The sequence below is a fragment of the Burkholderia sp. LS-044 genome, from assembly GCF_004803625.1.
GTDB classification, from domain to species: Bacteria; Pseudomonadota; Gammaproteobacteria; order Burkholderiales; family Burkholderiaceae; genus Burkholderia; species Burkholderia cepacia.
Genome location: NZ_SSWO01000008.1, coordinates 1 through 56,858 on the forward strand (window position 1 = coordinate 1; position 56,858 = coordinate 56,858).

51 protein-coding genes and 1 pseudogene (1 of these 52 running past the window's edge) are annotated in these 56,858 nt (G+C 64.7%); 20 read left to right on the top strand and 32 right to left on the bottom strand.

What is annotated here, in order from left to right; genetic code table 11:
- Positions 1-126: 126 nt before the first annotated feature.
- Together E9536_RS21040 and E9536_RS21045 are read right to left on the bottom strand one after the other, a co-directional pair.
- Positions 127-528: pseudogene (locus E9536_RS21040) on the bottom strand (SDR family NAD(P)-dependent oxidoreductase); the annotation flags it as partial.
- 75 nt (positions 529-603) lie between these two features.
- Positions 604-1,368, bottom strand: coding sequence for an SDR family oxidoreductase (locus E9536_RS21045; RefSeq protein ID WP_136470703.1), 765 nt, complete (start codon positions 1,366-1,368; stop codon positions 604-606).
- Between the two features lie 139 nt (positions 1,369-1,507).
- Here E9536_RS21045 and E9536_RS21050 point away from each other — a divergent pair, with 139 nt between their 5' ends.
- Positions 1,508-2,452, top strand: a complete 945-nt coding sequence (locus E9536_RS21050) for a LysR family transcriptional regulator (protein WP_136470560.1) — start codon at positions 1,508-1,510, stop codon at positions 2,450-2,452.
- A 446-nt stretch (positions 2,453-2,898) separates the two neighbouring features.
- Here E9536_RS21050 and E9536_RS21055 read toward each other — a convergent pair whose 3' ends face one another.
- Complete coding sequence (locus tag E9536_RS21055; RefSeq protein WP_136470561.1) at positions 2,899-3,900, bottom strand: hypothetical protein; 1,002 nt, start codon at positions 3,898-3,900, stop codon at positions 2,899-2,901.
- A gap of 154 nt (positions 3,901-4,054) precedes the next feature.
- Positions 4,055-4,792: a transporter substrate-binding domain-containing protein gene (locus E9536_RS21060; protein ID WP_136470562.1), complete on the bottom strand. Its 738-nt coding sequence runs from the start codon at positions 4,790-4,792 to the stop codon at positions 4,055-4,057.
- Between the two features lie 837 nt (positions 4,793-5,629).
- Between E9536_RS21060 and E9536_RS21065 the strand changes: the two genes are divergently transcribed.
- On the top strand, positions 5,630-6,256 hold the full coding sequence (locus tag E9536_RS21065) for a hypothetical protein (protein ID WP_136470563.1): 627 nt from the start codon (positions 5,630-5,632) through the stop codon (positions 6,254-6,256).
- Positions 6,257-6,312: 56 nt separating this feature from the next.
- Here E9536_RS21065 and E9536_RS21070 read toward each other — a convergent pair whose 3' ends face one another.
- Positions 6,313-7,191 carry a LysR family transcriptional regulator gene (locus E9536_RS21070; protein ID WP_136470564.1) on the bottom strand — a complete coding sequence of 293 codons (879 nt, stop codon included), beginning with the start codon at positions 7,189-7,191 and terminating at the stop codon, positions 6,313-6,315.
- A 108-nt stretch (positions 7,192-7,299) separates the two neighbouring features.
- On the opposite strand from E9536_RS21070, the gene E9536_RS21075 reads away from it, so the two are divergent.
- Complete coding sequence (locus E9536_RS21075) at positions 7,300-8,049, top strand: SDR family oxidoreductase (RefSeq protein WP_136470565.1); 750 nt, start codon at positions 7,300-7,302, stop codon at positions 8,047-8,049.
- A gap of 18 nt (positions 8,050-8,067) precedes the next feature.
- On the opposite strand, the gene E9536_RS21080 is transcribed toward E9536_RS21075, so the two are convergent.
- The 3 genes from E9536_RS21080 to E9536_RS21090 all read right to left on the bottom strand — a co-directional run bounded on the left by E9536_RS21080 (position 8,068) and on the right by E9536_RS21090 (position 10,781).
- On the bottom strand, positions 8,068-8,640 hold the full coding sequence (locus E9536_RS21080) for a YbhB/YbcL family Raf kinase inhibitor-like protein (protein ID WP_136470705.1): 573 nt from the start codon (positions 8,638-8,640) through the stop codon (positions 8,068-8,070).
- Between the two features lie 189 nt (positions 8,641-8,829).
- Positions 8,830-9,762, bottom strand: a complete 933-nt coding sequence (locus E9536_RS21085; protein WP_136470566.1) for an MBL fold metallo-hydrolase — start codon at positions 9,760-9,762, stop codon at positions 8,830-8,832.
- A 761-nt stretch (positions 9,763-10,523) separates the two neighbouring features.
- Positions 10,524-10,781, bottom strand: a complete 258-nt coding sequence (locus tag E9536_RS21090; protein ID WP_226182113.1) for a hypothetical protein — start codon at positions 10,779-10,781, stop codon at positions 10,524-10,526.
- Between the two features lie 856 nt (positions 10,782-11,637).
- On the opposite strand from E9536_RS21090, the gene E9536_RS21095 reads away from it, so the two are divergent.
- Complete coding sequence (locus E9536_RS21095) at positions 11,638-12,030, top strand: hypothetical protein (RefSeq protein ID WP_124544519.1); 393 nt, start codon at positions 11,638-11,640, stop codon at positions 12,028-12,030.
- A gap of 199 nt (positions 12,031-12,229) precedes the next feature.
- On the opposite strand, the gene E9536_RS21100 is transcribed toward E9536_RS21095, so the two are convergent.
- A complete protein-coding gene (locus E9536_RS21100; protein ID WP_136470567.1) occupies positions 12,230-12,697 on the bottom strand; it encodes a hypothetical protein in 468 nt (155 codons plus the stop codon).
- A gap of 126 nt (positions 12,698-12,823) precedes the next feature.
- Here E9536_RS21100 and E9536_RS21105 point away from each other — a divergent pair, with 126 nt between their 5' ends.
- Positions 12,824-13,675: a GNAT family N-acetyltransferase gene (locus tag E9536_RS21105; RefSeq protein WP_136470568.1), complete on the top strand. Its 852-nt coding sequence runs from the start codon at positions 12,824-12,826 to the stop codon at positions 13,673-13,675.
- 31 nt (positions 13,676-13,706) lie between these two features.
- On the top strand, positions 13,707-13,865 hold the full coding sequence (locus E9536_RS41510) for a hypothetical protein (RefSeq protein ID WP_168799554.1): 159 nt from the start codon (positions 13,707-13,709) through the stop codon (positions 13,863-13,865).
- A gap of 140 nt (positions 13,866-14,005) precedes the next feature.
- Here E9536_RS41510 and E9536_RS21110 read toward each other — a convergent pair whose 3' ends face one another.
- The 3 genes from E9536_RS21110 to E9536_RS21120 all read right to left on the bottom strand — a co-directional run bounded on the left by E9536_RS21110 (position 14,006) and on the right by E9536_RS21120 (position 15,766).
- On the bottom strand, positions 14,006-14,461 hold the full coding sequence (locus E9536_RS21110) for a GNAT family N-acetyltransferase (protein WP_059562530.1): 456 nt from the start codon (positions 14,459-14,461) through the stop codon (positions 14,006-14,008).
- Between the two features lie 323 nt (positions 14,462-14,784).
- Entirely contained in the window at positions 14,785-15,300 is a 516-nt protein-coding gene (locus E9536_RS21115) for an SRPBCC domain-containing protein (protein WP_136470569.1), read from the bottom strand.
- 232 nt (positions 15,301-15,532) lie between these two features.
- A complete protein-coding gene (locus tag E9536_RS21120) occupies positions 15,533-15,766 on the bottom strand; it encodes a hypothetical protein (RefSeq protein WP_027792372.1) in 234 nt (77 codons plus the stop codon).
- 629 nt (positions 15,767-16,395) lie between these two features.
- Here E9536_RS21120 and E9536_RS21125 point away from each other — a divergent pair.
- From E9536_RS21125 to E9536_RS21145, 5 genes are all read left to right on the top strand, one after another.
- Positions 16,396-17,049: an HAD family hydrolase gene (locus tag E9536_RS21125; RefSeq protein WP_136470709.1), complete on the top strand. Its 654-nt coding sequence runs from the start codon at positions 16,396-16,398 to the stop codon at positions 17,047-17,049.
- Positions 17,050-17,465: 416 nt separating this feature from the next.
- Positions 17,466-19,256, top strand: coding sequence for an acyl-CoA dehydrogenase (locus E9536_RS21130; RefSeq protein WP_136470570.1), 1,791 nt, complete (start codon positions 17,466-17,468; stop codon positions 19,254-19,256).
- 36 nt (positions 19,257-19,292) lie between these two features.
- Positions 19,293-20,966 (top strand): electron transfer flavoprotein-ubiquinone oxidoreductase, encoded by a 1,674-nt coding sequence (locus tag E9536_RS21135; RefSeq protein ID WP_136470571.1) that lies wholly within the window; start codon positions 19,293-19,295, stop codon positions 20,964-20,966.
- Between the two features lie 48 nt (positions 20,967-21,014).
- Complete coding sequence (gene bktB, locus E9536_RS21140) at positions 21,015-22,208, top strand: beta-ketothiolase BktB (RefSeq protein ID WP_042973147.1); 1,194 nt, start codon at positions 21,015-21,017, stop codon at positions 22,206-22,208.
- A 38-nt stretch (positions 22,209-22,246) separates the two neighbouring features.
- A complete protein-coding gene (locus E9536_RS21145) occupies positions 22,247-23,101 on the top strand; it encodes a 3-hydroxybutyryl-CoA dehydrogenase (protein WP_124840775.1) in 855 nt (284 codons plus the stop codon).
- Between the two features lie 180 nt (positions 23,102-23,281).
- Here E9536_RS21145 and E9536_RS21150 read toward each other — a convergent pair whose 3' ends face one another.
- From E9536_RS21150 to E9536_RS21185, 8 genes are all read right to left on the bottom strand, one after another.
- Positions 23,282-25,414: a hypothetical protein gene (locus E9536_RS21150; RefSeq protein ID WP_136470572.1), complete on the bottom strand. Its 2,133-nt coding sequence runs from the start codon at positions 25,412-25,414 to the stop codon at positions 23,282-23,284.
- An 11-nt stretch (positions 25,415-25,425) separates the two neighbouring features.
- Positions 25,426-29,262 carry an AMP-binding protein gene (locus tag E9536_RS21155; protein WP_136470573.1) on the bottom strand — a complete coding sequence of 1,279 codons (3,837 nt, stop codon included), beginning with the start codon at positions 29,260-29,262 and terminating at the stop codon, positions 25,426-25,428.
- Between the two features lie 89 nt (positions 29,263-29,351).
- On the bottom strand, positions 29,352-30,248 hold the full coding sequence (locus E9536_RS21160) for an MBL fold metallo-hydrolase (protein ID WP_059524875.1): 897 nt from the start codon (positions 30,246-30,248) through the stop codon (positions 29,352-29,354).
- Positions 30,249-30,253: 5 nt separating this feature from the next.
- The gene (locus E9536_RS21165; RefSeq protein WP_060358667.1) at positions 30,254-31,252 is read right to left on the bottom strand and encodes a ketoacyl-ACP synthase III; all 999 of its coding nucleotides are present in this window, start codon (positions 31,250-31,252) and stop codon (positions 30,254-30,256) included.
- Positions 31,249-32,379 carry a 3-oxoacyl-ACP synthase III family protein gene (locus E9536_RS21170; protein WP_168799560.1) on the bottom strand — a complete coding sequence of 377 codons (1,131 nt, stop codon included), beginning with the start codon at positions 32,377-32,379 and terminating at the stop codon, positions 31,249-31,251. Before E9536_RS21170 ends, E9536_RS21165 begins: the two co-directional genes overlap by 4 nt.
- Positions 32,358-33,245, bottom strand: coding sequence for a hypothetical protein (locus E9536_RS21175; RefSeq protein ID WP_136470575.1), 888 nt, complete (start codon positions 33,243-33,245; stop codon positions 32,358-32,360). Before E9536_RS21175 ends, E9536_RS21170 begins: the two co-directional genes overlap by 22 nt.
- Positions 33,242-34,903, bottom strand: coding sequence for an AMP-binding protein (locus E9536_RS21180; protein WP_136470576.1), 1,662 nt, complete (start codon positions 34,901-34,903; stop codon positions 33,242-33,244). Before E9536_RS21180 ends, E9536_RS21175 begins: the two co-directional genes overlap by 4 nt.
- Before the next feature lie 726 nt (positions 34,904-35,629).
- Positions 35,630-36,301: a TetR/AcrR family transcriptional regulator gene (locus tag E9536_RS21185; RefSeq protein WP_124546697.1), complete on the bottom strand. Its 672-nt coding sequence runs from the start codon at positions 36,299-36,301 to the stop codon at positions 35,630-35,632.
- Positions 36,302-36,395: 94 nt separating this feature from the next.
- On the opposite strand from E9536_RS21185, the gene E9536_RS21190 reads away from it, so the two are divergent.
- A complete protein-coding gene (locus E9536_RS21190) occupies positions 36,396-37,226 on the top strand; it encodes an NmrA family transcriptional regulator (RefSeq protein WP_136470577.1) in 831 nt (276 codons plus the stop codon).
- A complete protein-coding gene (locus tag E9536_RS21195) occupies positions 37,223-37,708 on the top strand; it encodes an anthrone oxygenase family protein (RefSeq protein WP_060317709.1) in 486 nt (161 codons plus the stop codon). Before E9536_RS21190 ends, E9536_RS21195 begins: the two co-directional genes overlap by 4 nt.
- Before the next feature lie 32 nt (positions 37,709-37,740).
- Here the strand turns inward: E9536_RS21195 and E9536_RS21200 are convergent, their stop codons facing one another.
- On the bottom strand, positions 37,741-38,541 hold the full coding sequence (locus E9536_RS21200) for a helix-turn-helix transcriptional regulator (RefSeq protein ID WP_059555884.1): 801 nt from the start codon (positions 38,539-38,541) through the stop codon (positions 37,741-37,743).
- A gap of 90 nt (positions 38,542-38,631) precedes the next feature.
- Between E9536_RS21200 and E9536_RS21205 the strand changes: the two genes are divergently transcribed.
- Positions 38,632-39,540: a DMT family transporter gene (locus tag E9536_RS21205; protein ID WP_136470578.1), complete on the top strand. Its 909-nt coding sequence runs from the start codon at positions 38,632-38,634 to the stop codon at positions 39,538-39,540.
- A 26-nt stretch (positions 39,541-39,566) separates the two neighbouring features.
- Positions 39,567-40,514: an ATP-binding protein gene (locus E9536_RS21210; protein WP_211097484.1), complete on the top strand. Its 948-nt coding sequence runs from the start codon at positions 39,567-39,569 to the stop codon at positions 40,512-40,514.
- An 8-nt stretch (positions 40,515-40,522) separates the two neighbouring features.
- On the opposite strand, the gene E9536_RS21215 is transcribed toward E9536_RS21210, so the two are convergent.
- The 4 genes from E9536_RS21215 to deoC form a co-directional block, all read right to left on the bottom strand.
- Positions 40,523-41,389 carry a DUF2071 domain-containing protein gene (locus E9536_RS21215; RefSeq protein ID WP_136470580.1) on the bottom strand — a complete coding sequence of 289 codons (867 nt, stop codon included), beginning with the start codon at positions 41,387-41,389 and terminating at the stop codon, positions 40,523-40,525.
- A 109-nt stretch (positions 41,390-41,498) separates the two neighbouring features.
- Positions 41,499-42,140: an ankyrin repeat domain-containing protein gene (locus E9536_RS21220; RefSeq protein ID WP_034196263.1), complete on the bottom strand. Its 642-nt coding sequence runs from the start codon at positions 42,138-42,140 to the stop codon at positions 41,499-41,501.
- A 93-nt stretch (positions 42,141-42,233) separates the two neighbouring features.
- Complete coding sequence (locus E9536_RS21225; RefSeq protein WP_136470581.1) at positions 42,234-43,769, bottom strand: catalase; 1,536 nt, start codon at positions 43,767-43,769, stop codon at positions 42,234-42,236.
- A 347-nt stretch (positions 43,770-44,116) separates the two neighbouring features.
- Positions 44,117-44,797, bottom strand: a complete 681-nt coding sequence (gene deoC, locus E9536_RS21230; protein WP_136470582.1) for a deoxyribose-phosphate aldolase — start codon at positions 44,795-44,797, stop codon at positions 44,117-44,119.
- A gap of 146 nt (positions 44,798-44,943) precedes the next feature.
- Between deoC and deoR the strand changes: the two genes are divergently transcribed.
- On the top strand, positions 44,944-45,714 hold the full coding sequence (gene deoR, locus E9536_RS21235) for a DNA-binding transcriptional repressor DeoR (protein WP_027792395.1): 771 nt from the start codon (positions 44,944-44,946) through the stop codon (positions 45,712-45,714).
- Positions 45,715-45,748: 34 nt separating this feature from the next.
- Here the strand turns inward: deoR and E9536_RS21240 are convergent, their stop codons facing one another.
- The 6 genes from E9536_RS21240 to E9536_RS21265 form a co-directional block, all read right to left on the bottom strand.
- On the bottom strand, positions 45,749-46,801 hold the full coding sequence (locus E9536_RS21240) for an aldose 1-epimerase family protein (RefSeq protein ID WP_136470583.1): 1,053 nt from the start codon (positions 46,799-46,801) through the stop codon (positions 45,749-45,751).
- A gap of 2 nt (positions 46,802-46,803) precedes the next feature.
- On the bottom strand, positions 46,804-48,177 hold the full coding sequence (gene fucP / locus E9536_RS21245) for an L-fucose:H+ symporter permease (RefSeq protein WP_136470584.1): 1,374 nt from the start codon (positions 48,175-48,177) through the stop codon (positions 46,804-46,806).
- Positions 48,178-48,218: 41 nt separating this feature from the next.
- A complete protein-coding gene (gene rbsK, locus E9536_RS21250; RefSeq protein ID WP_060350133.1) occupies positions 48,219-49,145 on the bottom strand; it encodes a ribokinase in 927 nt (308 codons plus the stop codon).
- Between the two features lie 341 nt (positions 49,146-49,486).
- Positions 49,487-50,164 carry a hypothetical protein gene (locus E9536_RS21255; RefSeq protein WP_136470585.1) on the bottom strand — a complete coding sequence of 226 codons (678 nt, stop codon included), beginning with the start codon at positions 50,162-50,164 and terminating at the stop codon, positions 49,487-49,489.
- Positions 50,165-50,417: 253 nt separating this feature from the next.
- Entirely contained in the window at positions 50,418-51,275 is an 858-nt protein-coding gene (locus E9536_RS21260) for a PhzF family phenazine biosynthesis protein (RefSeq protein WP_136470586.1), read from the bottom strand.
- Between the two features lie 94 nt (positions 51,276-51,369).
- Complete coding sequence (locus tag E9536_RS21265; RefSeq protein ID WP_027792401.1) at positions 51,370-52,188, bottom strand: TrmB family transcriptional regulator; 819 nt, start codon at positions 52,186-52,188, stop codon at positions 51,370-51,372.
- A gap of 139 nt (positions 52,189-52,327) precedes the next feature.
- Between E9536_RS21265 and E9536_RS21270 the strand changes: the two genes are divergently transcribed.
- From E9536_RS21270 to E9536_RS21285, 4 genes are all read left to right on the top strand, one after another.
- The gene (locus E9536_RS21270; RefSeq protein ID WP_027792402.1) at positions 52,328-52,693 is read left to right on the top strand and encodes a RidA family protein; all 366 of its coding nucleotides are present in this window, start codon (positions 52,328-52,330) and stop codon (positions 52,691-52,693) included.
- A complete protein-coding gene (locus E9536_RS21275) occupies positions 52,690-53,895 on the top strand; it encodes an MFS transporter (RefSeq protein ID WP_136470587.1) in 1,206 nt (401 codons plus the stop codon). Before E9536_RS21270 ends, E9536_RS21275 begins: the two co-directional genes overlap by 4 nt.
- Before the next feature lie 281 nt (positions 53,896-54,176).
- Positions 54,177-54,866: a CoA pyrophosphatase gene (locus E9536_RS21280; protein ID WP_059697216.1), complete on the top strand. Its 690-nt coding sequence runs from the start codon at positions 54,177-54,179 to the stop codon at positions 54,864-54,866.
- A 36-nt stretch (positions 54,867-54,902) separates the two neighbouring features.
- A complete protein-coding gene (locus E9536_RS21285; RefSeq protein ID WP_136470588.1) occupies positions 54,903-56,294 on the top strand; it encodes an MFS transporter in 1,392 nt (463 codons plus the stop codon).
- A 46-nt stretch (positions 56,295-56,340) separates the two neighbouring features.
- On the opposite strand, the gene E9536_RS21290 is transcribed toward E9536_RS21285, so the two are convergent.
- Positions 56,341-56,858: the 3' portion of an AraC family transcriptional regulator gene (locus tag E9536_RS21290; RefSeq protein ID WP_111941905.1), read on the bottom strand. It continues 454 nt past the right edge of the window; 518 of the gene's 972 nt are visible here — the last part of the coding sequence; the start codon falls outside the window, past its right edge; it ends in the stop codon at positions 56,341-56,343.

Sequence of the window (56,858 nt, forward strand, 5' to 3'; positions counted from 1 at the left end):
TCTCAAGGCGATTTGAACAAGATCGCCTTGCAATTGAATCAACGCCCGAGAAAGATATTGGGTTACATGACGCCTGCAGATAAACTAAACGCCAGCATCGGTGTTGCATTCACCGGTTGAACCCGTCCGCCCCCAGTTTGCACGCTTCATCGCGGGCAGAAACAGGCGAGCGAGGCGTACACCGCTCAACACATTGACGTCGAAGAAACGCGACCAGTCGGCGTCGGGGATCTCCTCAAACGGCTTGGGCTCGAAGATGCCCAGGTTGTTGACCAGGATTTCCACGTCCGGAAAACGCGTTGCCAGTTCATCAGCCGCCGCGGCTGTGGCGAGATCGCCCGCAAAACCCGTGACGTCGCTGCCCGTCTCGGCTTTCAGTTGCGCGACCACGTCATCCACTGATGACTGGGAGCGGCCATTCACGATCACGCGCGCGCCTTCCTGCGCCAAAGTCCTGGCGATAGCGAAGCCAATGCCGGCGGTGCTGCCGCTGACCAATGCGAGTTTGCCTTGCAGATTCAGGTCCATGAGTCATTTCCTTTGCATGAGTGAGGTAGAACTGGCGGCATCGGCAGGTAGAAGCCGGATGCCGACAAAGAGGGATCAGGTCCGGGTAATGGACGCGCCACCGTCAACGAGTGATGCCGTACCGGTCACGAATGACGAATCGTCGGAAGCGAGATACAGCACCGACCGGGCAAGCTCTTCCGGCTTTGCAACGCGCTTGAGCGCATGCAGGCCCGTGACGAACGCCTGCGATTCATGGGTGTCGTTCATGCCGCGATACATGTCCGTGTCGACAGCGCCCGGCAACACCGCGTTCACGCGCACGCCTTGCGCGCCATACTCGGCAGCAAGTGCTTGCGTCAAACCGATCAGGCCCGCCTTGCTCGCCGCATAGGCCGCAGTGCCGGGAAACGCGAACGAGTAACCGACGAACGTCGACGTGAAGATGATCGATCCACCGCCTTGCTTCACCATTTCCGGAATCTGGTGTTTCGCGCCAAGGAAGGCGCTCGTCAGATTGGTCGACAGCGCGGCATTCCAGCCTGCTTCGGAAATACCGGTGCTCGGCCCCATCTCGCCGAGCGTACCGGCATTGTTGTAGGCAATGTCCAGGCGGCCGAACCGGCTCACCGCGAGCGCGACCAGCGCCTTCGAAAAGTCTTCCGATTGCACGTCACCCGCCAGGTATGCGGCTTCGCCGCCTTCGTTGACGATCTCCGCGGCGAGTGTTTCGAGTTCCGCCGCGCGCCGCGCCGCGATGACCACCTTGGCGCCTTCCTTCGCGAACAGCTTTGCCGTAGCACGCCCAATCCCTGCGCTGGCGCCCGTGACGATGGCGACTTTTCCTTTTAAGCGTTGCATTTTCAATCTCCTGATGCACTTCGTCGGCCAGTGCCCCATGCATTGGCGCGTTGAAAGCAATATAGGCTTCAGTTATGAATGTAGAAAGATCTAAAATGTGCTCCTATCATTCAGCTTTTGTGAATGAATCGAGGAGCTGATGGATCGTCTGCGCGCTTTCGAGGTTTTCGTGACGGTGGTGAGCCGTGGGGGCTTCGCGCGCGCCGCGGATGCGCTCGGCACGTCGCCCGCCAATGTCACACGCTATGTGAATGAACTGGAGGCGCATCTGGGCACGCGCTTGCTGAATCGCTCGTCGCGTACGCTTTCTCTTACCGAGGGCGGCGAGACGCTTTACGCCCGTTGCAAGTCGATCCTCGACGATGTCGCCGAGACGGAGGGGCTGGTCTCGTCGGCGTCGGTCGAGCCGCGCGGGCGGCTGCGCATCAATGCACCCGTGAGCTTCGGTATTTTGTATCTGGCACCGTTGTGGCCCGAGTTCATGCGGAAATACCCGGGAGTCGAACTCGACGTCGGACTGATTGACCGCGTCGTCGATATCGTGGATGAAGGTTACGATCTCGCCATTCGCATCTCACGCGCCGGTTCGACCAGTCATGCGGCCCGCAAGTTGGCGACGTCGCAAAACATTCTTTGCGCATCGCCGGCCTATCTGGCTCGCTTCGGCGTTCCGGCAGCCCCGGCGGAGCTGGGCGGGCACCGCTGTATCGGCTACACGTATGCGTCCACCGGCGACGACTGGCAACTGATCGACGAGCGCGGCAAGCTTCACTCGGTGAAGGTGGACTGTCACATGCATACCAACAACGGCGATACGGCGCGTGCAGCGGCCCTTGCCGGACACGGCGTGATCCAGCAGCCCACTTTCCTGATCGGCAAGGATCTCGCCGAGGGCCGGCTCGTGCATGTGTTGCCCCGGTACCGCTTGCCGGATATCGACATTCTCGCGCTGTATCCGAGCCGTCGGCACCTGAGCGCCAGAGTGCGCGTCATGATCGATTTCCTGGTCGACGCGTTCAGTGGCGTGCCTCCCTGGGACCGGAACGACGGAAATTGGGCAGGCGCCGCACCGGCGACGGATTGAAAGCGCATCCGCGTCCAGTACATGCGCCAGCCATGTTCGGACGTTCGGGTTCAGGGAGTGCGCGATCGTTCTGCACCTTGGCGCACAGACATTCGGACGGCGGCCCCGGGCAGCCTTTGACTACTGCCGGCGACTATCTGGAAGTGCCGTCGCCCGATGGATACGGAATTCGCGCGAAAGCTGTCTCTTCGCGCCTGGACATTCGAATGTCCAGGCGATGCGGCCAGCCGATGTCTGCGGCTGGCCGGCCTCGGTCGAGTGGTATTGGGGTAGTGTCGGACTGGTTGATGCCGACCCTCAACGGTCAGTCGAATTTCTCCCAATCAGCCATCGCGGCTTCGCCATATCGTCGCGCGCCTGCACCTGGACCGGCAGGTCGAACGCGGTCCCAGACGCTGACGTACCGTTTGCTGTGGCTTGCTTACCAACCGGCGGAAAGGCAGATTTCAACGCTCATCATCAACACCTCCATCCGATTCGACGGTTCGCCAGTGCGCAATCCGCTCTGGTCTGTAAGTAATCTTGGCCAGCGCTCGCTCAGTCTCGGGTAGCGCGTTCCGAACAGCAGACATACATTTTTCGGGCTGCGCGGTCTCCCACTCAAATGAAGCCGAAAGCTGGCTGACGTTCCCCGTCGCCGGCCTCGCAAGTTCAGAGGGCAAATGGATGGCATTAAAATCCGGGATAGCACTACGTCCGATCAGCCCGACCTGGCGCGCGACTGCCGTAGGGAGCTCAAGGCTCACCCGATAGCGGCCGCCGGGAGGTTCGAGCGGGACCAGCGCATCAATGTGCTCGAGTGCCTCTGCCGTAGCCACCGCCCACTCCAAGCCAATCCCATCACGAAGTATCGTCGTGCCGTCCCCATGGGGCGGCACGTTATAGAACGGATTGCCTGGGATTTTTAGTTGGGGGAAAGCACTCAGGACACGAGCCACCTCATCGTCCGCAGCGTCCTCGATTACGCCTCCGACGACCGATGACGCCAAGTCACCTAGTGGTCCACGACCATTGCCACCCCAAGCGCCCACTAACGTGTCGCTAAGCGTCATCCCGTGCAATGCTTGGCTCAAAGGAGTAGCTGGAAAGCAGAAATCGGAACTATCGATCTGGCACATCGGATCGATTCCGGCGCCCACGAGCAGCGTCCATACAGCTTGGTTCTCCGTCCAGACGCTTACTAGGCCATCCTGAACGCGCACCGTAAGGGGCGTCGCGGGGGCATCCTGAACGGATTCTAAGCGGTGGCCGACGAGTTCGAACCACTCCGCAAGCGTGGCTGGCAGTACGAAATTCAGGCGAGCCGAGATATCGGCGAGCTCGTCGGGCGAGCAGCCATCGGCTGAATCTAAGGCGCGCACATACCAGATACGCAGAAGTTCATCGAGCCATTGCCAGCGCGGAGCGCCTAGAAGGTCGAGCTGACGGCGGGAAGCACGATCGGTCATTAGCTATGTATTCAGTCTGATCAAATCGTCGTGCGGTGATGACGTGAGATTGTATGTGGCATTCCCAACGACGGTCATCAACAAGTGTTCGTGACCTGGATTGGTGACGGTTTAGACACCGAAGTCGAAGGTCCGAAAGTGGCCGAAGCCCGTCTCACACCCCATGCGCGAGAGCGGAATCGATTTCATTGTTTGTCAAGCCGAATCTCGCCATACGAGCGCGATGCTCTTCTGAGCCAAGATATGAACGAAGTTGCCCGTTTACCGCATTGAGCAGAGCGCTGTTTCGTCTGCTAAACGAGAATGCGCCGAGCGGGAGCTTCTGCTGCGTGCCATTCGTTTGGGGCTCGTGCTCCACTGCCTCAAGCATTGAGCCTCCGATCCGATACGCAACTATGCGATTTCCCAAGGCTGTGCTTGCATACGCGTCGATCGCGCCCGAGAGAACCGCTTCGATCGCGTCGGCCTGTTGCTCGAAGATGACTATCTGGTCCTCGCTTACGCCTGACGTTCTCGCCGACTCGTGTTGCACCTGTCCGGCAATGACGCCAAGGCGCGCCTCAGGACGTTTGGCGAGTGACACGTAGCTGTTGAGCGCTTTCGGATTTCCAGTCCGAACCAGAAAGCCGTCTCCGATCCCCCATACGGGTACGCTGAACGCGACGATATTGGCGCGTTCAGGGGTAACGAAGAGCGGAACGTTCATATCCCAGTGACCTGCTTCAACGCCGGGTAGCAGTTCACTAAATGTCGTCAGGCGATGCTCGATCCGGGTAACACCGATCGCCCGAAGAACCGCATCGGCCAGATCAACGTCAGCACCCGTAGCAGTACCATCCGCTTCCGTCCAACCGAACGGTGGTTCTTCGATGTATGCAATCGTTACCTTCATCGCTGCGCCTCGCGAAATGGGAATGGCCATCAAACCTAGAGCTGATTGTTGACGATTCTACCTACGTGCGCAGATGTCGCTTTTTGGCCGGGAGCAAGCGGACGGAGTTGGCCCCGAATGTCCCGCAACACCGCTTTTCCAGCATAGGTGACCGAGCTTGAGACAGAGAGCGTCCTGTCTGAACTCAGCGCTTCGACCGACCGCGCGGTGGGCCGGGAATCGGTCCAGAAATCAGGACGTTACCGCCGGAACCCTTGCTCCACTACGCGAATCGACAAATTTAATGCGGACGTAGGCGAATTGACGACATTATTTTAATGGGACCGTCAATAAAGTCGTCAATTCGCGGGACGGAGGCCTTGATCCATGAGAATTCTGGAGTGACGGAATTATTTTGCTCTACGAAAATCTCAGAAAACTGTCCGAACGAGTGAGGCCACCTCTGTTTGCGACGCCTGGGGGACGCATCACACCCTGTCCGATGCCAACGGCACATTCCTCGCCGTGATCCTGACCTGCGCGAACGCCAACGCTACTCGACGTCCGAGGATACACGGCGGCTGTCCAGGTCCTTCAATGCCGGAAACGCGTCGCGGTCCCACGAGTGCAAGCCATACGACTTCCAAATGATATTGCGCCTGACGAATATTTCGAAGGTGGGTATTCCTGGCGACAAGTTGCCCAGTCGCTTGACTATGTCCGTCTTGCGCGTCGTCGACGATAAATTCACTGACGCAGGGCGAAGACCAGACTTTGCGCCTGTTTGATCGGCGAGGACATCATGTGCGCTGCTCAGCCTCATCCGGTATCAATCGACTGCGAATAATGGAGTGGATCATGGGACAGGGAAATCTGGCGACACCGATTGTCGTCGCAACAGGAATCGCAGTTGCGCTACTCGGTGGATGTGGCGGCGGCAGCGACAGTGGCGCATCATCCGGCAGTCAAAACGCAGCGGTCTCGGGAACGGTTGCCGGGGGTAATCCGGTGGCCAATGCGACGATCTCCGCCACCGACGTTAACGGGAAGACCGCAACGACCCAGGCCGGGTCGAATGGAGCGTATACGTCGAATGTTGCCGGACTGTCGCAGCCAATCGCGCTCGTCGCGACTGATCCGTCCGGCCAGGTCAGCCCGCTCGTCACGGCGCTCGCCCAACTACCCGCGAGTGGACAGACCGCGGTTGCGAGCGTCACCACGCTGACCACGGCACTGGTCGCGTTGTTGACGCCCGATGGCAATCCGATGAATTTCGTCACGTCCGGGGCGCCGGTCACGCTTGCCAATACGGTGACCGCAGCAAGCGTGTCGAATGCGACCAGCACGCTCGATACCTACCTCGCCAATCTGCTTGGTGCGGTCGGCTTGTCCGCAACCTACGATCCGGTGGCCACGGCATTCACGGCCGACCACACCGGAGCCGACGCACTGATCGATTTGCTGCACGACGCCTCCCTGGCGTAATTCGAATGCAGCGCGACGGCAGCCGATGGCGCTGAGCGCCGGGGCGACGGGATACTTCATTTCGAGAGTTGCGCCGTAACGAAATCGATGAATACGCGCGCGCGCGTCGGCATGTTTTTTCCGAAAGCGTGAATAGCGTGGACGGGGACGCACGCGAGCGCCTGATCGGGTAGTACAGCCTGCAGCTTCCCGGTGGCGAGATCGTCCCGTACGGCAATTTCCAGTATTTGGGCGATACCCAGTCCGTTCAATGCCGCTACGCGCATTGCCTCACCGTTATCAGCGTCGAACCTGCCTTCGATGGAGCTGGACGTTCCATCGGCGAAGTTCAAGGGGTACGGTCGGCCATTGAGCCGGTAGCGCACATGCCGATGCGCAGCGAGATCCGCAGCAACACGCGGTGATCCCCGCTCACGCAGATATGCAGGCGCCGCAACTAACACCAGCCGAAGACTGGTGATCGGCAGCGCATACAGGCCGCTGTCTTCCAGCCATCCCGCCCTGATCGCGATATCGATGCGATCGCGGATCAGGTCGGCATGATGGTCGCTGACGCTCACGTCGAGTGCGAGTTCCGGGTGGTTTGGCAGGAGTTCCCGCGTGACGGGATCGAGCAAAAAGCGACCCAGTTCGCCAGGCAGGCTTACACGCAGTCTTCCTGCGGCGGCGGCCGGCGATCGCAATACTTCTTCGGCGCCCTCCAGCCCGCGCATCAGCGGGGCAATGCGCTCATAAAACGCCTGACCTTCAATCGTCAGAACGGAGGCCCTGGTCGAGCGCTGGAATAACGTGACGCCCAGGCGCTTTTCGAGCCTTGCCACGCTCTTTGACACGGCCGACGTCGTCGTACCCAAAGATTGCGCCGCAGCCGTGAACGAGCCCGTCTCGACGGAGCGAACGAACGCGGGAAAGCCGCTAAATTTATCCACGGACATGATGACAAAGTGGAAAGGGTGAAATGACCTACGAGTGACTTCAACCCACCAGAAGCCGTTGCTAAATTCTGGCTCTACGCCGGACAGGTGGAATATGACGGAGAAAACATGAATCGACTCGCAAACAAGGTTGCTGTTGTTACTGGCGCAAATAGTGGAATCGGATTGGCCACGGCCAGACTGCTGATTGAAGAGGGCGCGAATGTCATTATGGTGGGCCGACGTCCGGATGCCGTCGATGCGGCCGTGGCCGAACTTGGCGACCGGGCGATCGGACTGACGGGAGATCTCGCGAACCCGAAAACGCACGGCGAAGTGGCCGCGCTAGTGTCGAGGCGCTTTGGAGGAATTGACATATATTTCGCGAACGCGGGAGTGAATACTATCGAAGCATCGAACGAAGTGAGCGAAGACTCCTATGATCGTCACTTCGCGACAAACACCAAAGCAATTTTCTTCGGGGTACAGAAGATCACGCCACTCATGAGGGAGCGTGGTGCCATTCTATTGACGAGTTCGATCGCGAGTTCGAAAGTGTTCGAAGGACATGCAGTCTACGCGGGTACGAAGGCCGCAATCGAGGCCTTCGCGCGGAGTTGGGCTTTGGAGCTTCAGGCGCGTGGCATCCGTGTGAATGTACTGAGTCCCGGGCCGGTCGACACGCCAATTCTGACGAAGCTGGGTATCGCGTATGACGAGCGGCCGGCGTTCGAGGCTGCCGTCGCAGGGCGTATTCCGCTAGGCCGCCTCGGACTTCCTGAAGAACTCGCACGCGCGGCGCTCTTTCTCGTGAGTGACGAGGGCAGCTTCGTCAACGGCGTCAACTTGCGTGTCGACGGTGGCATGTCGCTCAGTTGATAGTACCCGTGGCGCGGCTCAGTTCGCCGCGCTTTGGTAGGTCGCGACATAGCGAGCCCGAGCGACGATCTTCCCGTGCATTTGAAACGCAACGAGTGCAGGGCTAGATGCCGGGCTCACGTCGATATGCGGGATATCGAGTGCGTACGCGGTGACGATATAACGATGTGGCTTGCCTTGTGGTGGACACGGTCCGCCATACTTCGATTGGCCGAAGTCGGTCAGCGTTTCGGTGACCCCGGGCGGCAGCAGATTCACGTTGCCGGAGGCGCCCTTTTGCAGAGAGGTCTGCGAGGGCGGTATGTTGACAACAGCCCAATGGGTCCAGCCGAGACTGCCCGTCGGCGCGTCGGGGTCATGAATCGTCACGACGATGCTGCGAGTACCGGCTGGCGCGTTTGACCATGTCACATGCGGTGACACATTCTCGCCGTGGCAGCCGAATCCGCTGAACACTTGTTCATTCCTGAAACGGCCGTGATCCAGATCGGCAACTTTCAGCGCAAACGTTTCGGCGGTCGCGACGCCGGGCAGCGTTGCGAATAGCGCGCAAGCGCAAACAGCTTTTCGTGGCATGGGAAGGGATCGCATGGCAGGCTCCTGTGGATTGAAGGGCTCCACGCGCCGCGTGCGCACATGGAGATAGCAGTCATGCTCGAAGAAATTCAGGTGCAGGTAACGCTTAACGACAGTGTCATGCACGGGATGCGCACCAGTCGCTTCCGGATACGGAAAGTGAGTCCAGATCGCGGTGGGTGATTATCAATTATCCGATATCGATTAGTAATCCCACGTAACAGGAACAAAGCGAAAGCTGTCGCCGTTCCTTGCAATGTGTCCGATGGATGGGAACGAGACGTGCGCTGCGGCAAGCAAAGCGCCCGTTTCCGCGGCTTCGTTGAACAGCGCGAGACGCACGTCCACTGCACCCTCAGGATCATGCTCGAAGCCATTCTGCCAATCCGGATTGTCGAAGTTGACTTCGAAAATCGCATCTCCTACGAACGTTAGCTTCTCGCCGTTTGATGTGACGTCCACGACGCAGTGTCCCGGTGTGTGCCCGCCCGTCACGCGCGCCGACACGCCCGGTGCGACTTCGACTGCCTGATCGAACTGCACGATATTCTCGCGGTAGAGTTCCACGAACTTCGCAGCAGCCTTGCATAGCGCAGGCGGAACCGTCTCCGGCATCACCGTCTTGCTGAAGTCCGGGTTTTTCCAGAACTCTACTTCCGAGGCCGACACGTGGATGCGCACGTCCGGGCGTAGCCTGGCCTTGATGCCATCGACGTTCAAGCCGCCAACGTGATCCATATGCATGTGCGTAATGACGATGTCAGTGATTGCAGTAAGGTCGATACCTGCCGACTCCAGTCGCATTACTGACTGTCCGGCTCGCGTGAAGTATTCGAAACCATCACCCACGCCCGAGTCGATCAGAATGAGCTGCCCGCCGCTGCGCACGAGCGCAATATTCAGCGCCCAGTCGAACATGTCTCGTTGCAGGAAACGACCATCGAACCATTCGTTGCGATCCGCTTCGCTCACATTGGTGGACATGGTGGAGGTGGGCAGCGGTAGAACGCCATCGCTGATCAATACGACATCGATGTCACCCACGCGCACCGCGTAACGGGAAGGTACGAGTTCAGCTGAACCCTGTTTGCCCAGGTTGGAAGTAACGGGCTGCACATTGCGAGTTGTCTTGCTCATGATCCATTGTCCTATTGCTTCGGTTGGGGGGATCCGGTACACGCGGCGCGGTTCACCTGAGCGACCACGGGTTTTGCGCGTATCGCTTTGCTCGCAATTCAAGCGAGCGTGTGACGCATTGTAGTGAGGGACGGGCGAGCGCCGGTAGGATCGCGAGTGCGTATGCCATGTTGTCTGGACGGCAACAATCCAGGTCGTATAGCCGGCGAAATGCAATGCCAGCGACAGAACATCTGACTTAATTCGGGTTTCTATCTGCCAGATGCGTCGCGAGAAGCAAGTGATCGAACGGGCCCAAAATGGTGCTTGACGGCAAACTCGATGACGCGTAGCGGGCTGCTCGATCTTGCCATCCGATACGTGGACGAATCACGCACGCTGGCGCGGGGTCCGGGAAAGGTGGCCATGGTTCACATCATGCGTGATGTGTGCGGACCGCATAATTCAGTGTCAAAAAGCCTTCTCGGACGGACGCGGACGGTTCTGCGCTCAAACCCTGAAATGCACGCGTCGATTGCTGTAAGGTCGAATGGCAGCTTCCGAAGGCGAATTGGTCGAACAAATTTCCTAATGCTGGTTGTACTGAGTGTCTCCTCCTGGCCGACTACTGCCTTCCGGGGTTGCTTGCACTTGGCCTAGCGCAGTTGCCCGGAATCGACCCGTAGCGGACCTTCAGTGTTCTCGAGAACAGTCGTTCAGAGGCACATCAAACTGACATTGCACGGTATGTCGCAGGCCGCATTGACCGAGTGCTCCCCGGACTACGTCACCGGGGGCGGTAGCGGACTTCCGTCCTCGAATGTTCCAAGAAGCGTGCGCGCTTTTTTTAATAGGCGCTCGATTTCGACGAAAGGTAAATCCCTCTCAAAAAGGGAGATCTCCAGCGAATTATTGACATCGCTGCGAAATACTTCGGCAACAACCTCTTCGTGGTCGTTGACGAGCTCGAGTCCAAGTCCATCACGCAGGACGTCTGAGGCCATTTGAAGTCGAAATACTCTACCTATATCTTCGGTCACGATGACTGATCCTTAGAAAGGCGACTCTGTCTTATATGGGATGAGCAATTGTGGACAATGTTAGCCGTGCCGTCGACCGTCCCCTCATGGCCGATTCCGGAAATCCGAAGCTCACCGATGATCGCGCGTCGCCGAGTTAGCCCTCAATTTTTGGAGCCGACCCAACGCGGACTCCAGCGCGTGGGCTCGGCGAGTGCCTTTCAGTCAATCTGTCTGAGATGATCCTCTCGCAGCGAGCAGTGAGCACGGGAAACTTCGTGCCCGCCCTTTTGAGGTTTGCAATGCAAATGTCCGGGTCGATAAATGGGTACGCGTCCAGACTTAGGGCCACTTCAACCTTGTTTTCATCCGCGCACTCAACAATCCAACGCTCTACCGCGCGCATAATCAGAGCGCCGTTATCGTCTGTGCGCCAGCACCAAAGGCTCAACAAATCCGCCACATCCTCGGCGCGATAGTTAGCCGGTAGATCTTGCCACAAACAGTCTGCCACGGAATCAGCGTCTGCATATGCGTTGAGTAATCGTAAGACTGCGCCATCATCGCCGGCGAAGTCGCTGGCTCTCAGTTTCACAACCTCTTGGAGCGCCGCTTCTACGAGCTTTTGTTGGACCATCATCCTGAGCCTCACCCATAAGCGATTGTTGAAAGTAGGTATCGTATTTTCACCGATCTACGCCAGCACGACGACCGTCTCTTCCTGGTCGAACGTGGCCGGCCGCCGCTCTGTGACGCGCGACCGACGCAGATCGACCCGGAACGGTCCATCGACTTTCTCGGTAGCGGTCATTCGTTGTTGGGTTTGGGCGTTGGTATGATTTTGATTTGATCGAGAAGAAAAGAGATTGAACAACAAATGAGACTCGACATCGAGGGCAAAGCGGCCATCATCGCGCCTACGTACACACAGATCGCTCGTGAGCTCAAGTCACTGCGAAGCTACGGCAAGTCGTCTTATGCGTCATTGACTGACGATGCAGGAAACTACGTGCAGGTGGCCGGCGGCGGAGTGAGCTGCATGATCGAGCGCTTCGAATTCGGCGGAGAACGATGGAGAGGGTTCCACGATAATCCTTCGCCTGTACGCCCGGATGGCACGATCCTCGTCTTTCGAGCGGGCAACATCCCGATGCGCTCCGATGAATGGTTCGTGGCCGATCAGGTCGCGGAAGTATTTCTGGCGTTCCTTGGTGGCGCACCGTATCCGCCCTTTGTTCACTGGCGGTTAGCGCCAAGCTTGCGAGCCTGAGACGCAATCGAGCCGCCGCCGGAATCCTGCGCCGCGCATCATCGACAAACTTGACCCTGCCGTCGACTGACCGAAAGTGGCCGGCCGCCGCCCTGTGACGCGCGACCGGCGCAGATCGACCCGAAGCGGTTGCTCAACATTCTCGAAAGCGGCCATTCGATGCAACCGTGGACCATTTCAACCCTGTCGAGTCGATATATCAGCGGTAAAGATCAAATGTCTCGATAGCTGCGGACGCAGCGTAGGCAAGCGTTATCGGGAAAATATTGGCGTCGCCGAGCGCATTCGCGAGAGCGGTTGCTTGATCTTTCGAGAGATCGGCCAGATTGCGATTGAACGAGAAGCATCTGCCTCCTGCCAGCAAACAGAGCGCGGAGCCAGTGCGATAGCCCAGAAGCGAGTGGCCGCCTTTAGTAACCGCCGATATGGTTTGATACAGGTATTTGAACGAGGCGTGTCTTGCAAAGATCGGAAGCGGAAAGACATATAAGTCTGAGTAACCAACCGCCTCGAGCGTTTGGCTACATTCAGTGCGGTCATATCCCAACGCAACCAACGTCTCGATGTCATCTGGCTCGTAGTATGCGGCCCACACTGGATGCAATCGCAAGTCTGCTTCGCTAACGTCTGTGATCTTTTTCAGGCTGAACACGGGGAGCTTATTCATTTGGATTCAAGGGTGTAGGTTTGCGCATCCTCGATTGTTGACGATCCACTTCCCAGTGTCGACCGACCGCTCCTGGTCGGTAGCTGTCCCTCCCCATCAGCGACAACTGACCGGCAGTTGCCGGTCGTGATCTCCAGCAACTGGCCGAACGGCGAACTGCGAGCAGTCCCGTGCGGGCCACTGGTAAACTCGGGCAGCCAAAGCAACTTTTCCCGGTCACATGAGCACGCAACCCACCGCAGCACCTGCACCCGTCACTCCAATGATGCAGCAGTACCTGCACCTTATCTGATAAGGCTCAAAATCAAAAGCTACGCTGTAAGTTACGCCAATTCATTCAACGAGCGCCTGCTGCCTAAACCGAACATGCACGATACAAAACTATCGGTAGCGCCCCTGCCGCATCAGTTCCTTGAATCGGCGTTGGTTTTGCTGGAGGCAGCGTTCGAACAAGACCCCATCCTTGCCTGGTGCCTGTTCGCTGAAAACTGGGGATTCGACGAGCGCCGCACAAACTATCTGAGAAGCTATTTGAGATATCACCACGATGCGCTCATGCCTGCTTTGGGCGCGTGGCGTAGCGGTGACCTCGTTGCCGTGAGCTACTTTGCGCCGGCGTCCCGCGCAGAATCACCCGGCAACTTTGCCGAGCTTGGACATCAGATCGCAAGCACCTGTGGCGAACTATCCTTGCGAAGGATCGATCTGCTTCGCGAGAGTTCTGGCTCGAACTCCTCTGTTGCAAACTCAAGCTGGATTGAGTTCATCGGTGTGTCCCCGATGCTACAAGGCGAAGGGATCGGGTCGACGCTCCTAAATGCGACCTTGGCGCATCTTCGCGAGATCGAACCATCCGGGACGATTTCCTTGGAAACCGCAGAGTCGCGCAATATTCCGTTCTACGAGCGCCATGGCTTTGCGATCAAGGAACGCATTGATCGTCCTGGACTGACGCAATATCGCCTATCAATCAGCTAGTCGCCCCTTCGGGCTTAGAACGGGCTCCGCGATGCCGATCGCCTCGATGCAGAAGCAATTTCCGCCGCAAGGCAGCGGCGAGCCATCGCCGTTCGCGCTGCAAACCTTTGATGCCGCCCTGCAGGAACTTGAAAACGCACAGGCCGCGTTCGATGCGCTGCTGAACGATCTGATCGACGGTAACCGCTAAAGGCTACGCCCTTATCCGCACCGATTGTCGACGATCTAAAAAGCTGTGTCGAACAGCCGTTTGTGGCCGACTGCATCCGAAAGGAATCGCCTCTGATCCACCCTGTAGCTATCTCGTTAGCGGACATCCAGCACGAACGTTCAGGCAGCAATGTGTTTCTGCATGAACACACTCAATGGATCGTCCGTGTAATCTCCAAACGGCCCCCGGCGCTCATAGCCCGCTGAAGCATACAAAGCCAACGCCTCCTGTTGGTATGGACCCGTTTCAAGTTTGAGCAACCTGCAGCCAAGATCTATGGCCCGTGTCTCGAGGAAAGCGATGAGTTGCTTGGCGATGCCTTGTCCTCGTCCGCGAGGGCTGACATACATTCGTTTGAGTTCGCCAAAATCCGGTCCGACAACGATTGCTCCACAGCCGATCGCCTGGCCCTCAATGTCCCGCGCGACAGCAAACAGGACATTCGATTGCTTCAACGATGCGAGATCCAGGGCGTGCCTGCTCTCAGGCGGATACAACGTATCTTGGTAAGCATCCAGATCGGCGATGAGAGCGATCACGTCCGGTTGATCGGGGGATTCCAAAGCGATGGTCATAGCTGAATAAGCACAGGAAATTAAAGCGCCGGCTAGCGGAAGTGCAATCGACGGCGGCTGCTGGTCGGAGCACATTCGCAGATTGTCAACGATCCATCTGGAACTGTCGAACGTCTCAAATTGGCCGAGTCTGTGTGAAAACGCACGCTGAACATGGTTTCCTCAAAAATCGCCCCTTCAGATCGCGCTGTATTGGCTTGGCAGCAACTCGGGAAGGGTAAAGCGACACCCGAAAACCGGGTTCTTTCGCGTTTTAACACAGCCTCGGCCGTCCAGTGACTGCGGCCATTGATACCGTAGAGCATCGCGCGATAAGGCGGCACTCAGGGCGTTTTCATTTCTACGCGCTGCTTAACCGCGGCATTCATCGCCTCAAAGCTCCGTTGAGTTTCCTCGATTACGTCTTTCGTCAACCGCCCCACGAGCAGCCCGGAAAAGGACTCCGTTTGCTCCAGACGGGTACCGCCAGTTACGGCCGTGAGGTGGATGCAATGTGTACCGTCGAAGAGGCCGCGAATCCATACACTGCCACGCCAGCACAGGTCTTGTTCCGGACGAACGATCAGAACAGTCGGATTGAATATCATCGCATCCGGTCCAGCGCCTAGCACAATACGGATTGTCTCTCCCTCCCCGAACTCGCCGTCGACACGAGTAATGAAGGGATTCCAATCGGAATATGCGGCGCTGTTCGATACAACCTTCCAGACATCGGCAGGCGCCCGATCAATGAAAGTGTCAGCATGCGCGCTAATATCTTCGTGCAGGAAAAACAGGGTTCCAATAATGCCGACGAAAATGACAGCGATGCCTTTCAGTAGCAATCCCCGCAGGCTCATACTCTCCCCGTAATCGGTCGCAATTGCACCGCTGCAGATGGTTGACGATCTAGCCAGCGGCGTCGAGTGTCTGAAGCTGGCCGGCTGCTGCCTTCCGCAGTTGCTTGCACTTGGCCTAGCGCAGTTACCCGAAATCGACCCATAAGAGACAGATGCAATTCCTGAAAGCGGCCGCGCGCAGCGACGTCGGCCGACGGGAAGTGGGCGCGTTGCGCCTCATGACCAACCCCTTTCACTCGGACGCCTCGTCGATAGCCTTCAGAATCATTTGTTGGTCGTCAATTACACTCTCATCTCCGGAAAAGCGGGACATCTCCATATGTCCGTCGTCGAACACGTCGATCTCGATACGCTCACCTGGCACAGTTATCGAGATCAGAATGGTGTCTGGGCGATGCCGGCCCAATGTATAAAAGAGGTGGCGATCGTCGAGGTCACTAAGCAATTCGTACAAGGCGTGCGTCATATATCCCCCGCCAAGATCAGCAGCTAGCCGTGAGAACCGAGTTGAAACAAAGCTGCAAAAATAATGGCAGTGAAGAACGCCAGCTCCGTCCCCCCTTGGATTCTGGTTCGCCGTACCATTTTGGCCGACACAATATCTTCTGCAGACATGTTGAACCAGAATTTGTACTACCATCTCCAAGCCCTTGATCTGCAATAGAAGGCCAATATTCGCTCTGGGCGAAATGCCATGATTGCGGATATCGCGGCGCCGTAAGCGATCACGACAAAGCCGAAAATGGCGCGGTAGGTCGATTCGTTCACGTAGCTGTCTCAGGTCGGCATAGCGAGGAAATAGGCAGAACGTCCGAAATTCGATCAACGAACCTATACAGTCACAATCTAGACTATCGACCGCAACTGGCTTGTCGGGGTTTGCACTACGTTGCGGGTTGTGCCAGCACCGCTAGGCCCACGCGCTAGGATATCGCTCGCATCCGGCTAACCACCAAAGTTTTTCTTCGAGATTGCCGATGATCCAGGAACGGATGGCGAAAGGCCGTCGTTGGCGCCGACTCCCGTCATTGCCCACCCATCCCGGCATCGCCAAACCCTGAAGATCTGTTTTTACGGAACCCGATCCACTCGATGATGATAAAAGCCGTGTTCTTCGACGTCGGCGAAACGCTGATCGATGAAAGTCGTGACTGGAACGAGTGGGCCGACCATCTCGAGGTGCCGCGACGGGTGTTTCATGCGTTGCTCGGCGCGGTCATCGCGCGTGGTCGGCATCATCGTCGCGTGTTCGATCTCGTGCGGCCGGGTGTCGACTTCGCCGCATTGTGCCGGGAGCGCGAGGCGACCGGGAGCACTTATACGGTGACCGCGGAAGATCTCTACCCCGACGTCGTGCCGTGCCTGAAACGACTGCGCGAAGCCGGCGTGCTGGTCGGCATCGCGGGAAATCAACCCGTCGCGACCGAACGTGCACTCCGTGCGCTCGGCGTGCCGGCGGACATCGTTGCGTCGTCGGCGTCGTGGGGCGTCGACAAGCCGGATGCCCGCTTTTTCGAACGCATCGTCGCCGAGACGAACGGAATCGAGCCGTCCAGGATTGCCTACGTCGGCGACCGGCTCGACAACGATGTCGAACCGGCGCGGCGGGCCGGCATGGTTCCGGTGTTCTTGCGGCGCGGCCCGTGGGCAATCATTCAGTCCGGTTCCGAGCGGTTCGCGTCTCCCGTGCACGCGATCGATAGCCTTTCCGCGCTTCCGGCGTTACTGTCCGGAAGTTTGGGGACATAACCTTGATCAAGGACGCGAGGGCTGAATGACATCGACGCGTCGCAACCGGTCAGCGTGGGTTCGTGCCAGATGTGCTCGATGTATTTCGGCATCTTTCTGCCCTAGATGCCGTGCTGGCGTGCTCAGCTTCGATACTCCCGCTGCCCGAATCCGGCCCCCCGATCACCCCGTCCAACCAGCCGCCAGCTCGTCATTCCCGCCCAAACCCGACCCCGCCCAAACCCGCACCCAGCCTGCCGCTTCCGCCCCCACCTCCACATCCCGTGGCCGATTTTGTCACCAGGTGGGCCGAATATGACAATGGAAACCGGCTCGCACGGCATTAGGATGGGTCACCTCGCCGCCCGGAGCTGGCCGGTTTTGCCGTATCGGCCCCGTGGCGCGCCTCATTCACCGCCTGATTTGGAACATCGACCATGAGCTATAACGCCCCCGTCAAGGACATGCTGTTCGTGCTGAAGGAACTCGCGGGCATCGACACCGTTGCGCAACTGCCGGGTTTCGAGGACGCCGGTTACGACACGGCGCAGGCCGTGCTCGACGAGTCCGCGAAGTTCTGCGGTGAGGTGCTGGCGCCGCTGAACGTCGAAGGCGACCGCAATCCGAGCAGCTGGAAGGACGGTGTCGTGACCGCGACGCCGGGCTTCGGCGAAGCGTTCCGCCAGTTCGTCGAAGGCGGCTGGCAGGGGCTGCAGCACCCGTCCGAATACGACGGCCAGGGGCTGCCGAAGCTGATCGCGACACCGTGCATCGAGATGCTGAACGCGTCGAACCTGTCGTTCGCGCTGTGCCCGCTGCTGACCGACGGCGCGATCGAGGCGCTGCTGACGGCCGGCACCGACGAGCAGAAGCAGCGCTACGTGCCGAAGCTGATCTCGGGCGAATGGACCGGCACGATGAACCTGACCGAGCCGCAGGCGGGCTCGGATCTTGCGCTGGTACGCTCGCGCGCCGAGCCGCAGGGCGACGGCACGTACAAGGTGTTCGGCACGAAGATCTTCATCACGTGGGGCGAGCACGACATGGCGGACAACATCGTCCACCTGGTGCTGGCACGCACGCCGAACGCGCCGGAAGGCGTGAAGGGCATTTCGCTGTTCATCGTGCCGAAGTTCCTGGTGAACGAGGACGGCTCGCTGGGCGCGCGCAACGACGTGCACTGCGTGTCGATCGAGCACAAGCTCGGGATCAAGGCGAGCCCGACGGCGGTGCTGCAATATGGCGATAACGGTGGCGCGATCGGCTATCTGATCGGCGAAGAGAACCGCGGCCTCGAATACATGTTCATCATGATGAACGCGGCACGCTTCGGCGTCGGGATGCAGGGGATCGGCGTGGCCGACCGCGCGTACCAGAAGGCCGCGGAATTCGCGAAGGAACGCGTGCAGAGCCGCCCGGTGGACGGGTCGGCCAAGCAGTCGGTGACGATCATCCATCACCCGGACGTGCGCCGGATGCTCGGCACGATGCGCGCGCTGACCGAAGGCGCGCGCTCGCTGGCATACGTGGCCGCGGCGCACAGCGACATTGCCCACCGCCATTCGGACGAGGCGACGCGGGCGCGTCATCAGGCAATCTACGAATATCTGGTGCCGGTCGTGAAGGGCTGGAGCACGGAGATGGTGAACGACGTGGCGAGCCTGGGCGTGCAGGTGCACGGCGGGATGGGTTTCATCGAGGAAACCGGCGCGGCGCAGTATTACCGCGATGCGCGGATCCTGGCGATCTACGAAGGCACGACGGCGATCCAGGCGAACGACCTGGTGGGCCGCAAGACGCTGCGCGACGGCGGCGCGGTGGCGAAGGCGCTGATCGCCGAAATCGGCGAGACTGTCGCGGCGCTGGGCAAGCTGGACGGTGCGGCGGCCGCGTCGATGAAGGTGCAGCTGGAGAAGGGCGCGAAGGCGCTGTCGTCGGTGGTGGATTACGTGCTGGCGAACGCGAAGCAGGACCCGAACGCGGTGTTCGCGGGCAGCGTGCCGTACCTGAAGCTGGCGGGCGTGGTGCTGTGCGGATGGCAGATGGCGCGTGCGCTGGTGGCCGCGCAGGCGAACCGCGCGAGCGACCCGGCGTTCTTCAGCGCGAAGATCGCGATCGCGCAGCTCTATGCGGAGCAGGTGCTGGTGCAGGCAGGCGCGCTCGAAGCCTCGATCGTCGGCACGAAGGGCAACGAGGGCGTGCTCGCGTTGACGGAAGACCAGTTCTGACCGGCTGACGGTCGGGACGCAGGAGGAGACAGGATTTTGACCACACAGGACTTGCTCGCGCAGTACGGCCCGCGCGAATCGATGGAATACGACGTCGTGATCGTCGGCGGCGGCCCCGCCGGGCTGTCGGCGGCGATCCGGCTCAAGCAGCTGGCCGCCGAGAAAGGCACCGAGATCGGCGTGTGCGTGCTCGAGAAGGGTTCCGAGATCGGCGCGCACATCCTGTCGGGTGCGGTGATGGACCCGCGCGCGATCACCGAACTGTTCCCCGACTGGAAGGAACGCGGCGCGCCGCTCGACGTCGAGGTGACGGAAGACCGCTTCCTGTTCCTGTCCGAGAAAAGCGCGGTCACCACGCCGAACTGGGCGCTGCCCGCCAACTTCCAGAACCACGGCAACTACGTGATTTCGCTGGGTAACGTCACGCGCTGGCTGGGCCAGCAGGCCGAGGCGCTGGGCGTCGAGATATTCCCTGGCTTCCCGGCTGCGGAGATCCTGTACAACGACGACGGCTCGGTGAAAGGCGTCGCGACCGGCAACATGGGCGTGGGCAAGGACGGCGAGCCGACCGAGAACTTCCAGCTCGGCATGGAACTGCACGCGAAGTACACGCTGTTCGCCGAAGGCTGCCGCGGCCACCTCGGCCGCCAGCTGATCTCGAAGTTCAAGCTCGACGCGAACGCCGATCCGCAGGCTTACGGGATCGGCATCAAGGAGCTGTGGGAAATCGATCCCGCGAAGCACAAGCCGGGCCTCGTAATCCACACGGCCGGCTGGCCGCTGAAGTCGGACACCTACGGCGGCTCGTTCCTGTACCACATGGACAACAACCAGGTCGTGGTCGGCTTCGTGGTGGGCCTGGGCTACACGAACCCGTACCTGTCGCCGTTCGAGGAATTCCAGCGCTACAAGACGCACCCGTCGATCCGGGCGTTCCTGGAAGGCGGCAAGCGCGTGTCGTACGGCGCGCGCGCGATCACGGCGGGCGGGCTGCTGTCGCTGCCGAAGACGGTGTTCCCGGGCGGCGCGCTGATCGGCGACGACGCGGGTTTCCTGAACGCGTCGCGGATCAAGGGCAGCCACGCGGCGATCAAGACCGGCATGCTGGCGGCCGACGCCGCGTTCGACGCGGTGCAGGCGGGCCGCCAGTCGGACGAGCTCAACGCGTACCCGGATGCGTTCAAGCAATCGTGGCTGTACACGGAGCTGTACCGCGCGCGCAACTTCAAGCAGTGGATGGCGAAGGGGCTGTACCTCGGTACGCTGATGGTCGGGCTCGAGCAGAAGGTGATGGGCGGCAACGTGCCGTGGACGCTGCACCACAAGCATGCGGACCACGAGATGCTGAAGCCGGCGTCGCAGTGCGAGCCGATCGAGTACCCGAAGCCGGACGGCAAGCTGACGTTCGACCGGCTGTCGTCGGTGTTCATCTCGAACACGAACCATGAAGAGAACCAGCCGGCGCACCTGACCTTGAAGGATGCGAACGTGCCGGTGAACGTGAACCTGCGCACGTATGCGGGGCCGGAAGGACGTTTCTGCCCGGCGGCGGTGTACGAGTTCGTGAAGAACGACGACGGCAGCGATCGCCTCGTGATCAACGCGCAGAACTGCGTGCACTGCAAGACCTGCGACATCAAGGACCCGACGCAGAACATCGTGTGGGTCACGCCGGAAGGCGGTGGCGGGCCGAATTACCCGAACATGTAACGCAACGTATCCCCGCGCCTGCGGGCGCGAACGAACCGGAGTGAGACGATGAGCAATGCAGCGAAAGAAGTCGTGGTGGTGAGCGGTGTCCGTACCGCGATCGGTGATTTCGGCGGCAGCCTGAAGGATTTCTCGCCGACCGACCTCGGGGCGAAAGTCGTGCGCGAAGTGCTGTCGCGCGCGAACGTGTCGGGCGATGCGGTCGGGCACGTCGTGTTTGGCCACGTCGTGAACACCGAACCGAGGGACATGTATATCGCGCGCGTCGCGGCGATCGACGGCGGCGTCGCGCAGCACACGCCCGCGCTGACCGTGAACCGCCTGTGCGGTTCGGGCCTGCAGGCGATCGTGTCGGCCGCGCAGACGATCATGCTCGGCGATGCCGACGTCGCGATCGGCGGCGGCTCGGAAAACATGAGCCGCGCGCCGTACACGGTGCCGGCCGCGCGTTTCGGCCAGCGCATGGGTGACGGCAAGCTCGTCGACATGATGCTCGGCGCACTGCACGACCCGTTCCAGACGATCCACATGGGCGTGACCGCCGAAAACGTCGCGGCGAAGTACGGCATCTCGCGCGACGCGCAGGACGCGCTGGCGCTCGAATCGCATCGTCGCGCGGCGCGCGCGATCGCGGAAGGGCGCTTCAAGGACCAGATCCTGCCGATCTCGATCCGCACGAAGAAGGGCGAGGTTGCGTTCGATACCGACGAACACGTGCGTCACGACGCGAGCGCGGACGATTTCACGAAGCTGCGCCCGGTGTTCAAGAAGGAGGACGGCACGGTGACGGCCGGCAACGCGTCGGGCATCAACGATGCGGCCGCGGCCGTGCTGATGATGAGCGCGGACGCCGCGCGCGCGCAGGGCGTGAAGCCGCTCGCCCGGCTCGTCGCGTACGCGCACGCGGGGGTCGATCCGGCATACATGGGCATCGGCCCCGTGCCGGCCACGCAGAAGGCGCTCGAACGCGCGGGCCTGAAGATCACCGATCTCGACGTGATCGAGGCAAACGAGGCGTTCGCCGCCCAGGCATGCGCGGTCACGCAGGAGCTCGGCCTCGATCCGGCGAAGGTCAACCCGAACGGGTCGGGCATCTCGCTCGGTCACCCGATCGGCGCGACCGGTGCGCTGATCACGGTCAAGGCGCTGTACGAACTGAAGCGCATCGGCGGGCGTTACGCGCTCGTGACGATGTGTATCGGCGGCGGCCAGGGGATTGCGGCGATCTTCGAGAACATCTGATAATCGACCGCTCAGCACCCGAACACACAGGAAATTTCATGGCCATCGAAATTGTCGGCGTCGTGGGCGCCGGAACCATGGGCAACGGCATTGCGCAGACCGCCGCCGTTGCGGGACTCAACGTTGTGATGATCGACGTCAGCGACGCCGCGCTCGAGAAGGGCGTCGCGACGCTGAAGGGCAGCCTCGAGCGGCTCGTGTCGAAGGGCAAGCTCGATGCGGCCGCACGCGATGCGGCGCTGGCGCGCATCACGACGTCGACCGACTACGCGCAGCTCGCGTCGGTCGATATCGTGATCGAAGCCGCGACCGAGAACGTCGAGCTGAAGGGTCGCATCCTGAAGCAGATCGAGGCCGTCGCACGGCCCGACGCAATCATCGCGACCAACACGTCGTCGATCTCGATCACCGCGCTCGCTGCGCCGCTCGCCGATCCGGCGCGCTTCGTCGGCATGCACTTCTTCAACCCGGTGCCGCTGATGCCGCTCGTCGAGATCATCCGCGGGCTGCAGACGAGCGAAGCGACCGCGTCGGCGGTGCGCGAGCTGACCGAGCGTTTCGACAAGTCGCCGATCGGCGTGCGTAACTCGCCGGGCTTCGTCGTGAACCGGATTCTCGTGCCGATGATCAACGAGGCGTTTTTCGTGCTGGCTGAAGGCATCGCGTCGGCCGAGGAGATCGACGCGGGGATGAAGCTCGGCGCGAACCACCCGATCGGGCCGCTCGCGCTGGCCGACCTCGTCGGCCTCGACGTGTGCCTCGCGGTGATGGACGTGTTCGTGAAGGACTTCGGCGACCCGAAGTATCGCGCGTGCCCGCTGCTGCGCGAGATGGTGACGGCCGGGCGCCTCGGCCGCAAGACGGGGCGCGGGGTGTACGACTACAGCGCCTGATGCGCGAGCCGGGCGCCGGTTGCGTGGAGGCCCCTGTGTGAATCCGGGGCACTCACGAAACCGGCGAGCAGTACGGCGCGCACCCGCACCCCGGAGACTGGGCACCGATCCAGCCTCCGGGGTGTTTTCTTGATGCGATTTGCGGCCGTCGCTGCTTACCGCGTGGCACCGAACGGACCGTCAATCGGCAACGGCGGTATCGTCGACGTAGTTCGCGATACTGAAGAACCGGTAGTCGCTCAGCAGATCGGGCGCCGGGAACCCCTCCGGATGAATCCGCCCGTAAATCGGGCTGTCGGGGCGCAGGCCGGCCAGGGTCAGCGCGAGCGTGAATTCGTTGAACGGCGCCATGAACTGGCGCGACACGAAGTGCATGCCCCAGTTGAACACCGACGGAAGCTGCTCGGTGCGCAACCACGTGTCCGGGCCGCCCGGCGCCCGCGCGCACAGGTTCTCCGCCCACGGGCTATGTCCTTCCACGATGAGAAAGCCATGCTTCGCGTGGCGTTTCCAGCGGGTCAGGAAATCGATCAGATCCGCAGCCGCCACGTAACCGGGAACGAGCCCTTCCGCGTCGCTGTACGCGACCTTGAACGCGCGCTTGATCTGTTCAAGCCCGATCGGCAACGCTTCCTGATCCGATACCGTCAGGGCCCCCGCATAGTGCTGGTCGATCACCGCGCGCAGGCGTGCCCGATCGACGGTGCGGAGATGGCGCTCGAGGATCGCTTCGGCGGCGTCCTTGCGCCGGATGCCCAGCCGGCGGTTGTGGACCAGGAACATGAAGGTGTGCAGCAGGTCGCTCAACCGCGCCGGGCGCACGCTGCCGTCCGGTTGCGTGACGGTCAGGCCGCTGTCGGCCACGGCTTCGTCGTAGCGGTCGGGCTGGGAGATGTCGGCGGCGATCACGCGTACCTGCACGCCGGGGATGTCCTTCAGCGCGGATAGCGTGGCGGCGGCGCGGCCGCGCGCGGATGCGTTGTAGTCGGCGCCGATCACGAGCAGCGGATAGTCGGCGAGGTGCCGGCCGCGCCGCGTCGACGTGATGACGTATTCCGCCAGGCGCTTCACCGCGCTGCCGTCGCCGCAGCCCATGTCGGCGATGCCGGCGGGCTGGCGATCCAGCGGCGTGTCGTCGAACAGCTCGCGCAGGATCTTCGTCGTGATTTCCTGCGATGCCGGCCCCGACCCGGCGCCGCTCGACGCATACACGTTCATCACGCGATCGATGTGGCCGTCGCTGTCGATATCGAGCGGATCGGGGTTGCCGAACAGGAGCTCGTCGAGCAGCGCATACGAACGCAGATACGACGCGGGCAGCCCCGCATAAGGCGCGGCGATCGGACGGTGAATCCGGCCCGACTCGGTGAGGCGCACCTTTCCCTGGTCGATTTCCACCATGCCGAACTTGCCCATCAGCGCCCATGCTGCGTCCAGGACGACAGGGTCCGCCTGTGTCCAGGCGCCCACCGCGACCCCGGCGGGCTGCTCGTCGAGCTTGCCGAGGATGCCGGGCGCCGACTGCACGTACTGGCCATCCGGCTGCCTGTCGAACACCGGCATGTCGAGCGCGACCCAGGTCGGGCCCAGCAGCAGGCCGTCCATCGCCGTGCGCAGCTGTCCGTTCACCTGGCGCTCCAGGTCGGTGGCCGGGGGCGCAAGCTCCGGCCAGCCCGCCACGCAGGCCCGTGCGAGCCGCGCATACAGCAGGCTGTCTTCGGCCGCCACGCGCGTTCGATGACACAGTGCGTGCAGATGCTGGAGCACCGACGTTGCATTCGCCAGTTGCTCGAACAGCGGCCGGGCGTGCTCGACGCACGCGACGACATATTCGCCGGCGGGATTGAGCGCATATTCGGCGTCTTCGTCGCCGCGATCGAGGGTCAGCCAGCCGGCCAGGCTCAGCAGGTTGAAGGCGCCCCACAGAATCCCGAGGTTACGGGTCGGGTCGGGCTGGCGGGAGGCCGCGAACGCGCGCATCGCGCGGGGCGCTCCGGCCCGCAGGCCGTCGAACGCGCCGGCAAACACCAGGCGTGCCAGCGTCGGTACCAGCACGATGCCGTTGGCCCAGTTGCAACTGCGCGTGTAGGCCATCACGCGTTGCGCGTCGTGCCGGCCGATGCGCAGCGTGGCCGCATGCGTGTGTTGTTCGAGCCTGACGGGCAGTTCCTCGTCGAGCACCTCGACGCCAATCGCGGCGCCGGCCGGCAGGCCGAGCAACGTGCGCGTTTCGTCGGGATAGGCGTCGAGATAGTGTTCGAGCTGCCGGGCCAGCGCGGTGGTGGAATCACCAAGGTCGAATCGGGCGTGCATGTTGGACGGTCTCACAGGATCGAAGGTTGGGCTGCAAAGGTTGAAGGAGCATCCGGATCGGCGTGCGCCACGACCGCCGCCGGCGCGGCGCCGCGAGTGCGGGGCGCGAGATGGGCGGCCAGCGCGCGAATGGACGGGTAGTCCCAGACCGCCGATGGATCGACGCTCACGCTGAACGCCTCGCTGAATACGATCGTCATCTCGACGGCGAGGATCGAGTCGAAGCCGATCTCGGCGAACGTCGACTCGCGCGTCAATCGAAGCTTGCGGTGCTTGAGGCGCTCGCCCAGCCACGCGATGAGCCATTGTTCGACGGCATGAACCTGCTGGCGATCGAGCAGGCTCGCCGGCTCGCTCGCGATCGGGGCCGGTGCCGAACCGGCGTCTTCGTCGGCCGGCGTGTCGGGCGCGTCGGGGGTGTCGGGCATGCTGGCGGCCGGGTGCTCGCCGGGATTGGCGTCCAGCAACGGATCGACGAGCTGGCTTGCGCCCGGGACCGTTTGCTCGATCGCGCCGATCTCGAGCCCGATCCGCGCGGCCCAGTCGTGCAATTGCGCCGACGTGGTCAGTGCGGATCGCAGGCCGACCTGCCGCTGCGCCGCCTCGATCGCGAGTTCGTACCGGCGCTGCACCCAGCGCAGCGCGCCGTCACCGACGCGCTGCTCCGCAGCCGCACGTTCGGTCACCGCGAGCAGCAATCCCCATTGCGCGACCGTGCCGAGCCAGTAATTGACCCAGACGGCGGCATGCGCGGCGCCGCCGAGTTTCGCCGCATTGGCGAGCCCGTCCTGCGAAAGTTGGGCGCCAAGCTCGCGCAGCTCCGTGGCCAGCACGCCGGCGCCCAGCGCGCTTTCCAGATAGCGCGGAAGCTCGTCGCTTCCGTTCAGCAGACGGCTGCCGAGGTGAACCAGCAGCGTCTCGGTCGGCCCCTCGAAGATGCGGGTCAGGCGCGCGTCGCGGAAGATCTGCGGCGCGAAGTTGGTCTCGATGTAACCGCGGCCGCCCAGGAACTGCATCAGCTCGTCGGCGGATTGCGACAGCAGCTCGGAGCCGAGAATCTTCGCGATCAGCAGGCAGTCTTCAGGCAACGTGACGCCGAGGTCCAGTTCGGTGGCCAGGTGCTCGACCAGCGCGTCGAGCCCGTCGATGCGGTCGCGCAGCTCGCCCAGGCGCAGGCGGCTCAGCGGATTGTCCAGCAGGAGCCCGGTGGCGACCTCGCGCCGCGCCCCGTAGCGATGCATCAGCTGCGCACAGCGCTTCATGCCGCCCACGCTGACGGCGGCGATGCCGAGGCGCGCGATGTTCATCGCGTGCTGCGCCACGGACATGCCCTGGCCGATGTCGCCGAGCCGGCACGCGTCGCTGATCCGCGCCCGATCCAGATGCAGCGAATTCTGGATCATGCCGCGCACGCCCATCGTCAGCTCCTCGGCGCCGATCCGCACGCCCGGCGTGCCGGGGCGTACCGCCAGGCCGACCATTCCCGTGCCGTCGGCCTGCTTCGCGAACACGTTGATGATTCCCGCCCACGCGGACGAGCCGCTCCAGCGCTTGGTGCCGGTGACCAGCCAGTCGCCGGACGCGGTGCGCTGCGCGCGGGAGGCGATCGCGCGGACATGCGAGCCCGCGGCCGGCTCCGTGATCGCGAATGCGGCGAGCATCCGGCCGCTCGCGAGGTTCGGCAGCAGTTCGTCGCGCAACGCGGGCTGCGCGTGCTGCATGATCGGCACGATGCCGAGCGTATTGTTCAGGGCGACGAAAAAAGCCAGCGTCGAATCGATCGCGGCCAGTTGCGCAAACACGCGCGCCATGTCGCGGTGGCCGAGCCCGAGCCCGCCATGCGAACGGTCGATCGGCATGCCGAGCAGGCCCCGGTTGCCGAAATCGAGCACGACGTGCGGCGGAATGGTGCGTCGCTCGTCGATGGTGCGCGAATCGATCCGCGTGCGGGCGTAGTGCCTGAGCCAGTCGTTCAGTTCGTCGACGGTGGCGGCGTCGTCGCGCCCGCGATCGTTGGCCGCCGGCTTGTCGACACCGGCGGCCGGGCGCGCGGGCTGCTCGCGATCGGGTGCCGGCGTTTGCGTGCCGGCGTCGACGTCCCACTGCGCGAGGATCGTCAGCGCGCCGTCGTGCAGCTGCGTGCGGCACGTGCTGCGGCGCACCTTGCCGCTCGACGTCTTCGGCACGCTGCCGGGCGACACCAGCACGATCCTGCTCGGCCCGATGTCGAGGCGGTTCCAGATCGCCTGGCGAATCGCGTCGATGAAGCTGTCGAGATTGCCCTTGCGCTGCGTGCGCTCGACTTCTGCCACGACGATCAGGCGTTCCGCGTCGGCCTGGTCGTCCATGAAGGCCGCGCAGCCGTTCGGCACCAGTTCCGGCACGCCGACGATCAGCGCGTACTCGATGTCTTCCGAGTAGTAGTTGCGGCCGGCGAGGATCACCATGTCCTTGAGCCGGCCGGTGACATACAGTTCGTCATCCAGAATGAAGCCGAGATCGCCGGTGCGCATGAATGCCTGGTCGCGGTCGCCGGCCAGCGTGTGACGGAAGGTCGAATGCGTCTGCTCGTCCAGCCGCCAGTAGCCGGCGGCGACGCTCGGGCCGGCCACGCAGATTTCGCCGATGGTCCGGTCGTCGCATCGCGCGTTGGTCTCCAGGTCGCGCACGATCACCTGCTGCTCGCCGTCGGTGCGGCCCACGCCGACCAGAACCCGCTCGCCCGGGCGGTCCAGCGGCTGCGGCGACACGCCGAGGGTCTCGTTGCGCAACACCACCGATTGCCGCTGGAGCGCAGCCTGGTCGACGCACAGCGTGCGGACCGGGTGCCGTTCCGTGCGGCCGGCGACGTACAGCGTACCCTCCGCGAGCCCGTAGCACGGCAGGAACCCGTCGGCGGCGAAGCCGGCTGCCGCGAAGCGCTGCGAGAAATCCGTCAGGGTGCTGGCGCGCACCGACTCGGCGCCGTTGTACGCGGCCCGCAGGCACGACAGGTCGAGCGTCGCCAGTTGTTCGTCGGAAACTCGCCGGCAGCACATCCGGTACGCGAAATCGGGCGCGCCCGTCAGGTCCGCGCGGTACTGGCTGATCGCGCGCAGCCACAGGTACGGATGCTGGATGAACCGTTCCGGGGCCATCAGCACGCTGCGGAAGCCGCCGTAGAGCGACGTCAGGATCACGCCGATCAGGCCCATGTCGTGATACGGCGGCAGCCAGCTGACGATCGTGCTCGACTCGTCATACGCAAGCCATTCGCGTATCAGCCCCAGGTTGTGGATCAGGTTCGCGTGACTCACCATCACGCCTTTCGGTGCGCCCGTCGTCCCCGACGTGTATTGCAGAAACGCGATGTGGGACGGCTGCACACCGGCGGGCGAATCCACGGGAGCCAGCGCCTGCGCGCCGCCGACGTCGAGCAGCGTGCTGCCAGACGCGTCGGTATCGGCGAGCCAGGTCGAGCAGCGCGCGTGGTCCTCGGCCGAGCAGAGGATCGTGTCGGCGCCCGCGTTTTCGACGATGCCGGCGATCCGCACCATATGCTGCCTGTTGCGCGGCGGGTAGGCCGGCACCGCGATCGCACCCGCATACAGGCACCCCATGAAGGCGCCGACGTAATCGAGCCCCGGCCGGCACAGCAGCAGCACCCGGTCGCCGACGTCGACCGCGTTCTGCCGCAGCAGCGCGGCGACCCGGCGGGCGCGCACGTCGAGCTCGGAGAAGGTCATCGATTCGGCCCGTTCCTGCTCGGGCGGCCCGCTCAGGAACACGTAGGCGGTGTGGTCGCCGCGTGTGGCGGCGCGGTTCTGAAGCAATTCGCCAAGCGTAGTCGGCAAGGTCGCAGTGGTCATGATGTCGTCGGAAGAGGAATGAAAACAGCGAGCAGGGGCCTCGCACCGGCCGGCGCCCGTGCGTTGCCGCGGCGGACATCCGGATACGGCTATTCGGCGCGATGGAACAGGTCGATCATGTGCGTCATGCTTTTGAGATGCAGGAAACGCGGCACGACCTTTTCGCTTCTTGCCGCGTAACGGGCCGTCCACTGGTGGGCCAGTGCCTGCGTGGCGGCGGCGTTGCCGCGAACCGCGCGTGCGTCGGCCTCGCGTGCATCGAGGCACGCGCGCGCATGCCGTGCGGCCGACCGGGCGAGCTCGCCGGTGAGGATGCCGTGGTGCCCCAGGGCAAGCCGCGGTGCATGCAGCTGTTCGATGACGTCCAGCGAGTGCCGGTACGCAAACAGGTCCTGAAAGACCAGCGGCAGCCAGTGGGAGGCGTCCTGAAACTCGCCGAGTGCATCCGACACGAAACCGATGTCCAGCTGCGGGCAGTAGTAGCCGAACTGGCAGCGGCTGTGGCCCGGCAGCGCGATCGTGCGGATCTGCATCCCGTCGCCGATATCGAGCTGCGCGCCCGGATTGACCGGGTAGAACGGCAGGTCGGACAACTCGGTGAAATCGGCGCCGGCGGCGGGTTCCCACGACCGTGACGCGTGCTCGTCGAGCTGGCGGATGGTGCGGCACGCCGACGGGCTCTGGAACGCGTCGAACGCGTCGGGCGAACCGGATACATGGAGCCACGGCATGCGCGACTTGAGCGTCATCAGCAGGCTGCAATGGTCATAGTGCGAGTGGGTGATCAGCCAGTAGCGCAAATGCCGGATGCCGCCGAAGTCCCGCAGCAGGTCGTGAAGCTGCTGCCATACGAGCGCCGTCATGCCGCTCAGGCCGCCTTCGATCAGCGTCGCGGCCTCGTCGTTGACGATCACGTACAGCGGCACGTCGGCGGTGCCGATCAGCGCCAGCCGCGGCTCGATCCACCCGGGGGATGCGTTCAGCATGTCGTTCAGCTCCGATAGAGCGCACAGGCCCACGTCGCGCCCGCGCCGTAGGTCACGAGGAGGTTGAGCTGGCCGGCCGGCATGCGGCCTTGCTCGCGGGCGAGGGAGAGCGCGACCGGAAACGCCGCGCTCGCCATGTTGCCCAGTTGATCGACGGAGATCATGCAGCGCTCGCGGGGCAGCCCGAGCCGCTCGATGACCGCGTCGAGGATGCGCAGGTTCGGCTGGTGCGGCACGACCAGGCCGATATCGCCGATCGTCAGCCGGTGCTTGTCGAGCATCTGCCGGCATGCGTCGACGATGCGGCGCGTCGCGTCCTCGAACATCGGCGCGCCTTTCATCCGGAAGTGGTGGCGGCCGGCCGCGATGTCGTCCGCGTCGATGAAGCGCGGGCGCCGCGCGCCGGGCGCTTCGGTGGCGAGCAGGTCGAACTGGGTGCCGTCGGCACCGAGCGTCAGGTCGATCAGCCCGCGCGCGGGCTCGTCCGTCGCCTGCAGCAGCAGCGCGGCGGCGCCGTCGCTCAGCAGGATCGACAGGTTGCGCCCGGCGTTGCTCGTGTCGATGCGCCGCGACAGCGCCTCGGCGCAGACCAGCAGCACGTTGCGATACAGGCCGCTCGCGAGGAAGTGACGCGCGATCTCGATCCCGTAGAGCCCGCCGCTGCATTGCGCGCGGATGTCGAAGCACGGCACCTCCCGCAAGCCGAGCCGGGGCTGGATGTAGCACGCCTGCGACGGATCGTGATGATCGGGCGACAGCGTATTGACGATCAGCAGGTCGACGTCGTGCGCCGTGACGCCCGCATCGGCCATGGCGCGTTCCGCGGCCGGGCAGGCGAGATCCGCCAGATGCTGATCGGGGCCGAGATAACGTCGCGCGACGACACCGGTGCGTTCGCGAATGAACGCGTCGCTGGTGTCGATCATGCCGGCGACTTCGTCGTTGCCGACGATCCGCTCGGGCAGGGCATGGCCGAACCCGGCGATGACGAGACGGGCGCTCATGCCTGACCCTCCTGTTCCGTCACGGCGGCGACCGTGCCGCCCGCATCGGACACGACGGTTTCGCCCCAGCGCCACAATTGCGCACCGAAGCCCCAGCCGGCGCCCGCGCCGGCAATCACGACCTTCGATCCCGGCCGGATCACGCCCTGCCGGATCGACTCGGCCAGCGCGAACGGCACGGCGGCCGACACGAGGCACGCGCAATCGGCCACGCGAATCACGTACTGATCGGATCTGAGCCCGAGCCGCTGCGCCCATGAGCGCACGAGCAGCGCGGACGGCTGGTGGAACACCATCGCATCGACGTCGGCGATGCCGGTGCCGCTCCGGTGCAGCAGCCGCTCGACGATATCGGGAATGGCCACCGGCATGAAACGCGAGATCGCCTCCTGCGCTTCGGGCTTGAGCGTGAAATACACGCCGAACGGGTTGTCGGCGCCGGTTTCCGCGTCGTCGTCGGCCGCGGCCTGCGCATTGCGCCACTGCATCGTCACGAGGTCGTAGCGGGTGGCGTCGCTGTGATATGCGGCATCCAGCCAGTCGGCGCCGTCGGGGTCGGCCGGCTCCGCGACGAGCACGGCCGCGGCCGCGCCGTCGCCGAAGTTCGTCGACGACTTGCTCGTGTAGTCGACCACCGCCGACATGCGCTCGGACGAGCACACCAGCGCCCGTTTCACGCGCCCCTGCTTGATGAGGTTGGCGGCGAGCTGCAGTTGCAGCACGAAGCTCGCGCATTCCATCTCGATATCGGCATCGAGCGCGCGCGTGGCGCCGAGCCGGTCGCGCAGCGCGCGCGCGAGCCGCGGCGCGAACCGGCGCCGGCCGTCGGCGAGCGACACGAACGGCGACGTCATGTTGAACAGCACCAGGTCGAGTTCGGCGGGTTCCACGCCGGCACGCGCGAGGGCGTCGCGGGCCGTGCGCTCGGCCAGCGCCAGCTCGGATTCGCCGGCATCGGGGTCGATCATGTGGCGCGATTCGATGCCCCAGAATTGCCACCATTCCGCCGGAATGGGCTCGACGCCCGCGAAGACGGGATCGTCGTTGGGGACCTGGCGGGCCGGCAGGCGGCAGGCGAGACTTGCGATTCGGACGTTGTGCACCGTCAGACCTCCATCGTGCTGCAGGCGATGCGCGGCCGGAACGGGTCCAGTGTCATGGCGATCACCGTCCGTTCATCGTCGCGCAACGAAATCGAATCTGCGACGCGCGACGCGAGCCACGCGGGCAGCTGGAACGGGTTCGGAATCTCCGCCGGACCGGTGACGACGTCGACGCGGAAAGCATCCCGCGCGCCGGTGGCGATCGACGGCCATCCGCCCAGCCACGATTCGCAGAACAGTGTGGCGGCACGCCGGTCGATACGGCTTTGCGCCGCGTCGAGCATTGCGTTGACCGCGGCGCCCGCATTGGCCGGTTCGGCGTCGAACCGGCCGGTGGTGCGATCGAACCGGCTTTCGAAGCGGGCCAGCGACAGGCTGCCGTTCACGCGCCGGGGCGCGAGCGCGTCGAGCGTCGCGAACGGCGGGGAATCGAGATCCGCGTAGCGGCTCGCATAAGCGCGGTCATGGCCGGACGGCGTCAGCACGATCGCGCCCGCACCGTCGGCGAAGCCGCTCTCGGCCACCTGCTCGACGTCCGCGAGCGCTTCCGCGCGAACGACGAGCGCGCGCCGATAGCCGAGCTGCCGGCAATGGCTTTGCGCGAGATCGAGTGCGAGCGTCCAGTCCGCATCGAGCAGGTCGAACACGGCCGCATGTCGCGCACGCAGGTCGCGCTGCACGGGGTGCGCGAGCCGCGGGCCCGCGATCGACGGGGCGTCCGCCATCCGGCTGGGGGAGATCGACAGGCTGACGATCAGATCCAGTTCCGACGGCAGGCAACCGGCTTGTTGCAGCGCCTGCCTGGCCGCCTTGATCGCGTAGTCGTTCGCGCAGGATTGCGCGGTGGTCGCGGGGGCCGGAACGGCCGCCGCGGCGCCGAGAATTTTCATAGGATTTCTTCGCTTTGGACTGCTTGATTCATGGAACGCGCCGCGCCATGACCCGCCTGCCGGAGCACGGCGCGCCGCAATTTGCCCGATTCGTTGCGCGGTAAACCGGCGTGATAGGCCACGCGATGCGGGCACTTGTATGGCGCAATCACGCTTTTCACGTGCTGCTGAAGCTGCGTCGTCAACGCGTCCGAGCCGTCGACGCCCGGGCGCAGCACCACGTGCGCGCAGATGAGCGTGCCGCCCCGTTCGTCGACTTGCCCGACGACGCCGCATTCGGCGATATCCGGATGGCGCAGCAGCGCCTGCTCCACTTCGCCGGGCGACACCGTGTAGCCGGAGGTGATGATCATGTCGTCCGCGCGTGCCTGGTAGAACAGATAGCCGTCCTCGTCCAGGTAGGCGCTGTCGCCCGTCAGGTTCCAGCCGTGCTTGACGTAGTCGCGTTGCCGCGTGTCGTTCAGGTAGCGGCATCCGGTCGGCCCCTGCACGGCCAGGTAGCCGATCTCGTAGGGCGGCAGGCACTGGCCGTGCTCGTCCACGACGGCAACGCGGTAACCGGGCACCGCCTTGCCGATCGCGCCGTCCTTCGTGCCGGTGTCGCCCGTCGACGCGAAGATGTGCAGCATCTCGGTCGACCCGATGCCGTCGATCAGGTGCAGGCCGGTGCGGATCTGCCACGCATCGCGCGTCCATGGCGGCAGCGCTTCGCCCGCCGACACGCATTTGCGCAGGGACGAGATGTCGCACGGGTCACGCTGGTCGAGATGGTCGAGCATGGCCCGATAGGCCGCCGGCGCTGTAAACAGGATGCTGACCCGATGCCGCTCGACGGCGGCCAGCAGCTGTTCCGGGCCCGCTTTCGGCAACAGCACGACGCTCGCGCCGACGCTGACCGGAAACAGCAGCAGCGCGCCGAGGCCGAACGTGAACGCGAGCGGCGGCGATCCGCAGAAGACGTCGTCGGCCGTGGGCCGGAGCACGTGCTGCGGAAAGCAGTGGCAGGCCGCCATCACGTCGCGATGAAAATGGACGGTTGCCTTCGGTTCGCCGGTCGTTCCCGACGTGAACGCGATCAGGCAGGGATCGTCCGCGCGTGTTTCGGCGGCCGCGAATGCCGCCGAATGGCCGTCGAGCCAGCGCGCGTGCGGATGCGTGTCGTCCGTGTCGTAGCGTCGAACGTCGCCGCGCCACTGCAGGCTCGCCATCGCCGCGTCGAGTTCTGCGGACAGCCCGGCTTCGCAGATGACGTGCGTGACCCGGGCCCGCCCGATGATGGTCGACAGTTCTCCCGCGCGCAGCTTCGGCATCGTTGCGACGGCGACGCCGCCGGCCTTGACCACGCCGAACCACGCGGCGGCCAGCATCGGGTGATTCGCGCCGTGCAGCAGCACCCGATTGCCGGCCACGAGGCCCCCGTCATGGACGAGCAGGTTGGCGATCCGGTTGGCGGCATCGCGCAAATCGCGATACGACCACGTGATGCCCGACCCGGTCGTGATCGCCACGCGATCGCCCCAGCCGCGCTCGTCGACGGCGGTATCCAGCAGCGCGGCGGCGCAATTGAGAAACGGCGGAAACTGCAGCCCCGGCAATTCGAAGACGAACGTCGGCCAATCCTCGGCAGGGGGCAAATTCGCGCGGCAAAAGTCGTCCATCGTCAGCGCTCGCAAGAGTGTGAGTTCGAAGTTCGCGATAGCGGTGCGGTGCCGCGCGGGCCGTGCGCCATGACCGGACGCAGCCCGCGCAGCCTGAGTCGCGATGCCAAAGAGATGTGGTCGGGGCGGCAGGCACCTGTCGCCGAGCGACGCACGGCGTGCCCGGTCAACCGGATGAAGGCTGGCCGGTTTCGGTGGAGTGATATCGTCTCATTTGATTTTCAAAATAAACAATAATCGATCGATTTAATTCAAATTCGCCTGAATCTGAAATTCGTCGATCAATCTGGTCGGCGTCAAAAAAATCCTGGCGCAAGCTTAGCGGAAGCAATATTGAAAAGTAAATGGAAGAATCGATGGATGATTGTGATTATTGATTGAAATCGATTCCATTGATCATCGTCATCTTTTAATTAATCTATTCCGGTAAATCATCTCGCGATTTGTTGACTCCGGCGGAGTCTGGCTGCCGCAACGCTGAATAAAGCGTCGCGGAGTTCACCGGCGCGAAACGCGCGTCGCTTCACGAAGCGGATTGCATTGCGCAAAAAAAGAAAGCTCCGCGCTTTCGAGCGTAGCGGAGCTTTGAATCGGATTGAACGGAGACTCAGGGATGCAGGCGCCGGGGTCTCGCGTTGCGCCCTTGGTTTTTTTGTAATTATATTGGCGAATATTCAATAATGAACGGGGAATGAGAATTTCCCGATTATGAAATTCGTGCGCGGCCTAGCTGTCAAGCACGGAAAGATTTTCCGGCAAGGTTTGCTTGAACATCGCGAGAATCCTGCGCGCCGCCTTCGGCGGCAACTCGATCGCATGTCGCACCGCCGCGGCGATCAACACCATCGTCAATTCCGAGAACGCCGCCAACTGCGCGTCGGGCACCGCCGGTGCGAGTTCCCGCAGCGCATCCGCCAACAGCCCCGCCAGAAACTCGCCGTCCGCCCGGTCGAGCGCCTGCAGTGCGCGGTCGGCCTGCGTGGCCCGCCAGATGTCGCGCATCAGCGGCTCGTCGACGAACATCCGGTAATAGCTGTCCGTGATGCGGGCGAGCGTGGCGTGCAGGTCGTCGAGCGATTTCATCGCGGCGAGATCGCGCCGTACGCAGTCGTGTCCGGCTTCGTTGTAGCGCTCCGCGAGCGTGCCGATCACGGCCGCCTTGTCCGGGAAGTACTGGTACAGCGAACCGAACGAGATGCCCGTGCGCTCGACGATGTCGCTCATCCGGAACGCGTCGCAGCCTTTCTCGATCATCACCTCCGACGCGCTCGCGAGAATGCGCTCGAACCGCTCGCGGCTGCGCTGCTGCGTCGGTACCAGTCGCGCGCGCGCCGGCATATCCGATGCCGCTGCCGCCGCGTCGGGCTCGTCGTTTTGCCCCGATTTTTGTCGGCCCATGCCGCCTCCAGAAAAACTTGACGTTGCTAATGCGAGAGTCTATCGTGTTTTCAAAACGCGAGACGTTCTCGCATTTTTGTCAAAGGAGACGGTCATGTCGGCACTTCCCACCCTCATCGTCGGCGGTTCGGGCAAGACGGGCGCCCGCGTCGATGCACGGCTGCGCGCGCGCGGCATCGCGACCCGGCCCGTGTCGCGCACGTCGGCCGTCCGCTTCGACTGGACGGCGCCCGAGACGTGGCCCGCCGCGCTCGCGGGCGTGTCGGCCGCGTACGTGACCTACCAGCCCGATCTGGCGATCGTGGGCGCGGTGGAGGCGATCGCCGCGTTCGCGCGGCTGGCGCGGGAAAGCGGTGTCGAGCGCGTCGTGCTGCTGTCCGGGCGCGGCGAGCCGCGCGCGCAGGCGGCGGAGGCCGCGCTGCAGGCGTCGGGTGTGGGCTGGGGCGTGGTGCGCGCGAGCTGGTTCAACCAGAACTTCTCCGAGGGCTACCTGATCGACGGCGTGCTGGCCGGCGAAGTCGCGCTGCCGGCCGGCGCGGTGCGCGAGCCGTTCGTCGATGCGGACGACATCGCGGACGTCGCGGTGGCCGCGCTCACCGATGCGCGCTTCGCGAACCGCGTGATCGAGGTTACGGGCCCGCGCGCGCTGACGTTCGCCGAAGCGGTCGGCGAGATCGCGCGGGCCGCCGGCCGGCCGGTCGTCTATCGCGAGATTCCGGCCGATGCGTTCGTGGCCGGACTGCGCGAGGCCGGCGTACCGGAGCCGGTCGTCGCGCTGCTCGACGATCTGTTCGGCGTGGTGCTCGACGGGCGCAACAGCGCGGTGACGCACGGCATCGAAGCGACGCTCGGGCGGCCGGCACGCGACTTCGCCGACTATGCGCGCGCGACGGCCGCGACCGGCGTGTGGAGCGCACGATCATGATCGCGTTCGTGACACCCGTCCTGCTGTGGGGCTCGGCCGTCGGCTGCGGGCTGATGGCCGGCGTGTACTTCGCGTTTTCGACGTTCGTGATGACGTCGCTCGGACGGATCGCGCCGCATGCCGGCGTGGCCGCGATGAACGCGATCAACGTCGACATCGTGCGTTCGCCGTTCATGCCGCTGTTCCTCGTCACGACGCTGATGGCGCTGGCACTGGTCGTGATCGCGCTGCTCGATCGCGGCCAGCCGGGGGCGATGGCCGCGCTCGCGGGCGGCGTGTTGTACGTGTTCGGCATGTTCGCGGTGACGATGGCCGTCAACGTGCCGCTCAACGATGCGCTCGCCGCGGCCGATCCGTCGACCGCGCACGGCGCCGCGCTGTGGACGCGCTACGTGCACGACTGGACGAGGTGGAATCACGTGCGCACGGTCGCGTCGGCCGCCGCGTGCGTGTTCTTCATCGCGGGGATCGCGGCGCGGTAGCGCCCCCGTCGCGCACGGCCACGCGCTACGCGCTACGCGTAAAACGCCGACGGCGACACGCCGAAATGCCGCTTGAACATCGCCGAGAACGCGCTCTGGCTGCTGTAGCCGTGATCCATCGCGACGGTCAGCACCTTCTCGCCGTGCGCGAGGCGCTTGAGCGCGAGCAGCAGCCGCGCCTGCTCCCGCCAGCGGCGGAAGCTGAGCCCCGTCTCGCGCCGGAACGCGCGATGCAGCGTACGGACCGACAGGCCGAGCCGGTCGGCCCATTCGGCGATCGTGCGCGGATCGTCGGGCGCGGCGACGAGCGAGTCGCAGATCGTCCGCAGCCGTGCGTCGTGCGGCCACGGCAGGTACAGCGGTAGCAGCGGCGCGACCGTCACCTCGGCGAGGAGCAGGTGCATCAGGTGATCGTGGCGCGAGCCCGGCGCGTAGTCGAGCGGCACGTCGACCGCGGCGAGGATCAGCTCGCGCAGCAGCGGATGCACTTCCACCACGCAACTGCGCGCGGGCAGGTGCTCGACCGTGCCCGGTTCGACGAACACGGTGCGCATCTGCACGTCGCCGCTCATCTGCACCGTGTGGTCGAGGCCGGCTTCGAGCCACACGCCGCGCGTGGGCGGCACGACCCACGACGCGCCCTCGGACTGCACGTGCATCACGCCCTCGATCGCATAGAGCAGTTGCGCGCGGCGATGGCAGTGCGTCGGTATCGACGTGCCGTGCGGGTATGCCGCCGCCATCGCCGACACGGGCATCGGCGTCGATTCGTAGCGCAGGTGCGCAAGCGGCGGGGTGGGCTCGAGTGTCCGATTGGCGACAAGTCCTGACATTTTGGCGTGAGACAGGCAGTTGGGCGGGCGGGCACGATGGCGTTCCGATTCACGCCCGCACCCTGCCACGATATTAATCCGTCAAACGCGATGAACAAGCCTCCTTTTCTGTTTCCCTTCTGCGCGATCGCGCTGTGGGCCGGCAACGTGGTCGTGTCGAAGCTGTCGGCATCGACGATCGACCCGTCGGCGATCACGTTCTACCGGCTGCTGCTCGCCGTCGCGCTGATGAGCGTGTTCACGCTGCGCCCCGCGTGGCGCAACCGCGCGGCGCTCGTCGCGCACCTGCCGAAGCTCGCGGTGCTCGGTTTTCTCGCGATGGCGCTGTTCCAGAGCCTGTCCTACGAGGCCGCGAAAACGACGAGCGCGACCAACATGGCGATCATCACGGCGCTCGTGCCGCTGATGACGATGGCGCTCAGCTCGCTGCTGCTCGGCGATCCGCCGGGGGCCGGCATGATCGGCGGCGGGGTGCTGTCGCTCGCGGGCGTCGTCTACCTGATCGCCGAGGGGCACCCGACGACGATCGCCGCGCGCGGCGTGCATGCGGGCGACCTGCTGATGCTGGCCGCGTCGGCCGCGTATGCGCTGTACGGCGTGCTGCTCAAGCGCTGGCGCATCGGCGCGCTGCCGGCGTGGCAGTCGACCTACGTGCAGGCGCTCGCCGCGCTCATGTTCATGGTGCCGATGCTGCTGCGCTTGCCCGCGCAGGCGGCGTGGCCGACCCGCGCGAGCGTGCCGCTGATCCTGTATGCCGGCGTGCTGGCGTCGGTCGTGCTGCCGTACCTGTGGATGCAGGGCGTGCGGCTGCTCGGCCCGAGCCGCTGCGCGATGTTCATGAACCTGCTGCCGGTGATGACGGCCGGCGGCGCGATCGTGCTGCTCGGCGAATCGCTGCGGCTGTATCACCTGATCGGCGGTGGCGTCGCGCTCGTCGGCGTGGCGATCGCGCAGCGGTTCCCGTTCCACGCGAGTGCGTCGCAGGGAGTACGGCAATGAGCGGCGACCGCGACATGCAGAACCTGATGGCCGCGCTGCCGGACGCGCACGCATCCGTCGACGGTCCGGCGCTCGCGCATCAGCTCGAACGGATCGCGACCGCGCTCGAGGCACTCGCGGGCACCGGCCGGCCGGCGGCCGTCGATTTCGACGCGGCCGTCGCGTTCCGCTGGCGCGGTTTCGACGGCGGGCCGCGCACGGCGCCGCTCGAACCGGTCGCGGCGCCCGCGCTGATAACGTTCGATGCGCTGCGCAACGTCGAGCGTCAGGTGGCGATCGTCGAACGGAACACGCGGCAGTTCGTACGCGGGTTCGCGGCCAATCACGTGCTGTTGACCGGCGCGCGCGGCACCGGGAAGTCGTCGATCGTGAAAGCGTGCCTGCACGCGTTCGCGCCGCACGGGCTGCGGCTGATCGAGGTCGGCAAGGAGCGGCTGAGCGATCTGCCGGCGATCGTCGAGCTGGTGCGTGCGCGGCCTGAGCGGTACATCGTGTTCTGCGACGACCTGTCGTTCGAGGCCGGCGAGACCGGTTACAAGGAGCTCAAGACAGTGCTCGACGGCTCCGTCGCGAGCGACCTGTCGAACGTGCTCGTGTACGCGACGTCGAATCGCCGCCACCTGATGCCCGAGCAGGCGAGCGACAACGCGAACGTGTCGCGCGCGGAGAACGGCGAACTGCATCCGGGCGACGCGGTCGAGGAGCGGATTTCGTTGTCCGAGCGCTTCGGGATCTGGGTGACGTTCTACGGGTTCACGCAGGATGCGTACCTGGCCGTCGTCGAAAGCCGGCTCGGCGAAGCCGGGTTCGATGCGGAGCAGATCCGCGCGGCGCGCGAACCGGCGCTGCAGTGGGCGCTGGAACGCGGTGCGCGGTCGGGGCGGATTGCCGGGCAGTTCGTGCGGGATTACCTCGGGCGGCTGGCGGACGAACGCGACGCGGACGAACCCGCGCACGCGCGGCGCACGGGTTGAGCGGGGCGTTACAGCACCCGCTCCGACAACACGCGGAACGCAACATCCGGCACGACGAAGCACAGCGGTTCGCCGGTCGCGCCGATCCGCGAGAGGAAGGCGCCGCCGCCGACCGGTTCGACCGGTTTCAGCGGCCGGACCGCATCGATGTCGATCGGCAGGTCGATCGACGCATGGGCGAGGCCGTCGCAGTCCGCGACATGCGCGACGGCCGCGTGCTGCAGCGACAGGTAGGCGACGGCGTCGCGCCAGCTTCCGAAGAACGGCGCGAACGCGGCGGGTAGCGTGTCGTCGTTCGACACGGCCGCCGAGCAGTGGAAATCGGGCGCGCTTCCGGTTCCGCCTGACAGCAGCGTTCGATAACGCCCGTCCTGCGCGGCATGGGTGAAGCGCGCGGCGAGATGCGACGGCAGCGCGTCGCTGAAGAGCCGGCTGCCGAGCGCATAGAGCGGATGATCGAACACGTTCTTCACGAACAGCACCGTGCGATCGGCCGGCACGCCACCCGGCAGCGCATCGACGTAAAGCCGCCAGTTGCTTTGCAGCGGCGACGGGAACACGCGTCGCAGCGGGCCCGCGATACGCGGGCCGAAATGGCGGTGCGCATAGGTGAGGATCGTGAACGGCGTGCGGCCGTCGCGGCTCGCGACCGTGACGCCGCGCGGCACCAGGTGCGCGACGGCGGCGACATCGACGAGCCAGGTGCAGTACACGACGTTCTCGACTTCGCTCGCGAGTTGCAGGAACGGCAGCCGCGACAGCAGCGCGCGGCGTGCGCGCAGCAGCGGGCGGCTCGCGACGAGCCGGTTGGCGAGGCGGCCGACGGGGCCGGCGGACGGGTAAACGAAGGCGTTGTCTTGGCGCATGACCGGCATTGTGCCGATGTCGCGGAGCGGGCGGAAGAGGCGCCTTCGTCGAAACGGTCGGTGCCCGCCTTTGCCGTTCGGAGATCATGCCCTCGACGGCCGGTTCAAGGTCGAGCGGTCACGGCCTCGAGCGCAACGTCACATCGGCATTCGGTGTCGCGCCAACCTTTTCCAGTGCGGCAACCGCGGCGTCGTTGCCTTGCAGGATCGCGTTCTGCAGTGCGGTGCGGCCGAGCGCATCGACGTGATCGGGGTTCGCGCCATGTGCGACGAGTACCGGCAGCATGTCGAGGCGGCCGAACAGCGCGGCGAACGACAGCGCCGTTTCGCCGGCGTGATTGGTCTGGTCGATCGGGCAGTGCGTGTCGGCCAGCCGTTTCGCGATCGCGGTCTCGCCCTTGAACAGCGCGCCCATCAGGGCCGTGTTGCCGTGACGATCGCCGAGACACGGGTCCGCGCCGTTGCGCAGCAGATAGTCGAGCGTTGCAGGCTGGTCGCGGTAGGCGGCCAGGATGACCGCCGTATAACCTTCGCGTGTCGTCGCGTCGATCGGATAGCGCGCGTCGACGAGTGCCTGCAGGATGTCGATGCGACCGAGGCGCGCGGCGGCAAACCATGCGTCGTCATAGCGGCGCAGGTCGGCGTGCGCATCGGGGTGCGGCACGGCCGCGGGCGGCGCGGTTTGTGCGCAGGCCGCGAGCACGGCGGCTCCGGCGATCGCGAGCGCGCGGGAGAGGGCGGTTCGGAGTCGATTCTTCATCAGCAATGCGCGCCGCGCGTGGCCGCGCGGCGCAATCGGATCGATGGGGCGGGACGCGAAGGCCGCACCGGCAGCCTTCGCGGGGTTGCCCGATCAGTTCTCGACGAGTTTGTCGGCGAGCGATTTCACGCGGGTCAGGTCGGCGTGCGTGGCACGCGCCAGGCGTGTCCCGTAGTCCGCATCGGCCTTGTAGAAGTACGACAGCATCGCGTACTTGTTCGCGTCGTTCGTCACGTGGTTCAGGTCACCCGACAACGCGGTCACCAGATCCTGCCGCTCCTGCGCGGGCAGCGTGCGGTAGTACTCGCCCGCCTGCCGGAAGTTCAGCGTCTTGCGGATCGCGGCTTGTTGCGTCGTGCCGGCAAGCGGCGTCTGGACCGACTTGTAACGCGGGTTCTGCGCGAGTTCGTTCAGCGCCGACGGCTCGTAGTTCACTTCGCCCTTGCGGTCGCCGAAGTTCATCGCGCCGTCCTGGTTGTTGTTCGTGACGGGCACGCGCGGACGGTTGATCGGCAACTGGTTGAAGTTCGCGCCGAGGCGGTACATCTGCGTATCGGCGTACGAGAACATCCGGCCCTGCAGCATCCGGTCTTCCGACGGCTCGATGCCGGGCACCATCCGCGACGGGGCAAAGGCGGATTCCTCGGTCGACTCGAAGTAGTTGTCCGGTACACGGTTCAGCGTCAGCGTCCCGATCTTGCGCTCCGGCACGCCGGTCCATACCTTGGTGTCGTCGAGCGGGTTGAAGTCGAACGTGTCGAGCTCGGACGGCTTCAGCACCTGGATGTAGAGATCCCACTTCGGTGCGTTGCCCGCCTTCAGTGCGCCATACAGGTCGTTCGTCATCAGGTTCCAGTCGGCACCGATCGAACCGGGGATGTCCTTCGGGCGCAGCCCGTGCATCCCTTGCGCGCTTTTCCAGTGGAACTTCACGTACGTGTACTTGCCGTCGGCGTTGACGAACTTGAATGCGTGCACGCCGTAGCCGTCCATGTTCCGGTACGAATCGGGCATGCCCTCGATCGAGTACAGCCGGGTCAGCATGCTGGTTGCTTCGGGCGCGTGCGCGAAGAAATCGAACGCGAGGTTCGCATCCTGCACGCCGGTGACCGCGCTCGGCTTGTTCGCGTGGACGAAGTCCGGGAACTTGATCGCGTCGCGGATGAAGAAGATCGGCAGGTTGATCCCGACCAGATCCCAGTTGCCCTGTTCCGTATAGAACTTCACGGCGAAACCGCGCGGATCGCGCGCCTGCTCGGGCGAGCCGCGATAACCCATCACGGTCGAGAAGCGGACGAATACGGGCGTTTTCGTGCCGGGCGTGAAGACCTTGGCCGTCGTCAGGTCGCTGATGTCGGCGCTCGGCACGAATTCGCCGAACGCGCCGGTGCCGCGGGCATGCACGACACGCTCGGGGATGCGTTCGCGATCGAAGCGCTGGAGTTTTTCGATGAGATGCGAGTCTTGCAGGAGCACCGGCCCGTTCGGCCCGGCTGTCTGCGAATTCTGGTTGTCGCCGACGGGCGAGCCGTTGTCGCGCGTCAGTTCGGCAGCGTGTGAGGAAGAGGCCAATGCGACGCAGGCCGCGGCAATCATGCTCTGCAAGAAGCGATTCGCGGTGTTTGACATATCGATGAGGTTCCTTGGATGAAATTCGGGGGAAGACCCCGCCGAACTGTAGTCTCGTCGACATGCGCGATGCCAATTGAATCTCTCTAATTGAGTGATAGGTGATCGTTTTTTATCGCATATGATTCGGCTAACTAAGTTATTTTATGGCCGGCCGCCGGGCAGCAGGACAACGCGATACGGGCCACGGATGCTCTATCGATCTGAAGTCGTGCGGTACGTGTATGGAAGCGGATCGATGACGCGATGATCGTGCCGACTGCAAAGCCGCTGAAGAGGATCGACAACGCGCGCGGTAGCAGCGGCGGCGCGAGGTGCACCACCGCAGCCGTCGGTTGTCCGCGTCGTCAATACGCCGATTCGGCGCCGCCCTGATCGGTGACGATCGCCACCCCCGAACTCGTGCCGAGCCGCGTCGCGCCGGCCTCGATCATCGCCAGCGCGGCCGCGCGGTCGCGCACGCCGCCCGATGCCTTCACGCCGAGCACGGGGCCGACCGTGCGGCGCATCAGCGCGACATCCGCGAGCGTCGCGCCGCCGTGGCCGAACCCGGTCGACGTCTTCACGAACGCGACGCCGAGATCGCGGCACATCTCGCACACGCGCACCTTCTCGTCGTCGGTCAGCAGCCCCGTTTCGAGGATCACCTTGAGCGGCACCGCACCGCAGGCATGGTGCACGGCTTCGATGTCGGCCTTCACGTCGTCGGCGCGGCCGCTCTTCAGCGCGCCGATGTTGATCACCATGTCGATCTCGCCGGCGCCCGCCGCGATCGCGGCGGTGGCTTCGAATGCCTTGGCGGCCGACAGCCCCGCGCCGAGCGGAAAACCCACCACGGCGCAGACGAGCACGCCGGTATCGGCCAGCTCGCGCGCGGCGAGCGGCACGTTCGCCGAATTCACGCAGACCGAGTAAAAGCGATGCTCGGCCGCCTGGCGGCAGAGGTCGCGGATCTGCGCGTCGCTCGCGTCGGGCGCGAGCAGCGTGTGATCGATGGTTTGAGCGAGTTGGGCGTTGGAAAGCGGCATGTTTCAGGACTCCACGGATCGTGTGCCGGAAGGGCACACGGAAAGTTGATGTTTTCACATCGGTTTGTTACAAATACGACATTCCGGCCGGGCCCGCGCGCCCGGCACGACAAGCGACGGACGCGGCGCGCACGCAGGATACTGGCATGGAAACGAAGAAGGGCGAACGAATCAAGACGCTGATGAACGTGCTGCAAGGGCAGAACGCGATTCATCTGAAGGAAGTCGCCGAGCTGTTCGGCGTATCGGAAATGACGATCCGCCGCGATCTCGCGGACAATCCGCACGGCCTCAGCCTGATCGGCGGCTACGTGACCCGCCACTTCGCCGCGCAGCGCAGCGACATCGGCGAGTACGTGGTCAGCGCCGAGAACGACCGGCAGACCGAGGAGAAGCGCCGCATCGGCAAGCTGGCCGCGCAGTTCGTGACGACCGGCGACACGATCTTCGTCGACTGCGGCTCGACCACGCCGTTCGTCGTCGACTTCATTCCGGACGACCTCGAATTCACCGCCGTCTGCAATTCGCTGAACGTGTTCGCGAAGCTGCAGCAGAAGCCGCATTGCAGCGTGATCCTGTGCGGCGGTGCGTACCATCGCAAGAACATGGTGTTCGAGTCGGTGGCCGAGACGGGCATCCTCGATACGGTGCGCGTGTCGAAGGCGTTCATCTCGGCGGCCGGCGTGAGCGACCGCTGCGGCGTGACCTGCTTCAACTTCCACGAAGTCGACGCGAAAAAGAAGGTGATGGAACGCGCGCAGAACCGCTTCCTGCTCGTCGACCACACGAAGTTCGACGAAGTGCGCGCGGCCTATTTCGCCGAGCTGACCGACTTCAACTACGTGATCTCGGACGGGCAACTGAGCGGCCGCTACGAAACGACGATCCGCGAACACGGGATCGCGCTCGTGACCTGACGCCGCGCGGGCGGGCATCGCGCTTTGCATCGCCTCAGGCATGGCGGGCTTCCGCCGCGCTCAGGTAGCCGGTGACGACCTCGAAGCGGCGCGTCGCGCCCGGCGCGAGGGTCGCGACATGGCCCTTGCGGCGTTCGGCCTGATAACCCTCCGGCTCGCAGGTCGACGGCAGCGCGAATGCGGCGACCTGCTGGTCCGCGTTGTGCTGGATCCAGCGCGTCGCATGCGGGAATTGCTCGGGGCGGTACGCAGTGTGGAATGCGCCGCCGTCCGGATGCGCGAGCCGGAAATGCGCGACGCCGCCGGCATCCGTTTCCGCCTCGTTCATGAAGAACACGATCTCCGGGTCGTATAGCGCGGGCGTATCGAGCGTGTGAAGCCGTTGCGGTTCGCGCGCGAGCGTGGCCGTGTAGTCGCGCCATGCGGCGGTCGGCTTCACGTGCGCGGGCACGCTGTCGCGCAGCCGCAGCCCGTTGTGCGGCAGCGACTGCACGAAACGGCCGCCGGGCACGTACGCGTAGTTCAGGTGCGCCATGTACATCAGGTCCATCGGCGCGCCGCCGAGATTCGTCACGTCCATCGAGATCGTCATCTGCGCGTCGTGCTCCGTGAGCCGCACCGACGGACGCGCCATGTAGTGGCTGCCGAAACCCTGCACGTATTCGTACTCGCCGGTCACTTCGACGAACGCACCGTGCGCGTCCGCACCGATGACCAGGCTCGCGCGGTCCATCGGCGCGCACGGCATCTCGCCGTGCAGCGCGTGCGTGTCGTCCGGCCCCGGGCAGCCGTTGCGCAGCAGCCCGCTGTGGAACATGAAGCAGCCGTAGGTATCGAGGATCGAAGCCGCGCGTTTCGGTTGCCGGAACATGTGCTTCATCGTCAGGTCGCGGCCGTCGAACGCGGCGGCCCAGATCATCTGGCCGAGATACGGCAGCACGACGAGATGGCCGCGCCGGTTCTCGAGCTTCAGCGCCTCGACGCCGGACGGATACGCGAACGCGGTGACGGTCAGGCCGTCGGTGCGGTACAGCGTGCGCGGCGTGTCGCGGAAGTCGTCGCGCCGCAGTTCGATTTCGCCTCGCATGCTCATGCTCCCGACGTGTTGCGCGTCGCGGCGTAGCGCGCGGCTGCGTGGCCGTCGGCGGTTGCGTCGGGCGTTGCGGCCGGCAGGTGGCGCAGGCAGTAGAAGCCGTAGTAGACGATCACGACGAAGCAGGCGAGCGGCACGACGAACGCGAGCTGCATGTTGCCGCCCGTGTGGTCGGAGATCAGCCCCTGGATCAGCGGCACGACCGCGCCGCCGACGATGCTCATCACGAGGATCGAGCCGCCGTATTCGGTGTCCTTGCCGAGCCCGTCGATCGTGAGGCCGTAGATGGTCGGCCAGCACGGGCCGAGGAACACGCTCACGCCCACGGCCGCATAGACGGCCGTGATGTTGTGCACGCTGATCGTATACGCGAGCAGCGCGATGCACAGGATGCCGTAGACGATCAGCACCTTGGCCGGGCCGACGCGCTTCATCACGAGCGTGGCGACCAGCTTGCCGACGAAGAACGCGAAGAATGTCGCGAGCAGGTAGTGCGACGCGCCGCGCTCGGTGAGGCCGCCGATCTGCATCGCGAGCCGGATCGTGAAGCTCCACACGCCCACCTGCGCGCCGACGTACAGGAACTGCGCGACGACGCCCGCGACGAAGCGCCGGTTGCCGAACAGGCGTGCGAGCGTGCCGCGCGCGTCGATCCGGTGCGTGGCCGCGCCGGGGCCGTTGCCCTTGCAGGCCGGGTAGGGCGTGAGCGCGAACACGATGAACACGGCGACGAGCACGACGATCAGCCACTTGTACGGCTCGAGCGTGGCCTGGATCATCGCGAGCTGGTGCACGTGGGCTTCGGCCGCCGACATCGCGGCAAGCTGCGCGTGCGACGCATCGCCTTCCTTGAAGATCAGGAAGCTGCCCATGTAGACGCCGGCCATCGCGCCGAACGGATAGAACGTCTGCGAGATGTTCAGCCGCCGCGTGCTGGTTTCGCGCGGGCCCATCAGCGTCGAATACGAGTTCGACGCGGTTTCGAGGAACGACAGGCCCGCCGCGATCACGAACAGCGCGACGAGGAACATCCCGTACTTCGCCATCGACGCGGCCGGGAAGAACAGCAGGCAGCCGGTCGTGTAGAGCAGCAGGCCGACCAGGATCGTCGTCTTGTAGCTGAACTTCTTCACGACGGTCGCGGCCGGAATGGCGAGGAAGAAGTAGCCGAGATAAAACGCGGACTGCACGAACGCCGATTCGAAATCGGACAGGAAGAACGACTTCTTGAACTGCGCGATCAGCACGTCGTTCAGGTTCGCGGCGGTGCCCCACAGCGCGAACAGGCAGCACAGCAGCGTGAAGGCGAAGGGCGGCGTGCGGTTCAGGTAATAGCCGTCGGGTGTGTGTTCGATTCTGGCTCGGCCCATGGGTGTCTCCTTCCTGGTTGTCTTGTCGATGAAGGCGCCGTTCAGATGCCGGCGTCGCGGAGGAAGCGTTCGAACGTCGCGGTGTCGGCGTACGACTTCTGCGTGCCGAGGCCCGTGACCGAATGCGCGGCGTACGCGGACGCGTAACGCATCGCGTCGAGCGCGTTGCGCGATGCGGCGTAGCAGCGCGCGAAGCAGCCGATGTATGCGTCGCCGGCGCCCGTCGTGTCGCGCGCGTCGACCGGCACGCCGGGCACGTGCCGCACGCCGTCGCGCGAGACCAGCAGCGAACCGTCGCTGCCGAGCGTGACGAGCACGTGCTTCAGCCCGCGCGCGACCAGCGCTTCGGCGGCGCGTGCCGCGGTGTCGCGCGAATCGACCGGCATGCCCGACACGATCGCGAGCTCGGTTTCGTTCGGCACGAAGAATTCGACGGTGCGGATCCGCTCGAAATCGAGATCGGCGACCGCGGGCGCGGGGTTCAGCAGCACCGGAATGCCGTGGCGTGCGCCGAATTCGATCGCGTGATAGACGGTGTCGAGCTCGATCTCGAGTTGCAGCACGATCAGTGCGCATTCGGCGAGCTGCGGCGCGGCCGCGTCGATGTCGGCCGGCGTCAGGTGGCGGTTGGCGCCCTTGACGATCAGGATGCTGTTGCTCGAATCGGGCTCGACGAAGATCGGCGCGACGCCGCTCGGCACGCCGGCGACCTTGCGCACGTGCGTGGTGTCGATGCCTTCGCGCGTGAAGTTGCGGATCGTGTTGTCGGCGAACACGTCGTCGCCGACCTTCGTGACCATCACGACGCGCGCGCCGAGGCGGGCGGCCGCGACCGCCTGGTTCGCGCCCTTGCCGCCGCAGCCCAGTTCGAAATTCGGCGCCTCGAGCGTTTCGCCCCGGGCGGGCATGCGTGCGACGTAGGTCACGAGGTCGACCATGTTGCTGCCGATAACGGCGATTGTCTCCATCTGCGTCTCTTCCTTGGTATGGGGTGCGCCGCGCGGGTGGTGGGCGGCGGCATGCACGATGTGATAATAAAATCACATTGATTGTGAAAATGCAATCACATGATGTTCGAAGGGTTACGCATCGACGCGCGATGTGGATGGGGTGGCTTCCCGGGGAAATCGACGTGTTGGCCGGTTTTGCCGTCGGATGTCGGATGAATTCGACGCGGCAGGGCCCCGCGCCGCGGAGCACCGCAACAGGAATGCCGTTCGAGTGTGGGGAGGGTCGCCGGGCGTGACGGGCCGGCTCGACCGATCCGGCGGCGGCGATGCGGGCGCTTACGCGTGTTCTTGCCCGGCGCTTACGCGTACTCGGCGATCAGCGTATCGAGATTGCGCTGCGCGAGCGGTGTGAGCGGCGCGAATTCCGCCGATTGAAACAGCGGGGTCTGCGCGCGCAGATGTTCGAGCGCCTGCTTGCGGCCCTCGCGGAATGCAGCCGACGGCGCATCGGGATCCTGCGCCCACTCGCATGCGATTGCGCGATCGTATTCGCGCAGTCGATCGGGCGCGGCCGCGAGGATCGCGAGATCCGCGTCGAGAAAAATCCGCCCGGCGCGCTGCACGTCCGGGGCGGACGCGAACGCATCGGGCAGCCGGTGCGACTTCGTCGCGAGTACGAGATCGTGCGCAACGGACACATGCGATGCGTGCGCACGCAACCAGGATGCGCTGCAGTGTGCGTTCGTGACCTGCATGAGCCATTGCGCGCTGCGTGCTTCGTTGTCCGCATGATCCGGCAGGGTCGTCGCATACACGAAGTCGTGCGCCCATACCGCAAGCTCGATCACCGGCCACAGCGGTTCCGCGCGATACGGTGCGAGATGCGCGAACAGCTCGGCCAGGTGCGCGAGCGTGTGGTAGTGGCGTTGCGGCTCGCCATACGCGTGCTCGACGAGCGGCCAGACGGCGGCCGTGCCGAAGCAGTCATCGCAGGAGGCGTGCAGCGTGCGGACGAGGTCGGGGGCGAGGGCGTTCATGAGCGGCAATCGGCTCGGGCTGGCGATGCGCGCAGCATAACAAACGCGGCGGCGTGTGCAGTGCTTGCTGCGTATCGATCCGGCGATAGCCGCGGATCTTGTCGACGGCATATCGCGGCGTGGCGGGCGGGGCGGCCGCACCGCATTTCCGATCCGGCGGTGGCCGGACGGTAGCGGCCGGTTCGTCATCGCAACGGGTTGCCCGCGCGCAGCGCGATGCTGACGATCGCGACGATATTTCCGCCCGGCGCGTCTACACGTTGACGACGCCGCGCCCGAGTTCGATCACGCGCCCGCCGACACCGATCTTGCCGTTTGCACTGACCGACAATCGCAGCAGGCAAGGCCGACCGACGGCTTCGCCTTGCTCGACCTGAAACACGGCGGGCAGGTCGCGGTTCATCGCAAGCAGCCACCCGCCCAGGTTCGCGCAGGCCGATCCCGTCCCCGGGTCTTCCGACACGCTGCCTTGTTTCACGAAGAAGTAACGCGACACCACCGTGCCCGGCCGCTCGGCATCGAACGCGAATACATACGCGGTCTTGCGGCCGAGGCTGCTGGTCGGCCAGATGCCGATGCCCGCGCTGTCGGGCTGCGCGCGGCGCACGGCGGCGGGGTTCTTCAGCGCGACGAGCAACTGGTCGGCGCCGGTATCGACCCAGATTGGCGGGGCGAGCAGGTCGTCATCCGTCAGCCCCAGCAGGGCCGCCGTCCGGGCATCGGACAACTCGCAAGCCGCCGTCTTCGGCATGCCGGCATGCGGCGCGGTAAACGTCCACACATCGTCGTGCGCGCCGACGTCGACCACGCCGGCCTTGAATTCGAGCGCGAGTTCGTTGCCCGCGCCCAGAAGGTCGTGCACGACATGCGCGGTGCCGAGCGTCGGATGGCCGGCAAAGGCCATCTCGTAGCCCGGCGTGAAGATGCGAACCCGCGCATGCGCGCGCTCCGACGGCAGCACGAAGGTCGTTTCGGACAGGTTGAACTGCACGGCGAGCGCCTGCATGGTCGCGTCGTCCATGCCGCGCGCATCCTCGAATACGCAAAGCGGGTTGCCGCCGAACGTCGATTCGGCGAATACGTTCAGCAGGCGGAAGGCATAGGCGGTCATTGGACGCTCGCGTCAGTGTGGTGGTTCACGTACCTGGGTGGAGTGCGCGCCGCGCGATGCGCTTCGCGCGGGCAGCCGTGCAGGGTCGCCTGGGTCAGCTCGCCTTGTCGAGCGGTGCAAGCATCGCCTGCATGTCGGGATGCTTCAGGACTTTCCGGTACTCCGCCGGGCTCATTGCGTCGATCAACACGCGCCCGCTCACATCCGCCTTGATGTACTCGACCGCGAGCAGCGCAATGACCGGGTTGGTCGTCAAGGTGGCGTGATCGGGCGAATGATCGCCGAATTCCGCCACCACGGCCTCGGTGTTGTCCGCCACGGCGACGGCGAGCCGGCGGCCGGACAGCCTGAGCCGCGCGCTGGCGCCGCATTTGGCCATGTCGTAGTGGCGCGGCCCGTTGAGCGTGCGATTGCCGTAAATCGCCACGTGCGTGTCGACGCCGCGTGCCGCGGCGGCCTCGAGCAGCGGCCCGAGGTCGTCGATCTCTTCGTCCCAGACGCCCGCGAAGATCTGCGTTTTAGCGTTGACGATGACGCGCGCGAAGGCGCTGGCGATCGCTTCCCGCCCGCTCAGCGACCAGACGAGCCCGGGCTCCTGTTGAACCGGCAGCCGGTCGAGCGCGCCCGCGGCCGTTTCGAGATCCGCATTGAAGCGCTTGCGCAAATCCTCGAGCAACGACCGGTGGGGCACGGCCGCATAGCGGACGGGCTCGGAACGGTTGACGAGCACCGCACCGCGCGCCTCCAGACGCCCCAGCGTTTCATAGATCTTCGAAGGCGGCATGCCGGCGCGCCGGCCGACTTCCGCCCCCGTCAGCGCGGCCTGCCCGACGAGGGCTGCGTAGGCCTGCGCTTCGTACTGGGTGAATCCAAGCCGGATCAACGACGTGATCAGCTCCGTGTTTTCGCTCATGTGTATCGGCTCCGGCTCTTGCGCCCACGGCGACTTGCATGGGCCTGCTTGATTAACTACTGAAGTAGTATACAATCGCTCGAACTTACTACCCAAGTAGTAGGCGATGCTTCTCAACCTGACTGGAGAGATCTTCAACATGCGAAAACGGATCAGCACCGGCTCCCCGTGGGAGCCCAAGGTCGGCTACTCGCGCGCGGTGGTCGTCGACAACACCATCTACATTTCGGGGACGGCCGGCAAAGGCGCGGACGTGTATGCGCAGACACGCGATGCGCTGGCGACGATCGACCGGGTGCTGGCGGACAGCGGGTTCTCGTTGTCCGACGTCGTCCAGAGCCGCCTGGTGGTCGCGGACTTTGACAACTGGGAAGCCGCCGCACGCGCGCACGGGGAGATCTACGGCGATATCCGGCCGGCGTTTTCGCTGGTGCATGCGCTTCCGTTCGTCGATCCGGAGATCCTGGTCGAAGTCGAGGCGATCGCGGTCAGGCCCGCGGCATGACCGACGCCGGCAACCGCGGGCCGCTGTCCCGCACCGCGACGGCCGTGCTTGCGCTGGCGGCCGGCGTGGCGATCGCCAACGGTTATGCGTTGCAGCCGTCGCTGTCGGCGATCGCGAGCGAGTTCGGGGTGGCGGCGTCGCGCATGGCGGCGCTCGCGTCCGTGACGATGCTCGGTTATCTGGTCGGCCTCGCCGTGCTGGTGCCGCTGGTCGACCGCTTCAGCCCGCGCGTGCTCGTCTCGATGCAGATGGGCGCGCTCGCGGTGTTGCTCGCGTGCGCGTCGTTGTCGCCCGGGCCGCTCGTGCTCGATGCCGCGTTTTTCCTGGTGGGCGCGGCAACGACGGTGGCGGCGCAATGCAGCGCCATCGCCGGAAAACACGCGGATCCGCAACGGCGCGGCGTGGCGATGGGGGCCGTGTCGGCGGGCATTTCCGCGGGAATCCTGCTGAGCCGTTTCGCGGGCGGCGTGTTGTCGCAATGGTGCGGATGGCGCGGCGCATTGCTCGTGCTGGCCGGATGCGTTGCGCTGGCCGCCGTCGGCGCTGCGGTGCTGTTGCCGGGCGGCCGGCCGGAAGGGCTGCCCGGCCGTGCGAACGCGATCGGTGCGATTCCGCGGTTGCTGCGCGACAGTGCGCCGTTGAGGCGTCGTACCTGCGCCGGCATGCTCTGGTTCTTCGCGTTCAACCTGGTCTGGGTGGGGCTCGCGCTTCGTCTGGCCGAGCCGCCGTATAACCTGGGTGCCGCCGCGATCGGTGCATACAGTCTCGCGGGCGTGCTGGGCCTCGGCGTGACGCGCGTTGCCGGAAAACTCGCCGATCGATTCGGCGATCGCGCGGTCATCCGGGGCGGGCTTGTCGTGGCGGCCGTGTCGACCTTGCTCCTTGCCGTTGCGCTCGGTCGTCCCGGATGGCTGGCTGTCGGGCTGGCGTTGTTCGATGCCGGTTGCTTTGCCGCGCAGGTCGCGAACCAGACGCGCGTCGTCGCGATTCAGCCGGCCCGCGCCGGGGCCTTGAGCGCAGCGTACCTGACGCTGTACTACGCGGCCGGTGCCGGCGGTGCCGTCGCGGCCGGGCTGCTCAACGCGCGGGTCGGGTGGGGCGCGATGATGATAGTGACGGCAGCGGCCATCGCGGCGGCCGGGTGGATCGGTACCGCATCGGCGCGCATCGATGCGCGGAGCGAGCCGACATCCGTCGCTTGAGCGAGGACGCGACGTGCGCGCGCGGTCGAACGGAATCCCGCTTTTTCGTGCATGATCGGTTTCTCCGTTGATCGACGGCGATCGGGTTTCGGCATTCAATCATCCGCAACGCTGGCGGATATTTTTACGCCGGAGCACGCAGTCGCGCACCCGCGCGTGTCATTTGCGATCGCATGCGAACACCGGTTCATCGGATTGACCACAACGACGCCGCGCCCATGCAACACGTGTCGGGTTCAGTGTCGTGCAGCGTGTGCAGGTGCCGCACGCAGGAGGCAGACATGGAACCAGACAGAGGCGTCGTGAATACCGGCGCCGGATTGGCAGGCGCGCACGCGGAAGCCGGCTCGCCGCAGGCCGCGCTGGAAGCGATCGTCCGTGGCGTCGAAGGTCACGGCATTCCTGCCGGCACCGACTGGCCGACGGCGAAGCAATTCCTCGCGGACAACGACGGACAGTGGAAATTCTCGGCGGTGCTGGTCGCGATCGTCGCGCGGCGTGAACCGACGATCCTGTTGACCCGGCGCGCGTCGAATCTCAGCGAATACTCGTCGCACGTGAGCTTTCCGGGCGGCCGCCCGGCGGAAGCCGACCGCGATATCGGCGCGACCGCGTTGCGCGAGGCGTTCGAAGAGATCCGCCTCGCGCCCGGCGCGGTCCGCGTGGTCGGCAGCTTGCCGATCCATAAAACCAGAAAGCGCCACCACGCGATCTTTCCCGTGATCGGCATCGTGCCGGAAACGGCGACATGGGAGGCGGCGCCCGCGGAAGTCGCGGAAATCTTCGAGTTTCCGTTCGCCGCGCTGCTGAATCCGGATCTGCCGCGTCAATACACGGACGGCGAACGCATGGGTGCGTGGTATTGGGCGGAGCAGACGCAGGACATCTGGGGCGTGACGGCCTTCATCCTGAATTCGCTCGCGGGCCTGGCACGCGATGCCGCGCACGGCGCGCCGGCGCGCCGCGACTAGCTCATGCACCGGGCCTGCGTCCGGCAAGGGTGATTCATGGAGATCGCGGAAACGTTCGGCGACGAAGGATTCGACATCCCTCGCCGCTATTTTGCGGCCGTCGCGATTCTGATCGGCGTATTCATGTCCGCGCTCGACAGCGCGATCGTCAATATCGCGCTGCCGACGATCTCGACCGACCTGCGCGTGAGCGCGGCGTCGGTCATCTGGGTCGCGAACGGGTATCAGGTGGCGAGTGCGGCGACGATGCTGACGTGCGCGTCGCTCGGCTCGAGAATCGGCGAGCGACGCTTTTACACGATCGGGCTGGTGTTGTTTACGATCGCGTCGCTCGGCTGCGGGCTGGCGTCCACCTTCGGCGCGCTGGTGGCGATGCGGGTCCTGCAGGGCATCAGCTACGCGATCCTGATCAGCGTCGGCTACGGTCTCTACCGGGTGATTTTCCCGCCCGCCTCGCTCGGGACGATCTTCGGTGTCAATGCGCTGGTATTTGCGGTGGGGACGGCCGTCGGCCCTGCATTGGGCGGCCTGATTGTCTCGTGGGCATCGTGGCCCTGGCTGTTCTTCATCAACCTCCCGTTCGGGATCGCCGCGATCGCGTTCTCGTTCGTCGCGCTGGGAAAAGACACGCATCGGGAGCGCGGCTTCGACGTGCCGGGCGCGGTGACTTCCGCCGCGGCATTCGGCCTCCTTGCGCTCGCCGTCGACCAGATCGGGCGGTGGAGCAACCGTACCGTGCTCGTGCTTGCCGTCGCTGCGGCCGTGCTGATGCTGGCATTCTGCGTCGGGCAGGCCAGGGCGCGGCATCCGCTGTTGCCGCTGGACATTTTCCGGTCGCGCCGATACACGTTCGCGGTGCTGACGTCCGTGACGATGTTCGTGTCGCAGGGCATGGCGCTGGTCGCGTTGCCGTTCGTGCTGCAGCACACGTATGCGTACGGCGTGCTGAAATCGGCGCTGGTCTTCACGCCCTGGCCGATCGCGGTCGCGCTGTGCGCGCCGTTTGCCGGGCGACTGGCGAATCGTTTCAATGCGACGCAGCTGTCGAGTGTCGGCGTGCTGATGTTTTGTCTCGGGATCGGTTCGCTGATCCTGTTGCCCGCGCAACCATCCGTCGGGGATTTCCTGTGGCGCGTCGCACTGTGCGGCGTGGGGTACGGCTTCTTCCTGCCGCCGAACAACAAGGAGATGTTCGCCAACGCGGCGAAGAACCGCACGGCCACCGCTTCCGGCGTGCTGTCGACCGCGAGAACGACAGGTCAGTCCATCGGCGCCGCGCTGGTTGCCGTGGTGATCGCGCTCGTCAGCGGCGCGGGCGGAGGCGAGGGCGAGCGGCAATTTCCCGTCTACGTGTTCGCATTGGCCTGCGCGATCGCCACGCTGTCGTTCTTCGCGAGCGTCGCGCGCATCTATCGTCAGCGGGGCTAGACGCGGTCGACGGAAATTGGCGCGCGGGCCTGGCGCGGTACCCGATTCAATGTGAAGACACGAACACCGCATCGTCGAATGCCGCCGGAATGGCGAAGCTCTCGCGCATGCGCTGCGTTTCCTTCGCCGGCGTCAGGCCGAACAGGCGCTTGAATTCGCGGCTGAACTGCGACGGGCTCGTGTAACCGACCGCGTAGCCGGCCGCCTCCGCCGTCAGGTCTTCGCGCACCATCAGCAACCGCGCCTGATGCAGCCGTGTCGACTTCAGGTACTGCATCGGCGACACCTGCGTGATTGCCTTGAAGTGGCTGTGAAAGCTCGGCACGCTCATGCCGGCTGCGTCGGCCAGTTGCGGCACGTCGAGCGGCTGCGCGTAATCGGCGTGAATCACGCGCAATGACCGGCCGATCCGGCCGAACTGCCCGCGCATCGCCAGCGCGCTGCGCATCGCGCTGCCCTGCGCACCGGTGAGCACGCGGAAATACAACTCGCGCAGCAGCGCCGGGCCCAGCACCGCGGCATCGAGCGGCCGGCCCATCGCCTCGACGAAACGCAGCACCGACG

Bases quoted from the DNA above. Each gene is read 5' to 3' on its own strand.
- E9536_RS21045 (WP_136470703.1), bottom strand. From the start codon at position 1,368: ATGCAACGCTTAAAAGGAAAAGTCGCCATCGTCACGGGCGCCAGCGCA.
- E9536_RS21050 (WP_136470560.1), top strand. From the start codon at position 1,508: ATGGATCGTCTGCGCGCTTTCGAGGTTTTCGTGACGGTGGTGAGCCGT.
- E9536_RS21055 (WP_136470561.1), bottom strand. From the start codon at position 3,900: ATGACCGATCGTGCTTCCCGCCGTCAGCTCGACCTTCTAGGCGCTCCG.
- E9536_RS21060 (WP_136470562.1), bottom strand. From the start codon at position 4,792: ATGAAGGTAACGATTGCATACATCGAAGAACCACCGTTCGGTTGGACG.
- E9536_RS21065 (WP_136470563.1), top strand. From the start codon at position 5,630: ATGGGACAGGGAAATCTGGCGACACCGATTGTCGTCGCAACAGGAATC.
- E9536_RS21070 (WP_136470564.1), bottom strand. From the start codon at position 7,191: ATGTCCGTGGATAAATTTAGCGGCTTTCCCGCGTTCGTTCGCTCCGTC.
- E9536_RS21075 (WP_136470565.1), top strand. From the start codon at position 7,300: ATGAATCGACTCGCAAACAAGGTTGCTGTTGTTACTGGCGCAAATAGT.
- E9536_RS21080 (WP_136470705.1), bottom strand. From the start codon at position 8,640: ATGCGATCCCTTCCCATGCCACGAAAAGCTGTTTGCGCTTGCGCGCTA.
- E9536_RS21085 (WP_136470566.1), bottom strand. From the start codon at position 9,762: ATGAGCAAGACAACTCGCAATGTGCAGCCCGTTACTTCCAACCTGGGC.
- E9536_RS21095 (WP_124544519.1), top strand. From the start codon at position 11,638: ATGAGACTCGACATCGAGGGCAAAGCGGCCATCATCGCGCCTACGTAC.
- E9536_RS21100 (WP_136470567.1), bottom strand. From the start codon at position 12,697: ATGAATAAGCTCCCCGTGTTCAGCCTGAAAAAGATCACAGACGTTAGC.
- E9536_RS41510 (WP_168799554.1), top strand. From the start codon at position 13,707: ATGCCGATCGCCTCGATGCAGAAGCAATTTCCGCCGCAAGGCAGCGGC.
- E9536_RS21110 (WP_059562530.1), bottom strand. From the start codon at position 14,461: ATGACCATCGCTTTGGAATCCCCCGATCAACCGGACGTGATCGCTCTC.
- E9536_RS21115 (WP_136470569.1), bottom strand. From the start codon at position 15,300: ATGAGCCTGCGGGGATTGCTACTGAAAGGCATCGCTGTCATTTTCGTC.
- E9536_RS21120 (WP_027792372.1), bottom strand. From the start codon at position 15,766: ATGACGCACGCCTTGTACGAATTGCTTAGTGACCTCGACGATCGCCAC.
- E9536_RS21125 (WP_136470709.1), top strand. From the start codon at position 16,396: ATGATAAAAGCCGTGTTCTTCGACGTCGGCGAAACGCTGATCGATGAA.
- E9536_RS21130 (WP_136470570.1), top strand. From the start codon at position 17,466: ATGAGCTATAACGCCCCCGTCAAGGACATGCTGTTCGTGCTGAAGGAA.
- bktB (WP_042973147.1), top strand. From the start codon at position 21,015: ATGAGCAATGCAGCGAAAGAAGTCGTGGTGGTGAGCGGTGTCCGTACC.
- E9536_RS21145 (WP_124840775.1), top strand. From the start codon at position 22,247: ATGGCCATCGAAATTGTCGGCGTCGTGGGCGCCGGAACCATGGGCAAC.
- E9536_RS21150 (WP_136470572.1), bottom strand. From the start codon at position 25,414: ATGCACGCCCGATTCGACCTTGGTGATTCCACCACCGCGCTGGCCCGG.
- E9536_RS21155 (WP_136470573.1), bottom strand. From the start codon at position 29,262: ATGACCACTGCGACCTTGCCGACTACGCTTGGCGAATTGCTTCAGAAC.
- E9536_RS21160 (WP_059524875.1), bottom strand. From the start codon at position 30,248: ATGCTGAACGCATCCCCCGGGTGGATCGAGCCGCGGCTGGCGCTGATC.
- E9536_RS21165 (WP_060358667.1), bottom strand. From the start codon at position 31,252: ATGAGCGCCCGTCTCGTCATCGCCGGGTTCGGCCATGCCCTGCCCGAG.
- E9536_RS21175 (WP_136470575.1), bottom strand. From the start codon at position 33,245: ATGAAAATTCTCGGCGCCGCGGCGGCCGTTCCGGCCCCCGCGACCACC.
- E9536_RS21180 (WP_136470576.1), bottom strand. From the start codon at position 34,903: ATGGACGACTTTTGCCGCGCGAATTTGCCCCCTGCCGAGGATTGGCCG.
- E9536_RS21185 (WP_124546697.1), bottom strand. From the start codon at position 36,301: ATGGGCCGACAAAAATCGGGGCAAAACGACGAGCCCGACGCGGCGGCA.
- E9536_RS21190 (WP_136470577.1), top strand. From the start codon at position 36,396: ATGTCGGCACTTCCCACCCTCATCGTCGGCGGTTCGGGCAAGACGGGC.
- E9536_RS21195 (WP_060317709.1), top strand. From the start codon at position 37,223: ATGATCGCGTTCGTGACACCCGTCCTGCTGTGGGGCTCGGCCGTCGGC.
- E9536_RS21200 (WP_059555884.1), bottom strand. From the start codon at position 38,541: ATGTCAGGACTTGTCGCCAATCGGACACTCGAGCCCACCCCGCCGCTT.
- E9536_RS21205 (WP_136470578.1), top strand. From the start codon at position 38,632: ATGAACAAGCCTCCTTTTCTGTTTCCCTTCTGCGCGATCGCGCTGTGG.
- E9536_RS21210 (WP_211097484.1), top strand. From the start codon at position 39,567: ATGGCCGCGCTGCCGGACGCGCACGCATCCGTCGACGGTCCGGCGCTC.
- E9536_RS21215 (WP_136470580.1), bottom strand. From the start codon at position 41,389: ATGCCGGTCATGCGCCAAGACAACGCCTTCGTTTACCCGTCCGCCGGC.
- E9536_RS21220 (WP_034196263.1), bottom strand. From the start codon at position 42,140: ATGAAGAATCGACTCCGAACCGCCCTCTCCCGCGCGCTCGCGATCGCC.
- E9536_RS21225 (WP_136470581.1), bottom strand. From the start codon at position 43,769: ATGTCAAACACCGCGAATCGCTTCTTGCAGAGCATGATTGCCGCGGCC.
- deoC (WP_136470582.1), bottom strand. From the start codon at position 44,797: ATGCCGCTTTCCAACGCCCAACTCGCTCAAACCATCGATCACACGCTG.
- deoR (WP_027792395.1), top strand. From the start codon at position 44,944: ATGGAAACGAAGAAGGGCGAACGAATCAAGACGCTGATGAACGTGCTG.
- E9536_RS21240 (WP_136470583.1), bottom strand. From the start codon at position 46,801: ATGCGAGGCGAAATCGAACTGCGGCGCGACGACTTCCGCGACACGCCG.
- fucP (WP_136470584.1), bottom strand. From the start codon at position 48,177: ATGGGCCGAGCCAGAATCGAACACACACCCGACGGCTATTACCTGAAC.
- rbsK (WP_060350133.1), bottom strand. From the start codon at position 49,145: ATGGAGACAATCGCCGTTATCGGCAGCAACATGGTCGACCTCGTGACC.
- E9536_RS21255 (WP_136470585.1), bottom strand. From the start codon at position 50,164: ATGAACGCCCTCGCCCCCGACCTCGTCCGCACGCTGCACGCCTCCTGC.
- E9536_RS21260 (WP_136470586.1), bottom strand. From the start codon at position 51,275: ATGACCGCCTATGCCTTCCGCCTGCTGAACGTATTCGCCGAATCGACG.
- E9536_RS21265 (WP_027792401.1), bottom strand. From the start codon at position 52,188: ATGAGCGAAAACACGGAGCTGATCACGTCGTTGATCCGGCTTGGATTC.
- E9536_RS21270 (WP_027792402.1), top strand. From the start codon at position 52,328: ATGCGAAAACGGATCAGCACCGGCTCCCCGTGGGAGCCCAAGGTCGGC.
- E9536_RS21275 (WP_136470587.1), top strand. From the start codon at position 52,690: ATGACCGACGCCGGCAACCGCGGGCCGCTGTCCCGCACCGCGACGGCC.
- E9536_RS21280 (WP_059697216.1), top strand. From the start codon at position 54,177: ATGGAACCAGACAGAGGCGTCGTGAATACCGGCGCCGGATTGGCAGGC.
- E9536_RS21285 (WP_136470588.1), top strand. From the start codon at position 54,903: ATGGAGATCGCGGAAACGTTCGGCGACGAAGGATTCGACATCCCTCGC.